50 protein-coding genes and 1 pseudogene (2 of these 51 only partly in view) are annotated in these 57,671 nt (G+C 72.6%); 28 read left to right on the top strand and 23 right to left on the bottom strand.

The window, feature by feature from the left end:
- Positions 1-69 carry the end of a hypothetical protein gene (locus O7597_RS09160; RefSeq protein WP_281582453.1) on the top strand. 1,059 nt of this gene lie to the left of the window's left edge, so the window shows 69 of its 1,128 coding nt (coding positions 1,060-1,128); the start codon falls outside the window, past its left edge; the stop codon is at positions 67-69.
- A gap of 40 nt (positions 70-109) precedes the next feature.
- Here O7597_RS09160 and O7597_RS09155 read toward each other — a convergent pair whose 3' ends face one another.
- From O7597_RS09155 to O7597_RS09120, 8 genes are all read right to left on the bottom strand, one after another.
- A complete protein-coding gene (locus O7597_RS09155; protein ID WP_281582452.1) occupies positions 110-1,273 on the bottom strand; it encodes an acyl-CoA dehydrogenase in 1,164 nt (387 codons plus the stop codon).
- Positions 1,270-3,291 (bottom strand): biotin carboxylase N-terminal domain-containing protein, encoded by a 2,022-nt coding sequence (locus O7597_RS09150; RefSeq protein ID WP_281582451.1) that lies wholly within the window; start codon positions 3,289-3,291, stop codon positions 1,270-1,272. The genes O7597_RS09155 and O7597_RS09150 overlap by 4 nt, the downstream gene beginning before the upstream one ends.
- Before the next feature lie 58 nt (positions 3,292-3,349).
- A complete protein-coding gene (locus tag O7597_RS09145) occupies positions 3,350-4,951 on the bottom strand; it encodes a carboxyl transferase domain-containing protein (protein ID WP_269738585.1) in 1,602 nt (533 codons plus the stop codon).
- Positions 4,948-6,159 (bottom strand): acyl-CoA dehydrogenase family protein, encoded by a 1,212-nt coding sequence (locus tag O7597_RS09140; protein WP_269738584.1) that lies wholly within the window; start codon positions 6,157-6,159, stop codon positions 4,948-4,950. The genes O7597_RS09145 and O7597_RS09140 overlap by 4 nt, the downstream gene beginning before the upstream one ends.
- Entirely contained in the window at positions 6,156-7,862 is a 1,707-nt protein-coding gene (locus O7597_RS09135) for an acyclic terpene utilization AtuA family protein (protein ID WP_269738583.1), read from the bottom strand. The genes O7597_RS09140 and O7597_RS09135 overlap by 4 nt, the downstream gene beginning before the upstream one ends.
- Positions 7,863-7,905: 43 nt before the next feature.
- Positions 7,906-8,706, bottom strand: a complete 801-nt coding sequence (locus tag O7597_RS09130) for a TIGR03084 family metal-binding protein (protein ID WP_269738582.1) — start codon at positions 8,704-8,706, stop codon at positions 7,906-7,908.
- A 25-nt stretch (positions 8,707-8,731) separates the two neighbouring features.
- Entirely contained in the window at positions 8,732-9,352 is a 621-nt protein-coding gene (locus O7597_RS09125; RefSeq protein WP_269738581.1) for a TetR/AcrR family transcriptional regulator, read from the bottom strand.
- Between the two features lie 119 nt (positions 9,353-9,471).
- Positions 9,472-10,149 carry a Crp/Fnr family transcriptional regulator gene (locus O7597_RS09120; RefSeq protein ID WP_013736306.1) on the bottom strand — a complete coding sequence of 226 codons (678 nt, stop codon included), beginning with the start codon at positions 10,147-10,149 and terminating at the stop codon, positions 9,472-9,474.
- 220 nt (positions 10,150-10,369) lie between these two features.
- Between O7597_RS09120 and O7597_RS09115 the strand changes: the two genes are divergently transcribed.
- From O7597_RS09115 to O7597_RS09090, 6 genes are all read left to right on the top strand, one after another.
- The gene (locus O7597_RS09115) at positions 10,370-11,032 is read left to right on the top strand and encodes an adenosylcobinamide amidohydrolase (RefSeq protein ID WP_269738580.1); all 663 of its coding nucleotides are present in this window, start codon (positions 10,370-10,372) and stop codon (positions 11,030-11,032) included.
- Positions 11,033-11,090: 58 nt separating this feature from the next.
- Positions 11,091-12,236 (top strand): CapA family protein, encoded by a 1,146-nt coding sequence (locus O7597_RS09110; RefSeq protein WP_269738579.1) that lies wholly within the window; start codon positions 11,091-11,093, stop codon positions 12,234-12,236.
- Between the two features lie 55 nt (positions 12,237-12,291).
- On the top strand, positions 12,292-13,071 hold the full coding sequence (gene nth / locus O7597_RS09105) for an endonuclease III (protein ID WP_281582450.1): 780 nt from the start codon (positions 12,292-12,294) through the stop codon (positions 13,069-13,071).
- A complete protein-coding gene (locus O7597_RS09100; RefSeq protein WP_269738577.1) occupies positions 13,068-13,676 on the top strand; it encodes a TlpA disulfide reductase family protein in 609 nt (202 codons plus the stop codon). Before nth ends, O7597_RS09100 begins: the two co-directional genes overlap by 4 nt.
- 5 nt (positions 13,677-13,681) lie before the next feature.
- Entirely contained in the window at positions 13,682-14,413 is a 732-nt protein-coding gene (locus O7597_RS09095) for a CoA pyrophosphatase (protein ID WP_269738759.1), read from the top strand.
- A 63-nt stretch (positions 14,414-14,476) separates the two neighbouring features.
- Positions 14,477-15,655 (top strand): MarP family serine protease, encoded by a 1,179-nt coding sequence (locus tag O7597_RS09090; protein WP_281582449.1) that lies wholly within the window; start codon positions 14,477-14,479, stop codon positions 15,653-15,655.
- Positions 15,656-15,662: 7 nt separating this feature from the next.
- Here O7597_RS09090 and O7597_RS09085 read toward each other — a convergent pair whose 3' ends face one another.
- The 3 genes from O7597_RS09085 to eccCa form a co-directional block, all read right to left on the bottom strand.
- Positions 15,663-16,277, bottom strand: coding sequence for a phosphatase PAP2 family protein (locus tag O7597_RS09085; protein ID WP_281583222.1), 615 nt, complete (start codon positions 16,275-16,277; stop codon positions 15,663-15,665).
- 184 nt (positions 16,278-16,461) lie between these two features.
- Positions 16,462-17,784, bottom strand: coding sequence for a type VII secretion-associated serine protease mycosin (mycP, locus tag O7597_RS09080; RefSeq protein ID WP_281582448.1), 1,323 nt, complete (start codon positions 17,782-17,784; stop codon positions 16,462-16,464).
- Between the two features lie 73 nt (positions 17,785-17,857).
- Positions 17,858-21,796 (bottom strand): type VII secretion protein EccCa, encoded by a 3,939-nt coding sequence (eccCa, locus tag O7597_RS09075; protein WP_281582447.1) that lies wholly within the window; start codon positions 21,794-21,796, stop codon positions 17,858-17,860.
- 100 nt (positions 21,797-21,896) lie between these two features.
- Here eccCa and eccD point away from each other — a divergent pair, with 100 nt between their 5' ends.
- Complete coding sequence (gene eccD / locus O7597_RS09070) at positions 21,897-23,297, top strand: type VII secretion integral membrane protein EccD (protein WP_281582446.1); 1,401 nt, start codon at positions 21,897-21,899, stop codon at positions 23,295-23,297.
- Positions 23,298-23,322: 25 nt separating this feature from the next.
- On the opposite strand, the gene O7597_RS09065 is transcribed toward eccD, so the two are convergent.
- Positions 23,323-23,829: an inorganic diphosphatase gene (locus O7597_RS09065; RefSeq protein ID WP_281582445.1), complete on the bottom strand. Its 507-nt coding sequence runs from the start codon at positions 23,827-23,829 to the stop codon at positions 23,323-23,325.
- Positions 23,830-24,450: 621 nt separating this feature from the next.
- Here O7597_RS09065 and dacB point away from each other — a divergent pair.
- The 4 genes and pseudogenes from dacB to O7597_RS09045 all read left to right on the top strand — a co-directional run bounded on the left by dacB (position 24,451) and on the right by O7597_RS09045 (position 29,847).
- Positions 24,451-25,920, top strand: coding sequence for a D-alanyl-D-alanine carboxypeptidase/D-alanyl-D-alanine-endopeptidase (gene dacB, locus O7597_RS09060; protein ID WP_281583221.1), 1,470 nt, complete (start codon positions 24,451-24,453; stop codon positions 25,918-25,920).
- A gap of 147 nt (positions 25,921-26,067) precedes the next feature.
- Positions 26,068-27,135: a zinc-dependent metalloprotease gene (locus O7597_RS09055; RefSeq protein ID WP_281582444.1), complete on the top strand. Its 1,068-nt coding sequence runs from the start codon at positions 26,068-26,070 to the stop codon at positions 27,133-27,135.
- 16 nt (positions 27,136-27,151) lie between these two features.
- A pseudogene (gene tilS / locus O7597_RS09050) lies at positions 27,152-28,129 on the top strand (tRNA lysidine(34) synthetase TilS); the annotation flags it as partial.
- 83 nt (positions 28,130-28,212) lie between these two features.
- Entirely contained in the window at positions 28,213-29,847 is a 1,635-nt protein-coding gene (locus O7597_RS09045) for a gamma-glutamyltransferase family protein (RefSeq protein WP_281582443.1), read from the top strand.
- A gap of 24 nt (positions 29,848-29,871) precedes the next feature.
- Here the strand turns inward: O7597_RS09045 and O7597_RS09040 are convergent, their stop codons facing one another.
- Positions 29,872-30,834: a helix-turn-helix domain-containing protein gene (locus O7597_RS09040; RefSeq protein WP_269738570.1), complete on the bottom strand. Its 963-nt coding sequence runs from the start codon at positions 30,832-30,834 to the stop codon at positions 29,872-29,874.
- 152 nt (positions 30,835-30,986) lie between these two features.
- On the opposite strand from O7597_RS09040, the gene O7597_RS09035 reads away from it, so the two are divergent.
- From O7597_RS09035 to folE, 4 genes are all read left to right on the top strand, one after another.
- Complete coding sequence (locus O7597_RS09035) at positions 30,987-31,124, top strand: hypothetical protein (RefSeq protein WP_269738569.1); 138 nt, start codon at positions 30,987-30,989, stop codon at positions 31,122-31,124.
- 100 nt (positions 31,125-31,224) lie between these two features.
- A complete protein-coding gene (gene hpt / locus O7597_RS09030; protein ID WP_164448636.1) occupies positions 31,225-31,800 on the top strand; it encodes a hypoxanthine phosphoribosyltransferase in 576 nt (191 codons plus the stop codon).
- 326 nt (positions 31,801-32,126) lie between these two features.
- On the top strand, positions 32,127-34,145 hold the full coding sequence (gene ftsH / locus O7597_RS09025; protein WP_269738568.1) for an ATP-dependent zinc metalloprotease FtsH: 2,019 nt from the start codon (positions 32,127-32,129) through the stop codon (positions 34,143-34,145).
- 38 nt (positions 34,146-34,183) lie between these two features.
- The gene (folE, locus tag O7597_RS09020) at positions 34,184-34,846 is read left to right on the top strand and encodes a GTP cyclohydrolase I FolE (protein WP_281583220.1); all 663 of its coding nucleotides are present in this window, start codon (positions 34,184-34,186) and stop codon (positions 34,844-34,846) included.
- An 11-nt stretch (positions 34,847-34,857) separates the two neighbouring features.
- On the opposite strand, the gene O7597_RS09015 is transcribed toward folE, so the two are convergent.
- Both O7597_RS09015 and O7597_RS09010 read right to left on the bottom strand, forming a co-directional pair.
- Entirely contained in the window at positions 34,858-35,568 is a 711-nt protein-coding gene (locus O7597_RS09015; RefSeq protein WP_269738567.1) for a hypothetical protein, read from the bottom strand.
- Positions 35,565-38,117: an FtsK/SpoIIIE domain-containing protein gene (locus tag O7597_RS09010; RefSeq protein ID WP_281582442.1), complete on the bottom strand. Its 2,553-nt coding sequence runs from the start codon at positions 38,115-38,117 to the stop codon at positions 35,565-35,567. The genes O7597_RS09015 and O7597_RS09010 overlap by 4 nt, the downstream gene beginning before the upstream one ends.
- A gap of 198 nt (positions 38,118-38,315) precedes the next feature.
- Between O7597_RS09010 and O7597_RS09005 the strand changes: the two genes are divergently transcribed.
- On the top strand, positions 38,316-38,870 hold the full coding sequence (locus O7597_RS09005) for a hypothetical protein (RefSeq protein WP_281583219.1): 555 nt from the start codon (positions 38,316-38,318) through the stop codon (positions 38,868-38,870).
- A gap of 2 nt (positions 38,871-38,872) precedes the next feature.
- Here the strand turns inward: O7597_RS09005 and O7597_RS09000 are convergent, their stop codons facing one another.
- From O7597_RS09000 to O7597_RS08970, 7 genes are read right to left on the bottom strand one after another with little or no spacing between them, the layout of a single operon-like run.
- Positions 38,873-39,466 (bottom strand): hypothetical protein, encoded by a 594-nt coding sequence (locus tag O7597_RS09000; RefSeq protein ID WP_281582441.1) that lies wholly within the window; start codon positions 39,464-39,466, stop codon positions 38,873-38,875.
- A 13-nt stretch (positions 39,467-39,479) separates the two neighbouring features.
- Positions 39,480-40,643, bottom strand: a complete 1,164-nt coding sequence (locus tag O7597_RS08995) for a M23 family metallopeptidase (RefSeq protein WP_281582440.1) — start codon at positions 40,641-40,643, stop codon at positions 39,480-39,482.
- Positions 40,640-41,197 (bottom strand): hypothetical protein, encoded by a 558-nt coding sequence (locus tag O7597_RS08990; protein WP_281582439.1) that lies wholly within the window; start codon positions 41,195-41,197, stop codon positions 40,640-40,642. Before O7597_RS08990 ends, O7597_RS08995 begins: the two co-directional genes overlap by 4 nt.
- Complete coding sequence (locus tag O7597_RS08985) at positions 41,194-43,131, bottom strand: MFS transporter (protein ID WP_281582438.1); 1,938 nt, start codon at positions 43,129-43,131, stop codon at positions 41,194-41,196. The genes O7597_RS08990 and O7597_RS08985 overlap by 4 nt, the downstream gene beginning before the upstream one ends.
- A 1-nt stretch (position 43,132) precedes the next feature.
- Positions 43,133-46,456, bottom strand: coding sequence for an ATP-binding protein (locus tag O7597_RS08980; RefSeq protein ID WP_281582437.1), 3,324 nt, complete (start codon positions 46,454-46,456; stop codon positions 43,133-43,135).
- Positions 46,457-46,505: 49 nt separating this feature from the next.
- The gene (locus O7597_RS08975; RefSeq protein WP_164448629.1) at positions 46,506-46,868 is read right to left on the bottom strand and encodes a hypothetical protein; all 363 of its coding nucleotides are present in this window, start codon (positions 46,866-46,868) and stop codon (positions 46,506-46,508) included.
- A 13-nt stretch (positions 46,869-46,881) separates the two neighbouring features.
- Positions 46,882-47,199: a hypothetical protein gene (locus tag O7597_RS08970; RefSeq protein WP_164448628.1), complete on the bottom strand. Its 318-nt coding sequence runs from the start codon at positions 47,197-47,199 to the stop codon at positions 46,882-46,884.
- Positions 47,200-47,543: 344 nt separating this feature from the next.
- Here O7597_RS08970 and folP point away from each other — a divergent pair, with 344 nt between their 5' ends.
- The 7 genes from folP to O7597_RS08935 all read left to right on the top strand — a co-directional run bounded on the left by folP (position 47,544) and on the right by O7597_RS08935 (position 52,309).
- Positions 47,544-48,485: a dihydropteroate synthase gene (gene folP / locus O7597_RS08965; protein ID WP_281582436.1), complete on the top strand. Its 942-nt coding sequence runs from the start codon at positions 47,544-47,546 to the stop codon at positions 48,483-48,485.
- Positions 48,482-48,847 carry a dihydroneopterin aldolase gene (folB, locus tag O7597_RS08960; RefSeq protein WP_281582435.1) on the top strand — a complete coding sequence of 122 codons (366 nt, stop codon included), beginning with the start codon at positions 48,482-48,484 and terminating at the stop codon, positions 48,845-48,847. Before folP ends, folB begins: the two co-directional genes overlap by 4 nt.
- Complete coding sequence (folK, locus tag O7597_RS08955) at positions 48,844-49,371, top strand: 2-amino-4-hydroxy-6-hydroxymethyldihydropteridine diphosphokinase (RefSeq protein ID WP_281582434.1); 528 nt, start codon at positions 48,844-48,846, stop codon at positions 49,369-49,371. Before folB ends, folK begins: the two co-directional genes overlap by 4 nt.
- Before the next feature lie 109 nt (positions 49,372-49,480).
- Positions 49,481-49,966 carry a DUF3180 domain-containing protein gene (locus tag O7597_RS08950; RefSeq protein WP_269738753.1) on the top strand — a complete coding sequence of 162 codons (486 nt, stop codon included), beginning with the start codon at positions 49,481-49,483 and terminating at the stop codon, positions 49,964-49,966.
- 206 nt (positions 49,967-50,172) lie between these two features.
- Positions 50,173-51,381 carry an ABC transporter permease gene (locus O7597_RS08945; RefSeq protein WP_281582433.1) on the top strand — a complete coding sequence of 403 codons (1,209 nt, stop codon included), beginning with the start codon at positions 50,173-50,175 and terminating at the stop codon, positions 51,379-51,381.
- A 55-nt stretch (positions 51,382-51,436) separates the two neighbouring features.
- Entirely contained in the window at positions 51,437-51,742 is a 306-nt protein-coding gene (locus O7597_RS08940; RefSeq protein ID WP_093409856.1) for a hypothetical protein, read from the top strand.
- A gap of 75 nt (positions 51,743-51,817) precedes the next feature.
- Positions 51,818-52,309, top strand: coding sequence for a hypothetical protein (locus tag O7597_RS08935; RefSeq protein ID WP_269738557.1), 492 nt, complete (start codon positions 51,818-51,820; stop codon positions 52,307-52,309).
- A gap of 106 nt (positions 52,310-52,415) precedes the next feature.
- Here O7597_RS08935 and O7597_RS08930 read toward each other — a convergent pair whose 3' ends face one another.
- Positions 52,416-53,411: an ABC transporter ATP-binding protein gene (locus O7597_RS08930; RefSeq protein WP_281582432.1), complete on the bottom strand. Its 996-nt coding sequence runs from the start codon at positions 53,409-53,411 to the stop codon at positions 52,416-52,418.
- A 2-nt stretch (positions 53,412-53,413) separates the two neighbouring features.
- Between O7597_RS08930 and O7597_RS08925 the strand changes: the two genes are divergently transcribed.
- From O7597_RS08925 to O7597_RS08910, 4 genes are all read left to right on the top strand, one after another.
- Positions 53,414-54,100, top strand: coding sequence for an ABC transporter permease (locus O7597_RS08925; protein ID WP_269738555.1), 687 nt, complete (start codon positions 53,414-53,416; stop codon positions 54,098-54,100).
- A complete protein-coding gene (locus O7597_RS08920; RefSeq protein ID WP_269738554.1) occupies positions 54,097-54,831 on the top strand; it encodes an ABC transporter permease in 735 nt (244 codons plus the stop codon). The genes O7597_RS08925 and O7597_RS08920 overlap by 4 nt, the downstream gene beginning before the upstream one ends.
- A gap of 245 nt (positions 54,832-55,076) precedes the next feature.
- Positions 55,077-56,078: a glycine betaine ABC transporter substrate-binding protein gene (locus tag O7597_RS08915; RefSeq protein ID WP_269738553.1), complete on the top strand. Its 1,002-nt coding sequence runs from the start codon at positions 55,077-55,079 to the stop codon at positions 56,076-56,078.
- Positions 56,079-56,231: 153 nt separating this feature from the next.
- Positions 56,232-57,671, top strand: partial view of a hypothetical protein gene (locus O7597_RS08910; protein WP_281582431.1) — the 5' portion only. 183 nt of this gene lie beyond the right edge of the window; only the first 1,440 of its 1,623 coding nucleotides appear in the window; it begins with the start codon at positions 56,232-56,234; the stop codon falls past the right edge of the window.

Genomic DNA, 57,671 nt, shown 5'->3' with positions numbered 1-57,671 from the left:
GACTCGCTGCTGGAGGGGCTGGGCCGGCGGGTACGCCCGGTCCACCGGGTGGACGCCGCCTGCCGCTGAGCCGGCGGCGGCAACGCGTCCGATCGGGTGAAGGGGCGAGTCAGTAGGACTTGTCCTGGCTCAGCACGTGTTGGGCGACGAAGTTGAGGATCATCTCCCGGCTGACCGGGGCGATCCGACCGGCCCGTACCGCACCGAGCAGGGTGGCCACGCCGTACTCGGTGGTCATGCCGGCGCCGCCGAGCGCCTGCACGGCCGTGTCGACGGCGAGCGCGGCGGCGTCACCGGCCGCGTACTTCGCCATGTTGGCGGAGACGGCGGCCTCCAGGTCGCGGCCGGCGTCGTAGAGTGCCGCCGCCTTCTGGATCATCAGCCGGGCCAGCTCCACCTGCACCGCCGCGTGCGCGAGTGGATGTGCCACTCCCTGGTGGGAGCCGATCGTCCGGCCGCCCCACACCTTCCGGGTCGCGGTGTACTCCGAGGCGCGTTCGATGGCGTACCGGCCGGTGCCGGCACCCATCGCGGCGACCGTGATCCGCTCCGGGTTGAGCCCGGCGAACAGCGCCGGCAGCCCGGCGTCGAGCGACCCGCCGACCAGCGCGTCGGCGGGCAGCCGCACCTCGTCCAGGTAGAGCAGGAACTGGTTCTCCGGGGAGACGATCTCCATGTCCAGCTTGGACCGGGTCAGCCCGGCCGCGTCGGTCGGCACGATGAACAGCGCCGGCTTCAACTTTCCTGTCGAGGAATCCTCGGTCCGGGCCACCACCAGGATGAACTGGGCCTCGTCGACGCCGGAGATGTAGCACTTGCGACCGGACAGCACCCAGTCGTCACCGTCGCGGCGGGCCACCGTGGCGAGGCGGTGGAAGTTCGAACCGGCCTCCGGCTCGGTGATCGCAAAGACGATCTTCTGGGAGCCGTCGGCCAGCCCGGGCAGGTGGCGTTTGCGCTGCTCCTCGGTGCCGTGTCGGTTGATGACGGTGGCCGCGATGGCGGGGGAGACCACGAGCAGCAGCAGCGGGCAACCGGCGGCGGCCAGCTCCTCGCAGACGATGGCCAGCTCGGTGATGCCGCCGCCCCCGCCGCCGTACTCGGTGGGGATGTTGACGCCGAGGTAGCCGAGTCGGCCGGCCTCGTGCCACAGCTCGGTGGTGTGCTCGCCGGCCTTCGCCTTGTCCACGAAGTACCGGTGGCCGTACCGCCGGCCCAACGCCCGCACGGCGTCGCGGAGTTGGTCCTGCTCGGAGGTGAGGTCGAAGTTCATGACGGCGACTCCTCATCGGGGGTGACCACGGCCAGCACGGCGGCCGTGTCGACCTGACCGCCGGCCGGCACCGGAAGCTCGGTGACCAGACCGTCGGTGGGGGCGAGCACGGGATGTTCCAGCTTCATCGCTTCCAGGGTCAGCAGCAGGTCACCGGCGGCCACCCGCTGACCGACCTGGACGTGCACCCGGGCCACCGTGCCGGGCAGCGGCGCGAGCAGCGACCCGGCGGCCAGCTCCGCGGTGGGCAGCGGGAGACGGGGCAGCTCCGTCAGGCTCGTCGCCCCGTCCGGACCGGCCACGAAGACCCGCGACCCCACCCGGTGTACGCGGTAGGCCCGCCGCACCCCGTCGACATCGAGCACGACCCGCTCCGGGCACGCCTCGACCAGCTCGACGGCCGGCGTCGCCGGCCCGGTGTCGGTCCCCGAGGCGGTGCCGGCGGAGGCGGCGGGAGAAACCGACCACTCGGCGAGGCTGCCCGAGCGGTCCAGCCGGTAGCAGGTCTCGATCTCGTCGCCGTCCGCGCCGGCGAACCGGACGACCTGCGGGAAGGCGGGCACATTGCGCCAGCCCGAGGGCAGGCCGGCCAGCACCGGGGCGGTAGCCCGGCGAGCGGCGGCCGACGCCAGCGCGGCGGCCAGGGCGACCAGGGGCACCTCGGCGGCGGGCAGGATCGGCTCGAAGACCGCAGGGTGCCGGTCCAGGAAACCGGTGTCGATGTCGACGGCGGCGAACTGCGGGCTGCGCAGGACGCGGACCAGCAGATCCCGGTTGGTGGCCACACCGTGCAGTTCGGCGCGGGCCAGCGCGCCGGACAGGGCCCGGGCCGCCTCCGCGCGGGTGGGTGCCCACGCGATCACCTTGGCGAGCATCGAGTCGTAGTGGATGCTCACCGCCGACCCGTCGACCACACCGGAGTCCAAGCGCAGACCCGGTGTGACCAGCGGCCCGAACTCGGCCGCCACGCCGGGTACGGCGAACCGGTGCAGGGTGCCGGTCGCCGGTCGGTACCCGTGCGCGGGGTCCTCGGCGCAGAGCCGTACCTCGATCGCGTGTCCGGTGGCCGGTGGCGTCGCGGCCAGCGGCAGCGGTGCGCCCTCGGCGACCAGCAGTTGCAGCCGCACCAGGTCCAACCCGGTGGTCAGCTCGGTGACCGGGTGCTCCACCTGGAGTCGGGTGTTCATCTCCAGGAAGTGGATCTCCCCGTCGGGCGCGAGCAGGAATTCGACCGTGCCGGCCCCGACATAGTCGACCACTCGTCCGGCGGCCACCGCCGCCGCGTGCAGCCGCTCCCGCACCTCGTCGGCCAGGACGCCGGGTGCCTCCTCGACGATCTTCTGGTGACGGCGCTGGATCGAGCAGTCCCGCGCGCCCAGCGCCACCACCGTCCCGAGGCTGTCGCCGAAGATCTGCACCTCGACGTGCCGGCCCCGTTCGACGTACCGCTCGATGAAGACCGTGTCGTCGCCGAACGCCGACGCCGCCTCGCGGCGCGCGCCGGCCACGGCCTCGGTGAGCCCGGCGGCGTCGCGGACCACCCGCATGCCGCGCCCGCCGCCCCCGGCGGACGCCTTCACCAGCACCGGGAAGTCCGTCACCTGCCCCGGGTCGGTCCAGGTGGGCAGCATCGGTACGCCGGCCTCGGCGAGCAGCGCCTTGGCGGCCAGCTTGTCCCCCATCGCGGCGATCGCCTTCGCGGGCGGGCCGACCCAGGTCAGGCCCGCGTCGGCGACCGCCGTGGCGAACTCGGCGTTCTCGGCGAGGAAGCCGTAGCCGGGATGGACGGCGTCCGCACCGCAACGGCGGGCCGCGTCCAGGATGAGATCGATGCGCAGGTACGTCTCGGCGGGCGCGTTACCGGGCAGCCGGACGGCCTGGTCGGCCTCGGCGACGAAGGGCGCGTCGGCGTCCGCGTCCGAGTGCACGGCGACCGTCCCGATCCCGAGCGCCCGGCAGGTGGCGAAGACCCGACGGGCGATCTCCCCCCGGTTTGCGACCAGCAGCTTCCGAATCACCTGCTGTATCTCCTCTCGTTCGCGACTGCGGGACTCCGCTTCGCTGCGTTCCTCGCGCTCACATCCGGAAGATGCCGAAGCCGTCGGCGCCCTGTACCGGTCCGCTGTGGACGGCCGAGAGACACAGGCCGAGCACGGTACGGGTGTCCCGCGGGTCGATCACCCCGTCGTCGTAGAGCCGACCGGAGAGGAACAGCGCGCCGGACTGGGACTCGATCTGCTGCTCGACCATCATCCGCATCGCCGCGTCGGAGTCCTCGTCGAACTCGTGGCCCCGCGCGGCGGCGGCCTGCCGGGCCACGATGGACAGCACCCCGGCCAACTGCGCCGGCCCCATCACCGCAGACCTGGCGTTGGGCCAGGTGAACAGGAACCTCGGCTCGTACGCCCGGCCGCACATGCCGTAGTTGCCCGCGCCGTACGAGGCGCCCAGGTTCACCGTCAGGTGCGGCACCGTCGAGTTCGACACCGCGTTGATCATCAGGGCGCCGTGCTTGATGATGCCGCGTTGTTCGTACTCGGTGCCGACCATGTAGCCGGTGGTGTTCTGCAGGAAGATCAGCGGGGTGTCGGCGGCGTTGGCGAGCTGGATGAACTGCGTCGCCTTCTGCGCCTCCTCGCTGAACAGCACACCCCGGGCGTTGGCCAGCACGCCGACCGGGTACCCGTGCAGTTCGCCCCAGCCGGTGACCAGCGCGGTGCCGTAGGCCGGCTTGAACTCGTCGAACTCGCTGCCGTCGAGCACCCGGGCGAGCACCTCGCGCGGATCGAAGGGCACCTTGAGGTCGGCGCTGGCGATGCCCAGCAGCTCCTCCGGGTCGTACTTCGGTGCTCGCGGCACCGGGTTGCGCGGCGCCGGACCCCGCTTGCGCCAGTTGAGTCGGCGTACGCACTGTCGGGCCAACCGGATGCCGTCGCGCTCGTCGACGGCGAGGAAGTCGGCCAGGCCGGACTTCGTCGCGTGCATGGCCGCGCCGCCCAACGACTCGTCGTCGGCATCCTCACCGGTGGCCATCTTGACCAGCGGCGGCCCGGCCAGGTAGACCTGCGAACGGTCCCGGATCATGATCGTGTAGTCGGACATCCCGGGCACGTACGCGCCACCGGCGGTGGCGTTGCCGAAGACCACGCTGACCGTGGGGATCTTCTCGGCCGAGAGCCGGGTCAGGTCGCGGAACACCCGGCCACCCGGAATGAAGATCTCCGCCTGGGTGGGCAGGTCCGCGCCGGCCGACTCGACCAGGTTCACCATCGGCAGCCGGTTGGCCAGGGCGATCTCGCCGGCCCGCCGGGTCTTCGCCAACGACCACGGGTTCACCGCGCCACCGCGTACCGTCGGATCGTTCGCGACGACCAGACACTCCACGCCCTCGACCACACCGATCCCGGTCACCACGCTGGCCCCGACCGGAAAGTCGGTGCCGTACGCGGCGACCGGCGACAGTTCGAGGAACGGGCTGTCCTGGTCCAGCAGCAGCTCGATGCGCTCGCGGGGGAGCAGCTTGCCGCGCCGGTGGTGCCGGGCCACGTACTTCTCGCCGCCGCCGGCCCGGGCGGTGTCGAGCGCGGCGTCCAGCTCGGCGAGGCTGTCCAGCAGCGCGTCCCGGTTCGCGCGGAACGTCGGCGAGGACGGGTCGATCGCGGTGTCGAGTGTGCTCAAAGGCCCATTCCCTTCGCGATGATCTCGTTCATGATCTCGGTGGTGCCGCCGCCGATGCCGAGGATCCGGGCGTCGCGGTAGTGCCGCTCCACCTCGGCGTCGCGCAGGTAGCCGAAGCCGCCGTGCAGTTGCAGGGCCTGGTCGACGACCCGGTCGGCGGCCGAGACCGCCACGTTCTTCGCCATCGCCACCTCGGTCACCACCGGCTCGCCCGCGGCCACCCGGGCGGCCACCTGGTGCACGTACGCCCGCGCCGCCTCGGCCCGGGTGTGCATCTCGGCCAGCCGGTGCCGGACCAGCTGCCGGCTCGCCAGCGGCCGGCCGAAGGTCGACCGGTCGCGACACCAGCTGACGGCCAGCTCGACGCAGCGCTGCGCGATGGCGTACGCCTGGGTGGCCAGGGAGAGACGTTCGGCCGCGAACTGCTGCATGATCGCGAGGAAACCGGTGTCCTCCTCGCCGATCCGGTTCGCCACCGGCACGCGAACGTCGACGAAGGAGAGCTCGGCCGTGTCCGAGCAGTGCCAACCGAGCTTGTCCAACCGTCGACCCACGGTGAAGCCGGGGGTGCCCTTGTCGATGACCAGCAGGCTCAGCTCCCCGCCGCCCGGCACGCCGGTACGGACCGCGGTGGTCACGAAGTCCGCCCGGACTCCGCTGGTGATGTAGGTCTTCGCGCCGTTGACCACGTAGTGGTCGCCGTCGAGGCGGGCGTGAGTGCGGATGCCCGCGACGTCCGAGCCGCCGTCGGGCTCGGTGATGGCCAGCGCGCCGATCATCGAACCGGCAAGGGTCGGCCGGACGTACCGGTCGATCAGGTCGTGCTCCCGGCCGGTCGGGTCGACGCTGCCGGGGGCGTCGCCGGATCGTCTGGGGAGTTTGCCGCCCGAGCCGGCCCCCGCCGCGGCGACCATGTGCGGCAGCGCGATGCCGTGCGTGAACAGGGCGGCGACCAGCCCCGACGAGCCACCCGAGCGGATGATCTCCTCGGTGACGATGATCGAGTCGAGCAGGTCACCGCCGCTGCCGCCGACCGCCTCGGGAAAGCCGATGCCGAGCAGGCCGGTCTTGGCGGCCGTCGCGTGCAACTGGCGGGGCACCTCGCCGGCCCGCTCCCAGTCGGCCAAATGCGGCAGCACCTCCCGGGTCACGAAGGCGCGGGTCAGCTCCCGCAGCTGCCGCCGCTCGGGAGTGTCCACGATCGTCACGACCGCACCTCCCGGCCGACCGGTGCGTCGCCGGCCGCCGGTTCGACCGGTAGGTCGACGATCCGCGAGCGGAGCAGCTCGCCGAGCGCCTTGGCCTGCGGGTCGAACCGGGTGGAGGCGGCCACCCCGGCGCCGAGCAGTCCCCGGATCACGAAGTTGACGGCGCGCAGGTTCGGCAGTTCGTACCGCTCAACGGTCAACGGAGCGGTCTCCGGCAGCAGCTCCGCCAGCCGCGCCACGGTGAGCCAGCCACGCAGCCAGGCCCAGGTCGAGTCGGTACGCGCCCAGACCCCCAGGTTCGCGTCGCCACCCTTGTCACCCGACCGCGCTCCGACCACCTCACCCAGCGGGCCCCGCCGGGTCGGACCGGTCGCCGCCGGCCCGGCCACCTCGGCCGCCGGCTCGCCGACGACCGTCCCGGTCACCGGCGGCGGATCGATCGGCATCCGGGTGCCGTCGGGAAGCACGGCGACGTGGTCGACCGCCGCCTGCGGCACGGCGTCGGCGGTGAAGACGCCGTACGGGGTGGCGTCGCCGGGCAGGGTGGTCAGGGTGCAGCCCGGGTAGGAGGCCAGGGCCAGCTCGACCGCCGCCGCGGAGAACGCCCGTCCGGCCCGCGTCCGGTCACCGTCGCGCAGGTGCACGTGCAGCAGCGCGCTGGCCGTCTCGGTGTCGGCGGCATCCGGGTGGTCGGTACGGGCCAGGGTGAACTCCAACCCGTCCGGGCCGACCGCCCCGGTCAACTGCTCCCGGACCAGCTCCGCCTTGGCCGGGATGTCCAGCCCGCAGAGCACGAACGTCATGGAATTGCGGAAACCACCGAGGTTGTTCACGCCCACCTTGAGCGTGTCCGGTGGCGGGGTGCCCCGGGTGCCGCTGACGAGCACCCGGTCCGGACCGTCCTGGCTCAGCCGGACCGAGTCGAGCCGGGTGACCACGTCCGGGCCCAGGTACGCCGGCCCGCCCACCTCGTACAACAACTGCGCGGTGACGGTCTCGACGGTGACCGCGCCGCCGGTGCCGGGATGCTTCGTGAGCACCGCCGAGCCGTCCGCGCGCAACTCGGCGACCGGAAATCCGGGTCGCCGCCCGCCGTCGGGCAACTCGGTGAAGAAGCTGAAGTTGCCGCCGGTGACCTGCGCCCCGCACTCGATCAGGTGCCCGGCGACGGTGGCGCCGGCCAGCGCGTCGAGGTCGCCGCGCCCCCAGCCGAACCGGTTGATGGCCGGGCCGACGACCAGCGAGGCGTCGGTGACCCGGCCGGTCACCACCACGTCCGCCCCGGCGTCGAGGCAGGCCGCGATGCCGAACGCACCGAGGTAGGCGTTCGCGGTCAGCGCGTCCGGCCGGGCCAGGGCGTCGCCCTCGACGTACCCGATCCGGACGGGCAGCCCGAGCCGGTCGGCAAGGGTGCGGATCGCGGCGGCCAACCCGGCCGGGTTGAGTCCACCGGCGTTCGTGACAAGCGTGACCCGCCGGTCGAGCGCGGTGCCGAGACAGCCCTCCAGTTGCCGGAGGAAGGTCTTCGCGTAGCCCAGATCGGGGTCCCGCATCCGGTCCCGGCCCAGGATGAGCATGGTCAACTCGGCCAGGTAGTCACCGGTCAACACGTCCAGCCCGCCGCCGTCGAGCATCTCCCGCCAGGCGGAGAACCGGTCACCGTAGAAACCGGAGGCGTTGCCGACCCGCAGCACGCCGCTCATCGGCGGCACCCCCGGGTCGCCGTCGCGTGGCCACGTCGCGCGTTCACGGCTGCGCTCCCGACGCTGTCGTGCGGGGAGCGCGGCCGGTGCCGGGCGGGCCGGCGAAGGCCTGGGCGACGTCCAGCCACCCGTCGGCGACCGGCCCGGTGGCGACCAGAGCGGTGTCGGCGCGGTGCCGGCGCCGGGTCACCAGCAGGCAGAAGTCGAGCGCCGGACCGGTCACCCGGTCGGTGGCGTCCGCCGGGCCGAAGGTCCAGTTCTCCCCGCCGGGTGCGGTCAGCTCCACCCGGACCGGCACCGTGGGCACCGCCCGGCCGTGGGCGGCGAAGCTGTGCCCGACGGTACGGAAGCCGAGGTAGGCGATGTGTCGCAGCCGGTCGGTGGTGGCCCGGGTGACGCCGAGCGCCTCGGCCACGTCCTCGCCGTGCGCCCAGGTCTCCATGATCCGGGCCGTCGCCATCGAGGCCGGTGACATCCGGGTTCCGTACCAGGGCAGCTTCTCTCCGGCGGGCGAGGCGGCCAGGGCTGTCGCGAGTGCCGACCGGCCCTCCCGCCAGCGGGTGAGCAGGACGGCGGGCGGGGCGAGGAAGGCCACCGCGCCGTCGTCGACCAGCCGGCCAGGGTCCGGTGCGGCGGTCACCGAGGCGTAGAAGGCGTCGGTGTCGGTCGCGGCGAGCCGGGCCACGTGATCCGTCCAGGCCAGGTGGGCGATCTGGTGGGCGATCGTCCAGCCGGCCGCCGGAGTTGGTCGCTGCCACTCCTGCGGCGGCAGCGGCGCGACAAGCGCGTCGAGCTGCTCGGACTCGGTGGCCAGATCCGTGAGCAGGGCGGTCAGGTCGACCATGGTGCCTCCGGGCGGGTGGGGCCGGTCAGGGAGCGGTGTCGGTGGCGGCGAGCAGCGCGGTCAACTGGGTCTTCCAGACATGCAGCAGCGCGGTGCGGCGGGTCGAGTCGTCGCTGAGCAGGTTGGCCACGCCGAGCCCGCGCAACAGGTCCAGGGTGGCCTGCACCGCCTCGCGTACGCCGGGGCGCCGCTCGTCCACCCCGAGCAGTTCGACGGTCAGCCGGTGCATCTCCCGACCGATCCGGGCTTCCAGCGGCAGCAGGGCGGTCCGCAGCTCGGCGTCGGTGCGTGCGGCCACCCAGAGTTCGAGGGCGGCGACGAAGAGCGGCCCGGTGAAGGCGGCGGCGAGCAGGTCCACCACCCGGTCCAGCCGGTGGGCGTCGGCCGGCAGGGCGTCGGCCTCGGCCCGCAACTCGGCCGCTCGCCGCTCGGTGAGGTGCCCGACGGCCGCGGTCACCAGGGCGGTCCGGGTCGGGTAGTGGTGCAGTTGGGCGCCCCGGGAGACGCCGGCCCGAGCGGCCACCACGGTGGTGGTGGTGCCGGACCAGCCGTGCTCGACCAGGCAGTCGACGGTCGCCTCCAGCAACCGGGCCCGAGTGGCGCGACTGCGTTCCTGCTGGGGCACGCGGGTCGATGCGGCGGGCATGCGGACAGCCTGCCGTCCACGAAACAAACAGTCAAGACTGACTTTTTAAAGAGCCACGAACGCCTGCGCGGTGCCGACGAAGGTCCGCCGGCACCGCGCAGGTGAGTTGTCGTCGAGGGTCAGACGCGCGCCCGGCGGGCCAGACGCTCCGGGTCGAGGATGATGATGCTCTTGCCGTCCAGGCGGAGCCAGCCGCGCGAGGCGAAATCGGCGAGAGCCTTGTTCACCGTCTCCCGGGAGGCGCCGACGAGCTGGGCGATCTCCTCCTGGGTCAGGTCGTGCGTCACCCGCAGCACGCCGCCGTCGCGGGTGCCGAAGCGCCCGGCCATCTGGAGCAGGTTCTTGGCCACCCGGCCGGGCACGTCGGTGAAGATCAGGTCCGCGAGGGCGTCGTTGGTCCGGCGTAGCCTGCGGGCCAGCACCCGCAGCAACTGCTCGGCGATCTCCGGGCGGTTGTTGAGCCACGGCCGCAGCGCCTGCTTGCGCAGCCGGGCCAGCCGACTGTCGGTGACCGCGGTCGCGGTCGCCGTACGCGGACCCGGGTCGAACAGCGACAGCTCGCCGACCATGTCCGACGGACCCATCACGGCGATCAGGTTCTGCCGTCCGTCCGCTGCCCGGCGGCCAACCTTGATCTTGCCGGACAGCAGGATGTAGAGACTGTCGCCGGGCTCGCCCTCGTTGAAGACGACCTCGCCCTTGCGGACCTCGATCGTCTCCATCTCCTTGGCGAGCGCCTCGGCCGCCTCCGGGTCGACACCCTGGAAGATCCCGCTGCGGGCCAGTACCTCGTCCATCGCGCACCTCCGGTTGCGCGTGCCGTCTGCTCGGCCTGGGTCCGCCGTCCGCTGATCCCTCGCGCGCCGACCAGTCTAGGCGCACGTGAGCAGGAATCAGAGGCGCACCCCTGGAATCTTGATCGTTGGGCGTAACGTGCCCGTCGTGATCACCATCTAGAATCCCGCGCCTGGTCAGGCCGGGAGCGGCGGGGCGAGGACCCGGACGTAGGGTCACCCCGTGCTGCCCGAGCCCCTGCTGACCACCCGGCGCGAGGACGAACGCGACATTCCGGTGCTTGTCTGGCGTGCCGGGCGACCGCTGCTGGCGGTCAGCTCCGCGCCGCTGGGCGGTGGCATCGGCGTACGCCGGTGGGTGCTGAACGCGACGGTGCCCATGTCGTACGACCGGAACGACCCCGCCGACCACCTGGCCGAGCTGGCCCGGGAGTTCGGCCTGGACGGGCCCGGGGTGGGCCTGCTGACCGGGGTCGACGTGGCCGAGGTGGCGCGGCGAACCGACACCGGCGTGCAGGTCTGGGCCACCGTCGGGCTCGGTACCCCGGTGCCGGCGGCGGCGCCGAGCGTGGCGGCACCGGCGCAGCCGGTCGGCACGGTGAACATCGTGGCGTACGTGCCGGCGCGCCTCGGCGACGCGGCGCTCGTCAACGTGGTCGCCACGGCCACCGAGGCCAAGGCGCAGGCGATCGCGGAGCTGGGGCTGCCCGGCACCGGTACGCCGACGGACGCGGTCGCCGTGCTCTGCCCACCGGACGGGCCGGTCAACGCCTACGGCGGACCGCGCTCCACCTGGGGAGCGCCGCTGGCCCGGGCGGTGCACGCCGCCGTGCTGGCGACGGGTCGCGAGACCGTCGTCCCATGGTCGGATCGGCTCCGGGGCTGAAACTACCCACCCGATCGGCGGTCGATTCCGCGATATCCGCCCGGTAGGGTCGCGCACGATGTACGCTGCCGCCCCCGCCACGCCCCGCCCCCGCCGCCACCCCCTCGCCGCGCTGGGGGTGCTGCTCGCCGCCCTGCTCCTCGCCGGCTGCGCCGGCACCGACGAGGGTCCGCTCTGGCAGCCCGGCACGGGCGGCGGCGAGGGGGCACCCGTCGAATCGGCCGCCCCCGAGGTCAAGAAGATCTCCCTCTCCGCCACCGGCGACATCGTGATGGCCATGGCGCCCGACCGGCTGCCCCCGAACAACGGCAAGGGCTTCTTCAACTCGGTGAAGAAGGCGCTCGCCGCCGACCTGGTGATGGGCAACCTGGAAGAGCCGTTGACGGTGGACACGGGCACCGGCAAGTGCGGTGCCAACTCCACCCGCTGCTTCCAGTTCCGGGCTCCGCCGGAGTACGCCGCCCATCTCGCCGACGCCGGTTTCGACCTGCTCAACCAGGCCAACAACCACGGGTACGACTTCGGGCCGAAGGGCTACGAGAACACCCAGAAGGCGCTGGAGGAGCACGGGCTGGAGCACACCGGCGCGCCCGACCAGATCACGGTCGTCGAGGTGAAGGGCGTCAAGGTCGCCGTCGCCGGTTTCTCGTCGTACCAGTGGTCGAACAGTCTCACCGACATCCCGGCCGCGAAGAAGGTGATCAAGAAAGCCGCCGACCAGGCCGACATCGTCGTGGTGCAGGTGCACATGGGGGCCGAGGGATCGGAGATGACGCGGGTGCGGCCCGGCACCGAGATGTTCCTCGGCGAGAACCGGGGCGACCCGATCAAGTTCTCCCGGGCCATGATCGACGCCGGGGCCGACCTGATCGTCGGGCACGGACCGCACGTACTGCGCGGCATGGAGTTCTACAAGGGCAGGCTGATCGCCTACAGCCTGGGCAACTTCGCCGGCGGCGGCAACTCGCTGAGCAACAACGGCCGACTCGGTTGGGGCGGCGTGCTCAAGGTGTCCCTCGAAGCGGACGGCACCTGGGCCGGCGGGTCCTTCACCTCCACGTACATGGACGGGGCCCGCAAGCCCACCATCGACCCCGACGACCGTGGTCTGGGGCTGCTCCGGGACCTCACCGAGCTGGACTTCGCGAAGACCGGCGCCCGGTTCACCGACTCCGGAAAGATCAGCCCGCCCGACGCGGACTGATCTCCGGCGGCACAGGCTTCCGAGCCGGTCGGACCGGCGACGTAGGCTGGCCGTCGTGACCAGAAGCGCTACCGAGACCGACCTGGGACGCACCCGTCGCGCGCGGCGGATCGGCCGTGTGCTGACCGAGACACACCCCGACGCGCACTGCGAACTCGACCACGGCAGCCCACTGGAACTGGCCGTCGCGACCATCCTGTCGGCCCAGTGCACGGACAAGAAGGTCAACGAGGTCACTCCGAAACTCTTCGCCCGCTATCCGACCGCCGCCGACTACGCCGGGGCGGATCGCGGCGAGGTCGAGGAGACGATCAAGCCGACCGGCTTCTACCGCAACAAGACCACCTCGTTGATCCAGTTGGGCCAGGCCCTGGTCGAGCGCTACGACGGCCGGGTACCCAACCGGTTGGCGGACCTGGTCACCCTGCCCGGCATCGGCCGCAAGACCGCGAACGTCATCCTCGGCAACGCCTTCGACGTGCCCGGCATCACCGTCGACACGCACTTCCAGCGGCTGGTGCGGCGCTGGGAGCTGACCACCGAGACCGACCCGGTCAAGATCGAGCACGAGATCGGCGCGATGTTCCCGAAGCGCGACTGGACCATGCTGTCGCACCGGATCATCTTCCACGGCCGCCGGGTCTGTCACGCCCGCAAGCCCGCCTGCGGCGCCTGCACCCTGGCGAAGCTCTGCCCCTCGTACGGCACCGGACCGACCGAACCCGCCGCTGCCGCGAAGCTGCTCAAGGGCCCCCGCGCCCGTGACCTCGCGACCGCCGCGGGAGTCGACCCCGAGCTGGTCCCGGCGCAGGCGGTGCGGGCGGAGGCACCGTGAACCGCCGGCTCGCGCTGCTGACCCTGCCGCTGCTGCTGGTGCTCGCCACCGCCTGCACCGCCGACCGCGAGGCCCCCCGGCCGGCCGGGCAGGGCACGGTGGCCGCCCGTCCCTCCCCGTTCGAGGGCTGCGCCGACCTCACCGAAGGCCCGGCCGGTCCCGGCGACGACGAGGCGACGGGTGACCCGCTGCCCGAGTTGACCCTCACCTGCTTCACCGGTGACACGCCGGTCGCCCTGCGGGACATCCGGGGACCGGCCGTGGTCAACATCTGGGCCTCCTGGTGCCCGCCCTGCCGCAAGGAACTCCCCGCCTTCCAGCGGCTGCACGAACGCGCCGACGGGCAGTTGCGGGTCATCGGGGTGAACACCCAGGACAGCCGCAGCGCCGCGCAGTCGATCGGCGAGGACTTCGGCGTACGGTTCCCGATGCTGTTCGACCAGGGCAAGGCGTTCCAGCGGGCCCTGGAACGCAGCGCGTTCCCGATGACGGTGTTCGTGGGTGCCGACGGCGGCGTCCGGTACATCGACACGTCGGGTGCCCTCGACGACGCCCAACTCGCCGAACTCGTCAAGCAGCACCTCGGCATCGCGGTACCGGCGTGAGCGAGGTGCCAGCCGGCGTGAGCCCGGGCCGGGAGGCGGCCGGCGCGTCACGGCCGGTGCCTGACTGGCTGGACCCGCTGCTCGGTCGGCTCGGCACCGCGCGCACCGAGGACTTCACCCAACTGCGTACGCCGGACCAGGGCGGCCGGGAGAGCGCCGTGCTGGTGCTGCTCGGCGAGGACGCCGCCACCGGCCCGGACGTGCTGGTGCTGCAACGGGCCGCGACCCTGCGCAACCACGCCGGTCAACCGGCCTTTCCCGGCGGCGCGGCCGACCCGGAGGACGCCGACGCCGCAGCCACCGCGCTGCGCGAGGCGAACGAGGAGGTCGGGCTCGACCCGACCAGCGTCACCGTGCTGGCCCAACTGCCGAGGCTGTGGATACCGGTGAGCGACTTCGTGGTGACCCCGGTGCTCGCCTGGTGGCACGCACCGCACCCGGTGGACTCCCGGGAGCCGGCCGAGGTGGCGCACGTCGCCCGGCTGCCGATCGCCGAGCTGGTCGACCCGGACAACCGGGTCCGGGTACGCCACTCGAGCGGCTGGGTCGGTCCGGCCTTCTCCGTACGCGGGATGCTGGTCTGGGGGTTCACGGCCGGGGTGCTGGCCGCGCTGTTGGAGATGGGCGGCTGGAGCCGTCCGTGGCCGCGCGGGCGAGTGATCGATCTTCCCCCGGTCGGCGCCGCACCCGCCCCGTCGGCCGGCACCGACGAGGCCGACGAGAGCGCCCTGCGCTGATCTGACCGTCACCTTCCGCAAGCGATCGTCTTCGCGTGAGCCCCCGCCCCGTACGCTTGAGCCGTGTCGGCCGTGGATCTCGTCCTGCTGTTGCTCATGCTCGTGTTCGCGATCAGCGGATACCGACAGGGGTTCGTCATCGGGGTGCTCTCGTTCTCCGGGTTCTTCCTGGGCGCCCTGATCGGCCTGCAGCTCGGCCCGATGTTCGCCCAGCAGTTCGTGGACAGCGGCACCCGGGTGCTGGTCTCACTCGTCGCCATCTTCGGCCTCGCCGTGGTGGGCCAGGCGCTGGCCGGCTGGCTCGGCTCGCACCTGCGCCGCACCATCGCCAGCGACGTGGGACGGCGCGCCGACGACATCGGTGGCGCGTTCGTCTCGCTCTTCGCGGTGCTGCTGGTGGCCTGGCTGGTCGCCGTGCCGCTCGGCTCCTCCTCGCTGCCCTGGCTCGCCGCCTCCGTGCGGAGCAGCGCGCTGCTCAACGTGGTGGACCGGGTGCTGCCCGACCAGGCTCAGCAGCTCTCCACCGCGCTGCGCGACACCGTCGACACCAACGGCTTCCCGGACGTCTTCGACGGGTTGCGGCGTACCCAGGCCCGGCAGGTCGAGCCACCCGACCCGGCACTGGCCGGTTCCGAGGTGGTGAGCAGTGGCCAGCGCTCGGTGGTGAAGGTGCTCGGGTCGGCACCGAGCTGCTCGCGCCGGATCGAGGGGTCCGGCTTCGTGTACGCCGACGACCGGGTGATGACCAACGCTCACGTGGTCGCCGGCACCCGCTCGGTCGCGGTGGAACTGGGCGGCGACCGGTACGAGGGCGAGGTGGTCGTCTACGACCCCGACCGGGACCTGGCCGTGCTCTACGTACCCGGACTGCCCGGCCCGTCGATGCGGTTCGCCGCCGGGAACGCCTCCACCGGGGCGGACGCGATCGTCCTCGGTTTCCCGCTGGACGGGCCGTACAACGCCCAGTCGGCGCGGATCCGCGACGTCGACCGGATCACCGGGCCGGACATCTACTCGTCGGGGAACGTGAACCGGGAGATCTACACGATCCGGGCCCTGGTCCGCAGCGGCAACTCGGGCGGTCCACTGGTCTCCTCGAACGGCCTGGTGCTTGGGGTGATCTTCGCGGCGGCGGCCGACGACCCGAACACCGGGTTCGCGGTCACCGCCGCCGAGGCCCGCCCGGTGGCGCTGGCCGGTGCCGAACGCACCCGGGGCACCGACACCGGCGACTGCACCTGACGAGAGGTCAGCCCGACCGACGCCGGGACCAGACGGTGAACCCGGTCGCGGTGGCGACGACCACCGCCGCGCCGAGCAGCCATCCGGCCAGCACGTCGCTGCTCCAGTGGACGCCGAGCGCGACCCGGCTGAACCCGGTCACCAGGGCGATCGTCAGCGCACCGAGCCAGACCGCCGTGCGGGTCGCGGAACGGGGCCGGGTCCGGGGCAGGAACACCACGAGCAGGATCCCGGCGGCGAGCATCGCGTTCAGCGCGTGACCCGACGGGAACGCCAGCCCGGGTGCCTGCGCCACCGGGTCGGGCAGATCCGGTCGCCGTCGGCCGACGAGCAGTTTCAGCAGGGGGCCGAGCAGACCACCGAACACCATTGTGGTGGTGGCCCAGACCGCGAGCCGCCGGGCACCGTCGCGGGCCAGCCAGACCACCAGGACCAACGCGGCGGCCCGCAGGGGCATCGGTGCGAAGAGGTCGGTCCAGAGGCTCATCGCCCGGACCCAGACCGGGTGATCCAGAGCGTATCCGTGCAGCTGAGTCGTGATCGCCAGGTCGAGTCGGCGCAGCGGCGGCCAGTCACTCAGCACCAGCGTCGCGAGCAGGGCGAACGGCGCGACCAGCAACACGCCGGAGACGGCGTGTGCCGACCGTGCGGCCGGCCGGTCGTCCGGCCGTCCGGCATCGTCGGGGTCGGCGGGAGCCGTCGGACCGACTCGCTCGAAGGTGCCCACGGCGATCGTTGTACCCCGCTGGCCGGGCCCATCCCGGTAGATGCGCGAAAAATGCCGCGCTGACGTCAGCGACGGTCGGTCAGCGGTACGACCGCCGGAACCGACGCAGCATCAACACCGCACCGGTGAGCAGCGCGACGAGGATGGCCGAGCCGATCCAGAGCCGCTCCGAGCCGGCGTCGTCCGGCGAACCGGCGGCCCGGGCCCGCCACCGGGTCTCCTGCCCGGAGCCGGTCAGACCGAGTTGTTCGGCGTCGGGATCGCCCGTCGTCGCGGAGCCCGGCGCGGGACCGAAGCCGGTCACTCCGGGCGGGTCGTTGTCGTCCAGCGGGTTCTCGTACGACGACGGCACCTCGGCGGTCAACGCCGCGACCGGGTCCACCAGGCCGAACCCGAACCGCTCGTCCCGACCGGTGGGCCCGATGTCCCTGGCGGTCACCAACAGCCGGTTGACCACGTCACCGGCGGACAGCTGCGGATAGCGGGATCGCACCAGGGCGGCGGTCGCGGCGACCAGCGGCGCCGCGAAGCTGGTGCCCTGCACCCGCCAGTAGCCGCCCGGGGGACGAGCCCCCACCAGCCCGCTGGCGGGGGCGGTGAGGACCGTGGCCCGACCGGTGATCGCGCCGCTCCACAGGTTGTCGCTGTTGCGCTCCAGGCCGGAGACCGCGATGACACCGGGCTCGCGGGCCGGGTACCACACCTTCGCCTCGGGCGAGGTGGCGAGATTCCCGGTGCAGGCGACCACCACGACGTCCCGGGCGAAGGCGTAGTCGATCGCCGCGGCCAGCGCCGCGCTGTCACCGCTGCCGCCGAGCGACAGATTGATCACCTTCGCGCCGTTGTCGACCGCCCAGCGCACACCCTTGGCGACGATCAGCGCGTCGTCGTAGCGGTTCTCCGCGTCCAGCACCCGCACGGGCAGGATGCGGGCGTCCGGCGCGAGCCCCACCACGCCGCGGCGGTCGTCGTTGCGCCCCGCGATCAGGCCGGCCACCGTCGTACCGTGCCCGACCGGATCCGCCTCGGCCGCCCCGCTCGGCGCGACCAGGTCGATCCCGGGTAGCACCTGGCCGGTCAGGTCCGGGTGGGAACCGTCCACCCCGGAATCGATCACGGCCACGATCACACCGCGCCCGGTCGAGGTGCGCCAAGCGGTCCGCGCGCCCAGCTTGTCGAGCTGCCACTGCTCGTCGCGGACCTGGTCGGCGCGGCGCGCCGAGTCGGGGTTGTGCGCCACCGGCGTGCCGACCGGAGACACCTGGACCGGTACGGCGGACGCGGGCACGACCGCGATGGCGGCCGACAGCGCGGCGGCGGCCGTCGCGAGCAGCGCGCGGTGGGCGAACCGCCCGGCCCTCGCCGGGCCACGGTGCCGCAGCCTGGTCACATCCTCAGCCATTCGTCGCAGGACACATGACGTTCGGAGATTACCGGTTTCGACCCGCCTACAGGGACGTTCCGTGGAGTCGGCGTCACTGTGGCGGCAGGTGAGCCAGTTGGACCAGGCGTACGCCCTCGCGTCGGGTGAACAGCCGACCGCGCCCGGGCGGCAGCGGACCGGGACGGACCGGACCGACGAGCGCACCCTCCTCCGGGCTGCCCGACAGCACCAGGCCCGAGGTGGACAGCTCCCGTAACCGCTGCACCAGCGGCTCGTACTGGGCGCGGGCGGCACCGCCGGTGCGGCGCGCCAGCACCAGGTGCAGCCCGACGTCGCGGGCGTGCGGCAGGTGTTCCTCCAGCGCCCGCAGCGGGTTCGCCGGCCCACTCGCCACCAGGTCGTAGTCGTCGACCAAGACGAACAGTTCCGGGCCGGACCACCACGATCGCTCCCGCAACTGCGTCGGGCTGACCTGCGGGCCCGGTGCGCGGTCCGCCAGGTAACCGGCGGCCGACTCGACCAGGTCGGCGCTGTGCGCCGCGGCGGTGCCGTAGCCGATCAGGTGTTCGGTGGAGATGACGCCGAGCAGGCTGCGTCGGTAGTCCACCAGGATCACCCGCGCCTGTTCCGGCGTGAACCGGGCGACGATCGAGGTGGCCAGGGCGCGCAGGAACGACGACTTGCCGCTCTCGGCGTCGCCGTAGACCACGAGGTGTGGCTCGGTGGCGAAGTCGAGCACCACCGGCCGTAGGTCCGCCTCGGCGACACCGACCGGAATCCGCAACCCTGTCGTGGCGTCGAGGTCCAGGTCGGCGTAGGGCAGCACGGCCGGAAGCAGCCTGACCGGCGGCGCGACCGGACCGGTCCACGCGGCACCGACCTGCTTCACCAGTTCAGCGGTGTCCGTGCCGGTCGTCCGTGGCAGCGCGGTGAGGAAGTGCAGGCCCGCCGAGGTGATGCCCCGCCCCGGGGTCCGCTCCGGCACGTGCGCCGCCGCCCGCCGGGCCACCACCGAGTCGGACGGATCACCGAGGCGCAGCTCCAGCCGGGAGCCGAAGAGATCCCGGATGGCCGGTCGGAAGTCCAGCCAACGCACCGCGGTGGCCACCACGTGCACGCCGTAGGAGAGCCCCCGGGTCGCCAGGTCGGTGATCAGCGGCTCCAGGTCCTCGTACTCGCCGCGCAGGGTCGTCCACCCGTCGACGACGAGGAACACGTCGCCGAACGCAGCGGTACCGCCCGCGTCGGTGCCGCTGTCGCGTCGCTGTCGCCAGGCGGCCATCGACTCCACGCCCAGCTCGGCGAAGCGGCGCTCCCGGTCGGCGAGCAGGGTGGACATCTCGCCGACGGTACGGCGCACGCCGGTGGGGTCGGCCCGACCGGCGACCCCACCGACGTGCGGCAGACCACGCACCGAGGCGAGCCCGCCACCACCGAAGTCGAGACAGTAGACCTGCACCTCGGTCGGGGTGTGCGTAAGGGCCAGCGCGCAGACCAGCGTACGCAGCGCGGTGGACTTGCCGCTCTGCGTACCGCCGACCACCGCGACGTGGCCGGCGGCGCCGTCCAGCGCCAACCACAGCACGTCGCGGCGCTGCTCGAAGGGCCGGTCGATGACAGCCACCGGCACCTGGCGGGCACCGTGCAGCTCGGGATTGCCGACGGTCAGCCCCCGGACCGGGTCGACCGTGAGCGGACCGACCAGCTCGTCCAGGGCCGGGGCGGCGTCCAGCGGCGGCAGCCACACCTGGTGCGCCGGCGCGCCCTGCCCGGCCAGCCGGTCGACAAGCAGACGCAGCAGCGTCCGCGGGTCGTCCGTCTCGTCCTCGACAGCCGGCGGGGCCGGTGGCTGCGGCACCGGTGTGACGTGGGTGGAGAAGACGAGCAGCCGGGGACGTTCGGTACCGGCCGCGTCGGCCGCCAGTGCCCGCCGCCGCACCGGGCCGGAGACGTACGCGGTCTTGAACCGGCGCAGCGGCTCGGTGCCGAAGCGCAGGAAGCCGTGCCCCGGCGTCGGGGGCAGTTCGTGCGCGTCGGGCACCCCGAGCACCGTTCGAGACTCCAGCGAGGAGAAGGTCCGCAAACCGATCCGGTAGGACAGGTGAGTGTCCAGCCCGCGCAGTCGTCCCTCCTCCAGCCGCTGACTCGCCAGCAGCAGATGCACCCCGAGCGACCGGCCCAGCCGGCCGATCTGGAGGAACAGGTCGATGAAGTCGGGCTTGGCCGACAACAGCTCGGAGAACTCGTCGCAGATCAGCAGCAGCGACGGCAGCGGGGGCAGCGGGTTGCCGGTCGCCCGGGCCCGCTCGTAGTCGCGCAGGCTGGCGAAGTTGCCGGCGCGGCGCAGCAGCTCCTGCCGGCGGACCAGCTCGCCGTTGATCGCGTCGACCATCCGGTCGACGAGCGGCAACGCGTCGGCCAGATTGGTGATCACGGCGGCGGTGTGCGGCAGGCGGTCGAAGGGCGCGAAGGTGGCCCCACCCTTGAAGTCGACGAGGACGACGTTGAGCTGCTCGGCGGAGTGGGTGGCGGCCAGCCCGAGCACCAGCGTACGAAGCAGCTCGGACTTGCCGGAGCCGGTGGCGCCGATCAGCAACCCGTGCGGGCCCATGCCGCCCTGCGCCGACTCCTTCAGGTCCAACTCGACCGCGCCACCGTCCGGGCCGACGCCGATCGGTACCCGCAGCCGGTCCCGCGGCGATCTCGACACCCACCCCTGTTCGGCGGTGAAGTCCTCCGGCTCACCGATGCCGAGCAGCTCCGGCAGACCCGGCTCGACACCGGGCGCGGCGTCGGCGCCGTTGGTGGCGGCCAGCCGCAGTGGGGCCAGCCGGCGGGCCACCGCCTCGGCCTCGGCGATCTCTAGCGTGTCGGCCGCGCCCACCTGGGCCGACCCGTCGCGGGAGTGGGAGTGCAGTCGACCGTTCCGCAGCTCCAGCAGCAGTGAGAACCGGTCGAGCAGACGCGGCGGTGGGGTGTCCAGGTCGATCAGGGTCACCGCGTCGATGCCGCCGTCCCCGACCAGTTCGCTGGCACCGGTGACGTCGCCGCCGTCGAACACGACCACCAGATGGGGCCCGTCCGTGGCCGGCCCGACCGGGCTGAATCTCGACCGGCTGGCCAGCACCTGGTCGAGCAGCCGTTCCAGCTCCGCCACGGAACTGGCCACCAGCCGCACCGGACCCAGGGCGTCCGCGCGGGTGGGGTGCTGGGCGTGGGGCAACCACTTGACCCACTCCCAGCGGCCGCGTCGTTCCGGCCCGGCACAGACGGCGACCAGCAACTCGTCCGGGGCGTGGAAGACCGCGAGCTGGGTGAGCACGGCCCGGGCCAGCGCCTGCGCGGCCGGCGAGCCGGTGGGGCCGACCGGCGTGGCCCGGACGAAGACCCGGGCGAAGCTGCGCAGCGAGAGGGCCACCGGCAGCTCCGGCACCACCGAGTACGCGTCCAGGAAGCGGCGCAGCGCGCCCGCCGTCATCGGCTCCAGTTCCTCCGGTGGGCGGGTGACCGGCGGCACCAGGGGCGTGGCCAGGGTCTGCGGCCCGACGGCGACCCGGACCACCGCGAAGTCCGGATCCGCCGGCCGCCGCTCCCAGAGCCGGTGGCTGTGCACCGTCGACCAGAGCCGTGACGGATCGGGGTGCCGGTAGCAGAGGCCGGCTCGCTGCCGCTCCACGGTCTGCCGAACCTGCCGACGCAGGGCGGCCAGTTGCCGCAGGTACTCCCGGCGGGCCGTCATCATCTCGGACTTCGTCGGGCTGCCGGAGGAACTGCCCCAGGAGGTCGCCAGCATCGCCAGGGAGGAGAGGCCGAACATGCCGCCGACCACGTACGCGTACGTCCCGCCGCCGCGGCCGAACATCATCGCCATCGCGACCGTGCCGCCGAGCATCGGCAGCACCATCAGCAACTGGTGCCAGCGGGTGCCGGTGCCGGGCGGAAGCTCCGGGGGCGCCGGCAGCGGCAGGTCACCCACGGGTATGTCGGGCGCCGGGCGTCGTGCCGGCCGCCGGATGACGACAGTGGACACTCGACCTCCCGACTGCGCACGGTGACCCGAGCCTGGCTCATGGTAGGTAAAGTCCTGTCGTCCGCGCAGCAGCAGACCCGCTCGGGATGGAGATGAGTCGATGGCAGTCGGGCTCGCCCGGGTCACCGTCAGCACGCCCCGGCGGCGGGTCGACGTGGCGCTACCGGAGCAGATGCCGCTCGCCGAGCTGCTGCCCGAGGTGCTGCGCCACGCCGGTGAGGGGCTCGCCGACGACGGAGAACAGCACGGCGGCTGGATGCTCCGGCGAGCCGACGGCACCGTGCTGGTTGGCGGGCAGGCGCTGGCCGCTCAGGGGGTCCGCGACGGTGAGGTGCTGCACCTGGTGCCGGCGCGCACCGAGTGGCCGGAGTTCGAGTACGACGACGTGGTCGAGGCCCTCGCCGACGCCGCCCGCCAGCGGGGCGGGGGCTGGTCATCCGGTGCCACCCGGACGGTGGCCCTCGCCGGTGCCGGTGTCCCGCTCGCCGTCGGCCTGCTCGCCCTGGCTGCTGCCGGGCCCGGCGACCCCGCCGGTTGGCCGGCCGCGACGGTGGTGGCGAGCCTGCTGTTGCTGGCCGGCACCGTGCTGTCCCGCGCACAGGGCGACGGGCCGGCCGGCGCCACCGTCGGCGGTCACGCGCTGCCCTACGCGGCGCTCGCCGGTGCCCTCGCGGTCAGCTCGGGCGATCCGGTCGGGCCGGTCGGCGCGCTGCGCTGGGTGGGCGCACCGGAGCTGCTCGCCGGGTCGATGGGGCTGCTGCTCGTCTCGGTGCTGGGGCTGTTCGGGGTGGCCACCCGACTGCGGGTCTTCGTGGCCGGCGCGGTGGTGGGCGCGGGGGCCGGAGCGGCCGCCCTCGGTGGCCTGTTGCTCGAGCCGGCCGGCGCGGCCGCTGTCCTGCTGTGCGCGTTGACCTTCGCCGTCGGGGCCGCGCCGCTGCTGGCCATCCGGCTGGGCAAGGTGCCGTTGCCGCCGATCACCCTGCCCACCGACTCGCCGGACGACTCGGACCGGGCCCGTGAGCTGCCGGATCGCGGTCGGGTGCGGGCGGCGGTGGCCCGCACCGAGGAGATGCTCGTCGGCATGTTGATCGGTCAGGCCGTGCTGACCGTCGGCGCGGTCGTGATCCTCGTCAGCACCAGTGGCGTCGCCGGTTGGCTGCTGGTCGGGGTGACCTCGACGGTGCTGCTGCTACGTGCCCGGCTCTTCACGACGGTCCAGCACCGGATCGCGCCGGTGCTCGCCGGCCTGGCCGGGTACGCGGTCCTCGGCGCGGTACTGGCCGGAACGGCCGACGCGGCGGTCCGGCTGATCCTGGTCGCCGGCGGGCTGCTGGTCGCGCTACTGGTGGTGGCGGTCGGCACGACGTACGCCCGCCGGCCGGTCTCCCCGTACGTCGGACGGGTCACCGACCTGGCCGACACCCTGCTGGTGGTCTCGGTGGTGCCGGTCGCCTGCGCGGTGCTCGGCCTCTACGGACGGGCCCGGGGGCTGCTCGGCTGAGCGTCCCCGGGCCTGCTCGGAGACGTCAGTGGGTGGACTCGCCGCGTGCCTCGGCCTCCCTGGCGCGCCGGTACGAAGCCTGAATCTCCGCCTCGGCCTCGGTCCGACCCACCCAGGTGGCGCCCTCCACGGACTTGCCCGGCTCAAGATCCTTGTACACCTCGAAGAAGTGCTGGATCTCCAGCCGATCGAACTCGCCGAGGTGGTGGATGTCGCGCAGGTGCTCCTGCCGCGGATCCTCGTAGGGAACGCAGAGGACCTTGTCGTCGCCGCCCTTCTCGTCCGTCATCCGGAACATGCCGATCGTGCGGCACCGGATCAGGCAGCCTGGGAAGGTCGGCTCGGGCACCAGCACCAGGGCGTCGAGCGGGTCGCCGTCCTCACCCAGGGTGCCCTCGATGAAGCCGTAGTCGGCCGGGTACTGCGTGGAGGTGAAGAGGGTGCGGTCCAGCCGGATCCGCCCGGTCACGTGGTCCACCTCGTACTTGTTGCGGTGACCCTTGGGGATCTCAACCGTCACGTCGAAATCCATCTGCACGCTCCCTCGTTGGCCCACGCTGGCTTGACGGAACCGGCGGCAGAGCAGGGAGGTGATTGCCAACCCACCGACTCCGGCCGCCGCATAGTCTTCGGACCGAAGTAGTGTCACCCAGGCCGGTTCCCGGTGGGGGAGGAGGGGGTCGTGGGGAGGGAAGATTCACACTACCGTCCCGGCGGTGCCGCCGAGGGCGGTGCGAAACGACCGCCGGCCAAGCCGGTCGCCGGGCGGGTTCCGGTGCCGGACGCGCAGATCCTCCGACCACAACCCCCGACGCCACCCGTCACACCGACACCCGTGAACCGGTCCGAGGCGAACCCGCCCCTGGACACCACGTCGCCGACGACACCGCCTCGGGGTGCCGCCTCCGGACGGGCCGCCGCACCCGGCGCGGTCACCCCGACGAGCCCGGCTGCGCCCGGCGAGGTCACCCCGACAAGTCCGGCTGCGCCCGGTGGTGCCGCCCCGACGAGCCCGGCCGCCGGTCCGGTCGCCGCCGTCCCCACGAGTCCGGCCGGACCATCGACCGGATCGGCATCCGTGCCGGTGAGCCCAGCGCCGGTTGGGCCGGGTGTGGGCCCTACCGGTGAACCACCGGCCGGCGTCGCACCACCACTGGCCGGCGTCGCACCAGCACCGGTCGGCTCGGCAGCGCGCCGACGGCTGCCGCTGGTCCTCGCCGCCGTGCTGGTGCTCGTGCTGGTCGCCGTGGGCCTGGTCGTGGTCCGACCCGGGCCGGTGGGGAGCTGGTTGGGCGACTCGCCCGCGACACCGGCGGCCACCGGTGCGGTGGAGCCCGCGCCGGTCCCGGTGCTGGCCGCCGCCGACATCGGCGCGCCGCCGCCCAGCACGGACGGGCTCCGGACCACCCTCGAACCGCTGATCGACGACGCCGCGCTGGGTGGCCGGGTGAACGTGGCGGTGGCCGACGCCCTCACCGGGGAGATGCTCTTCGACCGCGGTGGCCGGGCGGGGACCGTGCCGGCCTCGGTGACCAAGCTGTTGACCGCCGTGACGGTGTTGACCGCCCGGGGTCCCGGCCATCGGATCCCGACCCGGGCGGTGGCGGGCGCACAACCCGGTGAGGTGGTTCTGGTCGGTGGCGGGGACCCGACGTTGGCCGCCGACACGAAGGGCTTCTACCCGGGCGCGGCCAACCTCACCGACCTCGCCGACCAGGTCCGGAAGGCGCTGGGCGGGGTCGCACCCAGCAGAGTCGTCGTCGACTCCTCGCGCTACTCCGGCCCGGTCCACGAACCCGGCTGGGACGACGACATTCCCACCGGCGGGTACGGCGGGGCGATCACCGCGTTGATGCTGGACGGCGCGCGCGAGAATCCGAAGGCCGGCCCCGGCTGGGCCGAACGCGTTGCCGAACCGGACCTGGTCGCCGGCCGTGCCTTCGCCAAACTGCTCGGGGTGCCGGTCGACACCGTACGCAAGGGCACCGCCCCGCCGACGCCGACCGGGACGACCGCGACGGAACCGGTCGGCGGCGGCGGGCCCGGTGCCGAACTCGGCGTGGTGCACTCGCCGCCGCTGATCCGGCTGGTCGACATCATGATCAGCGATAGCGACAACATCGTCGCCGAGGCGCTGGCCCGCCAGGTCGCCCTGGCCCGCGATCGGCCGGCCTCCTTCGACGGTGCGGCGACGGCGATGACCGAGGTGGTGTCGGAGCTGGGGCTGCCGGCCGGCGGACTCGACCTGGCGGACGGCAGCGGACTGTCCCGGAAGAACCTGATCAGCCCGGTCCTGCTGACCGAGCTGTTGGCGCTGGCGGCGAGCCCGGACCGGCCCGAGCTCGCCGGCATCTTCGGGGGGCTGCCGGTCGCGGGCTGGTCCGGCACCCTGCGTGGCCGGTACGGTGCGGCACCCGGCACGGCCGCCGGTGCCGGTGTGGTCCGCGCCAAGACCGGCACGTTGACCCGGGTGCACGCGATCGCGGGAGTGGTGACCACCACCGAAGGCCGCCTGCTCACCTTCGCGGTGCTCACCGACGACGTGCCGCCGGACGGGATGGAGCCGGCCCGGGCCGCGCTGGACCGGATCGCCGCCGCGCTGGCCGGCTGCGGCTGCCGCTGAGCGGCCCGACGGCCACCGGTCCGGCGTTGCGCAATGGCGGAGCGGCGTGCGGCCCGGCCCCGCGACCGGCCGCCGTCACCCGACCGGCGGACCGGCACCGGGTCGGCCGGCCGGGTGGAGTGTCGCGGCGCGGGTACGGTGGGTCGCATGGCGCAGTTCGTGGACTGGGATCTGGCTACCGCGACGGCGGGGGCTCTGGGCAAGTCGGGCCCCCGGGTGACGTACGCCGAAGCCACCGAGGTGGTTTCCGAGCTGCGCCGGCTGACCGACGAGGCGGCCGGGCACGTCGCCGACTACACCGGGCTGACCTCGCAGGTCGCCCACCCGCCGGTACGGGTGGTCGATCGGCGGGACTGGGCGGCGACGAACATCGCCGGCCTCCGTGAGGTGATCACCCCGCTGGTCGGTCGGCTCACCGAGGACAAACAACCCGGTGTGCTCACCGAGGCGATCGGTTCCCGGGTGACCGGGGTGCAGGCCGGCACCGTGCTGGCCTACCTCTCCGGCCGGGTCCTCGGGCAGTACGAGGTCTTCTCCGCCGACCCCGGACAGCTGCTGCTGGTCGCGCCGAACATCGTCGAGGTGGAGCGCAAGCTCGGCGCGGATCCACGCGACTTCCGGCTCTGGGTCTGCCTGCACGAGGTGACCCACCGGACGCAGTTCACCGCCGTGCCCTGGATGCGGGCCTACTTCCTCGGTGAGGTGCAGGCGTTCGTCGACGCTGCCCAGGGCGGCGAGCACCTGCTGGAGCGGCTGCGTCGGGGGGTGAGCACCCTCGCCGACGCGGTCCGCGACCCGCAGAGCCGGTCCAGCGTGCTGGACATCGTGCAGACGCCGGGGCAGCGTGCCGTGCTGGACCGGCTGACCGCCCTGATGACGCTGCTCGAGGGGCACGCCGAGTTCGTGATGGACGGCGTCGGACCACAGGTGATCCCGAGTGTGGAGCGGATCCGGGCCGGCTTCAACCGGCGGCGCGAGGCCGGTAACCCGGTCGAGAAGGCGATCCGGCGGCTGATCGGCATCGACGTCAAGATGCGGCAGTACGCCGAGGGCCGCAAGTTCGTGCACGCCGTGGTGGACCGGGTCGGCATGGCCGGCTTCAACCGGGTCTTCGAGTCGCCGCTGACCCTGCCCCGGCTGTCCGAGCTGAGCGAACCGGATGCCTGGGTGGCGCGGGTGCACGGGCCGGTCGGCCCGGTGCCGACGGCCGGCTGAGCGCGTCGCCGCGCCGATGGCTCCGCTCGCCCCGCCGGTGGCCGCGATCCGGATCGCGGTCCGGCGTGCGTTGGCCGACCTGCCGACGGACGGCCCGGTGCTGGTCGCCTGCTCGGGTGGGGCCGACTCGCTGGCCCTGGCCGCGGCCACCGCGTTCGTGGCACCCCGGGCCGGCCGTACCGCCGGGCTGGTCACCGTCGACCACGGCTTGCAGGTCGGGTCGCGGGGGCGGGCCGAGGCGGTGGGGCGCTGGGCGGAGGCGGCCGGTCTGTCGCCGGTGGAGGTGGTCCGCGTCGAGGTCGCCGGTCGGCCCGGTGGCCCCGAGGCGGCCGCCCGCGACGCCCGCTATCAGGCGCTGGCGGAGATCGCCAAGGCACACGGCGCCTCGGCCCTGCTGACCGGTCACACCCGGGACGACCAGGCGGAGACGGTACTGCTCGCGTTGGCCCGGGGCGCCGGCCCGCGCGGACTCGCCGGCATGCCGGCCCGCCGGGATCTCGCCGGCATTCCCCTCGTACGGCCGCTGTTGGAGATCGGGCGGGCGGAGACCCGGGCGGCCTGCGCGGCCCTCGGGCTGGTGCCCTGGGACGACCCGCACAACAGCGACCCGGCGTACGCCCGTTCCCGGGTCCGGTCCGACGTGTTGCCCGTGCTGGTCCGGGCGCTCGGCCCGGGTGTGCTGGACAACCTCGCCCGTACCGCCGCGCTGGTGGCGGCGGACAACGCGGTGCTGGACGAACTCGCCGCCGCGGCGCTTGGTCAGGCCCGGCACCCCGACGGCGGCCTGGCCACCTGGAACCTGGCGGCCCTGGCGCCCGCGGTGCGCGCTCGGGTGCTGCGGGCCTGGGCGCACGAGTTGGGCGCGCCGCCGGCCGCACTGTCGCACCGCCACGTCGCCGCACTCGACGCCCTGGTCACGGCGTGGCGGGGCCAGCGAGCCAGCTACCTGCCGGGTGGGTTGCGGGTGCTCCGCCGCGGCGATCGGCTGCTGTCGGCGTCATCCCCGGCTTCGACGGCCGGCCGAACGTCGGCGCCTCCGGTGGCGGGGACAGCGACCGGCGAGGCGGTCGTCGAAGCATGATCCATCCCCGGCAACCGCTCTACGCGCCGCGCGGCGCCGTGGCCACCAGCCAGCCGCTGGCCGTGGCCGCCGGGCTGGCCGTGCTGCGCCGCGGTGGCAACGCCGTGGACGCGGCGCTGGCCACCGCCAGCACGCTCACCGTGGTGCAACCACCCTCCAACGACATCGGTGGTGACCTCTTCGCCATCGTCTGGGACGGCGAGCGGCTGCACGGCCTGAACGCCTCCGGCCGCTCACCCGCCGGGCTGACCCGGGACCTGGTCCTCGCGGCGACCGGCGGTCGAGGCACCGAGCCTCCCGACGCGTTGGGTGGGGCACAGGCGGTCGGCCCGGCGATGCCGGCCCGGGGCTGGTTGCCGGTGACCGTACCGGGCGTGCCGGCGGGCTGGCGCGACCTGCACGAGCGATTCGGTTCGCTGCCGTTCGCGGAGCTGTTCGCCGACGCCATCGGCTACGCGGAGCGGGGGCACCCCGTGTCCACCGCGACGGCGGCGGCCTGGTCCCGTGCGGTCGCCGGGCACGCCGGGCTGTCCGGTCCCGAGTACGCGGAGTTCGGGCGGGTCTTCGCACCGCAGGGGCGGGCTCCCCGCGCGGGGGAGCGGTGGCGCAACCCGGACGCGGCACTGACGCTGCGACTGATCGCCGACAGCCGGGCGGAGGAGTTCTACCGGGGACGGATCGCGGCGGCCCTGGCCGATCACGCCGCCCGTACCGGCGGGCTGCTCACGGCGACGGACCTGGCACAGCACGCCAGCGTCTGGGTCGACCCGGTGTCGGTGCGTTACCGGGGCCACGAGGTCTGGGAACTGCCGCCGAACGGGCAGGGACTGGCCGCCCTGCTCGCCCTGGGCATCCTGGACGGATCGGACCCGGCGGACGGGTCGCGGTGGCTGCACCGGCAGATCGAGGCGGTCAAGGTGGGCTTCGCCGACGCGCACGCCCACGTGGCCGATCCCGATCTTGCCCCGGTCCCGCCCGGGCTGCTCAGCCCGGAGCATCTGGCCCGGCGCCGTGCGGCGATCACCGAGGCGGCGGCCGAGACGGTGACCGGCGCACCGGAGCGCGGTGGGACGGTCTACCTCTGTACCGCCGACGAGAGCGGGATGATGGTCAGCCTGATCCAGTCCACCTACCTTGCCTTCGGCTCCCACGTGGTGCTGCCCGGATACGGCTTCGCGCTGCAGAATCGGGGTCTCGGCTTCCGGCTCGACGTGGGGCATCCCAACGTGGTCGGCCCGGCGAAGCGGCCGTATCACACGATCATTCCGGGTTTCCTGACCCGGCAGGGCGTGCCGGTGGGGCCGTTCGGGGTGATGGGTGGGCACATGCAGCCCCAGGGCCACGTCCAACTGGTCTCGGCGACCGTGGACGCGGGCCTCGACCCGCAGGCGGCGCTGGACGCCCCACGCTGGTACTGGCACGCGGGCCGCTCGCTGCTGGTCGAGGAACAACTGGTGGCCGGGCCCGGTGGCGCCGCACTCCTGGCCGACCTGCGGGAGCGGGGCCACCAGGTGACCGTCGCGTCCGATCCCACCGTCTTCGGCTACGGGCAGGCGATCTGGCGACGCGCCGACGGCGGGTTCGTGGTCGGCTCCGAGTCCCGGGTGGACGGCGCGGCCGCCGGATTCTGACCGGCACGATCCTCAGGCGGCGGGTCAACCGGTAGCAGCACGGTCCCGGAACGTGCCGCGGTACGCCTGCGGCGTGGCACCGACCCGGCGGGTGAAGTGGTGCCTAAGGACGGCGGCGTCGCCGAACCCGGCCCGTTCGGCGACCCCCTCGACCGTGAGCGCGGTGTCCTCCAACAGCCGGCGGGCCAGCAGGACGCGTTGGTTGGTCAGCCAGTCGTGCGGGGTGGTGCCGGTCTCCGCGCGGAAGCGGCGGGCGAACGTCCGAGGGGCCATCCCGGCCCGTGCGGCCAACTCGTCGACCGTGGTCTGCCGGTCCAGATGGCCCATCAACCATTCCAGCACCGGTTCCAGGGTGGGCGCCTCCGGCGCCTTCGGAATCGGTGCCTCGATGTACTGGGCCTGCCCGCCGTCGCGGTGCGGAGGCACCACCATCCGGCGGGCGAGTCGGGTGGCGGTGGCCGAGCCGTGCGCCTGGCGTACCAGGTGCAGGCAGGCGTCGATGCCGGCGGCGGTGCCCGCGCTGGTGAGCAGCCGGCCGTCCTGTACGTAGAGCGAGTTGCAGCGCACCCGGGCGCTCGGGTGGCGGCGCTGCAACTCGTCGACGTGTCGCCAGTGGGTGGTGCACTCCCGCCCGTCGAGCAGTCCCGCCTCGCCCAGCAGGTACGCGCCGGCGCACACGCTGAACAGGTACGCGCCCCGATCGGCGGCTCGACGCAGCGCCTCGTGGACCTCGACCGGCGCGGTGGTGGTCGGATCGTGCGCGGGAACGGCCACCAGGTCCGCCTGCTCCAGCGGAGCCAGATCGGCGTTCGGCACCAGATGGAAACCGGCGGAGGTGCGTACCGGGGCCTGCCGGGGACCACACACGTCGAAGCGGTAACCCGGTAGCCCGTCGGCGGTGCGGTCGGTACCGAACACCTCGGCGAGCACGCCGAGTTCGAACGGCGCGACGCCGTCCAGGACGAGTACGGCCACCGAACGCAGCATGTGACGAGGGTAACCGCACGGGTGGCAGAAAATCGAGCAGGAGTGGCATTCCTGCCACTGTCGGCGAGGGGACGGGATGCCCAGACTGGCAGTTGTCCGGTGCGCACCGGCGGCGACACGACAACCGCAGACGTCAGAAAGCGAGCGCCGCCATGGGTTTCCTGCTTTTCCTGCTGTTCTTTCTCTCCCTCGCCCTGCTGTCCGCCCTCGGGCTGGCCGCCGACAGTCGTGACTCGGCGGACTGGAAGCCCTCCGAGGGGGGCCACAGGTGGCGGTCACGCCACTGCTGAACCGGAATGTTCCTCTTGTCCGGTAAATCTCTAGGCGGGGTTGCCCTGAAACGGGCGGCCCCGCCGACGGCGAACCCGGGGCGTACGGCAGGCTATGGTCATGGCTGACGGCTCCTGGTACGACGCCGACATCGACCACGTGATCATCTCCGAGGCGCAGATCCGCGAGAAGACCGCTGAGCTGGCCAAACAGGTCTCCGCGGACTACGCGCACGTCTCCGACGGGCTGCTGCTCGTCTGCGTACTCAAGGGCGCGGTCATGTTCATGGCCGACTTCGCCCGGGCGTTGGGCCGGCACGGCCCCCCGGCCGAGCTGGACTTCATGGCCATCTCCTCGTACGGGCAGGGCACCACCTCCTCGGGAGTGGTCCGGATCCTCAAGGACCTCGACCGGGACATCGCCGGTCGGCATGTCGTCGTCGTGGAGGACATCGTCGACTCCGGGCTGACCCTGTCCTGGTTGCTGCGTTACCTGGAATCGCGGTCGGCCGCGAGCGTCGAGGTGGTCGCGCTGTTCCGTAAGCCGGACGCGGTGAAGGTGACGGTGCCGGTCAGGTACGTCGGCTTCGACATCCCGACCGAGTTCGTCGTCGGGTACGGCCTCGACTTCGGTGAGCGCTACCGGGAGCTGCCGTACGTGGGGGTACTCAAGCCGGAGGTCTACGCCCGCTCCTGACCGGCCGGACACCCGGCACGTCGGCACCTCCCGCCCGGCGTACAGCCGCCTTTCAGCTGATCGGACTACCGTTGACGACGGTGACCCGGAGATCCGACTCCGGGCCACGCCGGCTGACATCCGGTTCGCCGTACGCGTAAGTGCTGGGCTCGCCAGCTCATATCGGTCTCGCACGGTGTACCGTCGAATGACCGTGGCGCGGCAATCGCGCCCCGGGGTCGAGGCCGGCCCGCACGGCGGCTCCGGCAGCCGCCCAGGCGGCGACACCCACAGTCGGTCAGGACGTCGATCAGGAGGATGCGGGCGTCTCGGCGCTCGACAACAGCATGGAACGTACGCGTTTCTTCCGCCGACCGGTGTTCTGGGTCATCCTGGTCATCCTCGGCGCCGTCGTGCTCAGTCAGTTGTTCACCGGTGGACCCAGTTACCACCGGGTGGACACGTCCGTCGCGCTCGACCAGCTCAACAAGGGTGGCATCGAGAAGGTCGTCTTCCAGGACAAGGAACAGACGATCCAGCTCGAGCTGGCCGAGGAGACCGAGTTCGGCGACACCACCACGAAGCTGATCGAGGCTCAGTTCCCTTACGAGGTCGGCGACGAGGTCTGGAACCAGGTCCTCGACGCCAAGGCCAACAACCGGGTCACCGGGCCGGCCGACACCGAGGTGTCGTCCGACAGCATCTGGGTCAGCCTGCTGGTCAACCTGCTTCCCATCGTGCTGCTCGTGCTGCTGCTGCTGTTCTTCATGTCGCAGATGCAGGGCGGCGGCTCCCGGGTGCTCAACTTCGGCAAGTCCAAGGCGAAGATGATCACCAAGGACACGCCGAAGACGACGTTCGCCGACGTGGCGGGCTCCGAGGAGGCTGTCGAGGAGCTGCACGAGATCAAGGACTTCCTGCAGAACCCGGCGAAGTACCAGGCACTCGGTGCGAAGATCCCGAAGGGCGTGCTGCTCTTCGGCCCGCCCGGCACCGGTAAGACGCTGCTCGCCCGAGCGGTGGCCGGCGAGGCCGGGGTGCCGTTCTACTCGATCTCCGGCTCGGACTTCGTGGAGATGTTCGTCGGTGTCGGCGCCAGCCGGGTCCGTGACCTGTTCGAGCAGGCCAAGGCGAACGCGCCCGCGATCGTCTTCGTCGACGAGATCGACGCGGTCGGCCGGCACCGTGGCGCCGGCATGGGCGGTGGCCACGACGAGCGCGAGCAGACGCTGAACCAGCTCCTGGTCGAGATGGACGGCTTCGACGTCAAGGGTGGCGTGATCCTGATCGCCGCCACCAACCGGCCGGACATCCTCGACCCGGCGCTGCTGCGACCGGGCCGGTTCGACCGGCAGATCCCGGTCGACGCCCCCGACATGGAGGGCCGCAAGGCCATCCTGCGGGTACACGCCAAGGGCAAGCCGTTCACGCCCGACGTCGACCTCGACTCGGTGGCCAAGCGGACGCCGGGCTTCAGCGGTGCCGACCTCGCCAACGTGATCAACGAGGCGGCCCTGCTGACCGCCCGCAAGGACCAGCGGGCCATCTCCAACGACTCGCTCGAGGAGTCGATCGACCGCGTGATCGCCGGTCCGCAGCGGCGTACCCGGGTGATGAGCGACCAGGAGAAGAAGATCACCGCGTACCACGAGGGTGGGCACGCACTTGTCGCCTGGGCACTGCCGCACGCCGCACCGGTGCACAAGGTGACCATCCTGTCCCGGGGTCGCTCCCTGGGCCACACCCTGGTGCTGCCCACGGAGGACAAGTACACCCAGACCCGCGCCGAAATGGTCGACACCCTGGCGTACGCGCTGGGCGGGCGGGCCGCCGAGGAACTCGTCTTCCACGAGCCCACCACCGGTGCCGGCAACGACATCGAGAAGGCCACCGCACTGGCCCGCGCGATGATCACCCAGTACGGCATGAGCTCCAAGCTCGGTGCGATCAAGTACGGCACCAGCGGCGACGAGCCGTTCCTCGGCCGCAACATGGGCCACGAGCGGGACTACTCCGACGCCGTCGCCGCCGAGATCGACGGCGAGATGCGGGCCCTGATCGAGCTGGCCCACGACGAGGCCTGGGAGATCCTGGTCGAGTACCGGGACGTCCTGGACAACATCGTGCTCGAGCTGATGGAGAAGGAGACCCTCTCCACCGCCGACATGGCCCGGATCTGCGCCCGGGTGGTCAAGCGCCCGCCGATGGCACCGTACAACGGCTTCGGCAAGCGCCAGCCCTCCACCGAGCCGCCCGTGCTCACCCCGGCCGAGAAGGACGCGCTCAAGGTGCAGGCCGAGGCCGACGGCGCGGAGGCGACGGTGGGTGGCGTCAGCTCGAACAACTCCTCGGACGGTTCGCACTGAGTACCGACGACCCGGCGGCCAGTTCCCCACAGCGGGGACTGGCCGCCTCCGCCACCGAACCCGACAGCGACGGCCTCGACTACATCGCCGCCCGGTTGATCAACGGTCGCCTGACCGGTCGTCCGGTCGAGGACACCATGGACCTCGGCCGGATCGAGAAGGCGGTCCGCGAGATCCTCATCGCCGTCGGGGAGGATCCGGACCGCGACGGCCTCCAGCAGACCCCGGCCCGGGTCGCCCGGGCGTACGCGGAACTCTTCGCCGGCCTGCGCGTCGACCCGGCCACGGTGCTCACCACCACCTTCGAGGCCAACCACGAGGAACTGGTGCTGGTCCGGGACATCGACGTGATGAGCCTCTGCGAGCATCATCTGCTGCCGTTCCGGGGCAGTGCCCACATCGGCTACATCCCCGGTCCCGACGGCCGGATCACCGGGCTGTCCAAGCTGGCCCGGCTGGTCGAGGTCTTCGCCCGGCGGCCCCAGGTGCAGGAGCGACTCACCTCGCAGATCGCGGACCTGCTGATGACGCGGCTGGAGCCGCGCGGCGTGATCGTCGTGCTCGAGTGCGAACACATGTGCATGGCGATGCGGGGCATCCAGAAGTCCGGTGCCAAGACGATCACGTCCGCGGCGCGTGGCACCCTGCAACACGACGCCAAGTCCCGGGCCGAGGCGATGGCTCTGATCATCCCTCGCTGACCGCCCGGCGGTCAGGACGACAGCATCCCCAGCACGATCCCCGCGTTGACCACCACGGCCGGGACCAGGCAGGCCAGCGCGCCGAACCGTGGCGTGCGGTCCACCCGCTCTCCCGGACCGGGCGGAAAGCAGCGGCCCACCGCGAGCCAGCCCAGGCCGAACGCGACCGCCGGTGCCGGCAGCGCCACCAGCACCGCCAACGCGGTCACCGCGCCGGTACCGGCCAGCAGGTACACCACCACCAGCAACACCGGAACGAACAGCCCCAGCGGCCCGTACACCAGCAGATTGCGCGCGCGGGCCGGCCAGTGCGCCACCCGGGACAGGCCACGGGCGGTGAGCGTGTCGTCCGCGCCGACAGCCCACCGGCGGGCGTCCCGCAGGGCGGTCAACACGGCCGCCGGACCACCGCTCATCGACCGGCTCGCCTCGACCAGTTCCGGCGGGGTCGGCGCCAGCGAGATCGGCGGCACCTCCAGCTCACGCAGCCGACTCTCCTGCGACGCCAGCCGGGTGCGTACCCCGGACAGCTCCTCCCGGGCGGCCTGGACCGCGCGGGCCTGCTCACCCGCGGCGGTCGCCGCGCCCCGACGTACCCCGTCGAGCTGCCGGGCCGCGGCCAGGTAGTCGGCCCACGCGGCCCGCACCGGATCCCCCGGCGCGCCGGCAGCCCGCTGTCGAACCGGCCCGGCGGCAGTGGTCGGCGAGTGATCGAGAGTCATCCGGGTTCCCCCTGCACGCTGCCGGGCGCCTCGTACGGAACCAGCACCACACCGCGCTCCGTCGGCCCGTCCCAGAGCACCACCCGGTCGGGCCGGGGTCGCCACTCCACCGGACGACCGAAGACCGGAGTGAGCTGCGCCCCCGGCACACCCGCCACCGCCACAGCGGTCAGCTTGTCCACCGTCTCGTCCGGCTCGACAAGCGTCGCGAACGACGGCACCGTACGCCACCAGCCGAGCAGGTGCTGCCCGGCCGGTGGTCCGTCACGCAGCAGAGCCCGCAGTCGAGCCGGCGGCAGCTGCTCGGCCGGTGCCACGTCCAGCCCGAAGACGACCAGGTACGCCGGCTCGCCAGCGTCCGCCACGGCGACCAGCCCGGCGAGGTCCACCCGGTCGACCTGGTGGCGCTCGGCCAACTCCGTGACCAGAGTGTCCGCCAGCTGTGCCGCCTCGGCGTCCGCCACGGCGACCACGAACCGCGCCGTACCGGCCGGATGATGGGCCGCGGTGGTGTGGGCGGCCGTCGCCAGCAGGCGACACGCGGCAGGTCGTGGACCGAGAACCGCGAGGTTGCGCCCCGCCGCCGGTCCGAACGACACCGTTGCGGTGCTACGCGCGACATCCACCACCCGCCCGAGCAACGCGGCCGGCGCCGTCGACTGCCCCGCGACGGCCGCCCGATAGCGGGGATCGTTGGTCAGCAGCGGACGCGCGTACCCGGCGAAGACGACGGGCGGCGTCGCGTTCGGCGGGCGGGCCGACCAGAGGCGGTGGCGCAGCCCGGTGACCGCCTCCGGCTCGTCTGCCGGGTCGGGGAACCGGACCATCCGCTCATGACCTCGGATCGCTCCCCGTGGGCCGCCGAGCCCGCCCGCGGTGTTGACCACCGCGCTGCCCACCGGCAGACCGGCCGCGGCGTCGTTCGTGGGTGCCAGCACCGCCCCGCCGCCGGGCAGCGCCACCCGCACCGGGAACTGGCCCGGTAGGGAGTCCCGCTGCCCGCCGTCGGAACGGGTGCCCAGGCCCAGGTCACCCTCGCCGGCCAGCACCAGATGAACACCGTACGCCCGCCCGGTCCTCGCCAGTGCGTCCAGCCGGGCGGCCACCTCGGCGGAGAGCCGGTCCCGTTCGGTGAGAAGCACCTGCAGGTTCTCCAGCACACAGACGACCCGGGGAAGCGGGCGATGTTTCCGCAACTCGGCGAAGCGCTGCCCACCCGCGCGGGTGGACGCCTCGGCGCGCCGCTGCACCTCCGCAGTCAACTGGTCCAACAGATCCAGCACGTACTCCCGGTCGGCGGCCATCGCGGCCGCCCGGACCTGCGGGATCCAGGACCTGTCCCGCTCGGTCTGCAGGAACTCCGCAAAGGACTCACCGGCACCGAGGTCCACCAGGTACAGCGACAGCTCCCCCGGGCCGTACCGCGCGACGAGTCCGAGCAGCGCCGTGGTCAGGAAGGTGGACCGGCAGCTCCGCGACCGGCCGCTCACCAACCAGTGCGGGGTCAGTTCGGTGAAGCCGAGCGAGACCGGTCGCCCACCCGCGTCGCCGACGGTTGTGGTCAGCCCGTCCGTTCCGGCCGCCTGCCCCAGCTCGTCCGTCGGTGGCAGCAGGTGCGACAGGGCGAGCCGGCTGCCGGCCTCGACCTGGGCGGCGATCCGCCGGCACACGGTGTCGACCAACCCGGTCGGCGGATCCGGGTCGACGAAGACCGGTGAGTTCAGACCTCCGTCGGTGCCGGCGAACGCCGCACCCGGCGGATTACCGAGCAGCGCGTAGGCCGTCCGCATCGCCAGCGGCGTAGCCCTCGGCAGCGCGGGTCGGCCGGCCGCTGGCCACCCCGCCACCACCAGGTGCAATCCGGCTGCCGGTCCCTGCTCGGCGAGTGCCTCGATCCGCGCCAGGTCACCCGGCAGGTGCGCTTCGGGCAGCGCGGCCAGCACCAGCAGCAAGGAACGGTCGTGCCGGCGAGGACCGGAGGCGTCCGGCGCCACCCACCGCTCCGCCTCCGCCAGCACGGCCCGCAGCCCGTCGACGTCGGTGGCCGGCGGGGCCAGCACCCCGGCGTCGCCGAGCGCCGCGAACGGTGCCAGCGCGACACCCGTCGCGTCCACCGCGCGTACCAGCAGTGCCCCCGCCGGTGTCGCCGCCAGCAGGCGCAGCAGTACGGCCCGCAGCAGCCCGGCGACCCGTGGGTCGTGCGCGTCGGTGTCCGTCGCGAGGTGTCCGCTGCCGAACATCGGCACCAGCGCCGGGAAACGTGCGTCGTCCAGCGGCGCGGCGGTGCCCACCCGGACGAACGGTGGGGGCCCCTCCCCGGCGGGGTGGCCTGGAGCGACCGCGTCCAACGCGGCCCCGGCCCAACCCGGGGCGAGGATGCTGGCCGCGTCACGCAGCCGCTCGGCCAACGCGTACTGACGGCGCTGGTCAGCCGGCACGGGACGGGTCTCGTCGAGGATCGTCGTCGCCGCCGCGACCGTCGCAGCGGCCCGGCGGTGCAGCGCGGCGGCGCGGAGCGTCCGTGTCTTCGGACCGCCCACCGTGTCCACCCCCTCCGCCCGAGGTCGGCACCCACTCGCCGGGCAGAAGTGACGGTATCCCAGCCAGGGCCTCACCTCCGGGATGCGGGGCGGTGCTGCGCCGTTGTTGTCATGAATCTCACCCATCGGCAGTGTTCGGTCACGATCTGCCAAATCTTGGGCATTGGGTCCTGGGCCGCCAGCGGATAGCCTCAGAGGGTGGAATCAGTGCCGCCCTCCGCCGGTTCCCAGGTCTCCCGCGTACCGGCGCAGAGGACCCCGCCGGAGGAGCTGGCACCGCCTGCGGTCGCGCCGGCGCCGCGCCAGCCCCGGCGCCGCCTGCGTACGGTGCTGACCGTGGTTGCGGGGGTGGTCGGGGCGCTCTGCCTGACCGGCGGGGTGGTCGGCTACTTCGTCTACGACCGAGCCACCACTCCCGACCGCAGCGCCCCGACAATCGTCGTGGACAGCTACCTGCGGGCTTTCCTCGTTGACCGGAACGATGTAAGAGCAGACCTTTTCACGTGCGAAGGCGGCAGCCACCTAGAGCAACTTGAAGCGCTCAGGACCGATCTTGCTGCCCGCGAGGAGCAGTTCGGAACAACCATGTCGATCAGCTGGGGAAACGTTCTGGCGGAGCAACACGGTAATGAGGCCGAGGTGAGAGTCGAACTTCTGCTGTCAGCTCGGATCGATGGGATTCGACAGTATGACCGGCAGGCATGGACGTTCACCACGCGTTTGAACGAGGACTGGCGGGTCTGCTCAGCGACGGCCAGCTGACCTCACTCCACCCACAGCATGTGGACCGGTACCTCCAGGGTGGTCGGTGACTGGCCGCGCCAGGCCCAGCGGTACCACTCCATCTCGGGAGTCACCCGCACACAGATGTCACCCTCGGCACCCGAGTAGGTCTCGGTGACGGCGCGTAGATCGCGGTGCTCGACGGCGCCGACCACGTGCACGACCCGTCGCCCGGTGACCGAGTCCGCCTCGAAGACCGGCGTCGGTGCTGGGTGGGCCGGTGCGTCCAACGAGACGAGCCGCAGGCCGCCATCCGTCGTCGGCGTGCTCGCCGGGCCGACCGTCTCGACCCAGACCCGTTCGACGGGCACCAGCGGGGCGAAGACCTCGACCTGGTCGGACTCGGCGCGGTACCACTCGTGTTCCGGGATGACCGGGACGTAGGTGCGGCTGTTCTGCACGACCCGTTCGTCGGCCCGCAGGTCGGCCCGCCAGCCCACACCGGGCAGTCCGACGAGCACGCGCCGTCCGCGTAGTTCGACGCTTCCCGCAGCGGGGAGGATCTCGATCGGACGGGGCGGCTGGGGAGCCCAGTCGGGCTGGTCGGCGAACGGGTCCGGAAGCGGTTCGGTCATGGCGGCCCCTGGTTCACCCGGCGCCTTTCAACGGCGCGCCCTTGGACCGCATGAACGGGACCGGGTCGATGGCGCCCCGGCTGCTGCGATCGCCGTCGACGTGCACCTCGAAGTGCAGGTGCGGCCCGGAGGAGTTGCCGCTGCTGCCGACATCGCCGATCACGTCACCGGCCTGCACCGTGTCGCCCACGGCGACCAGGGGACGATCCACCAGATGACAGTAGCGGGTGATGATTCCCTGGGCGTGCAGCACGTCGACGAACCAACCGCAGCCACCCTTGCCGGGCCAGCCGTCCTCGTCGCAGCTGAGCCGTCCTCTCCGGTCGGGGTCGCAGCGGGAGACCAACACTCGGCCGGTCGCCGCGACCCTGATATCGGTGCCCTTCGGTGCGGCGATGTCCACACCGTTGTGTCCGGGCCGACTGGCGGTCCGGAATCCGGAGCCGACTCCCCCCGGAATCGGTGCGGTCCAGCCGGAGGCGGCGATCTCACCGCCTGCCGCGGCGTCACACACCTCCTGCCCGGCGATCAGCGCGGTTCGTGCCGCGCCACCGGCCAGCGCGTCCACGATCCGGGCGGCCAGTTCCTCGTGTTTGGCGTACGCGTCCGGGAAGGCGCTGATCTGGACCCGCTGGGCGGCCACGGTAAGTGAGAGTTTCTCCCAGTCGGGTAGGTCGAGCAGTTTCTCGTAGAATTTGCGGGACGCGTATTCGGGATCCATCCGCTGGGCGACCGTGCCCCACGAGGCCCGTTGCTGGAAGAGACCGAGGGAGTCGTGGTCGGCCCCGATCCCCTCGTTCGGAATGTCCCGCGACTCGCCGACCGTGCTGTTGGCCAGGTTCAGCAGCCGCGACTCCTGCATGGCGGTCGCCACGGCGATCACCCAGCCCCGCGGTGGCACCCGCATCTCCTGGCCGACCTTGATGATCACTGCCGCGTTCCGCAGCTGGCGTTCCCCGTACTCGGCGAAGCGCGGCATCTTGCCGGTGACGTCCACCTCGAAGTCGCCGGTGCACTCCATGCTGGCCGGGCTGAGCTGCTCGGCGGCGTCGCCACCCAGCTCGGTGAGGAAGAAGGCACCGGCGCCTCCGGTGCAGCAGAGCAGCACCAGCGCCGCGGTGAGCGCGGCGGCCAGGGCACCGGTCCGGACCGGTCGGCGAGGACCGTGCTCACTCATTCCCGGCTCCAGTCCACCGCGTCCACCAACCATCGTCCGTCGGGGGCCAGCAGTTCGAGCCGGAGTTGCCCCTCGTCAAGCGGGATCGTCGCCTCCACGAAGGTCTCGCCGCGTGGGCGCAGGGTGACCTCACCCGTGACCGCTTCGGCGGGCACGCTGGCCGGGTCGGCCCCGACGAGCTGGTCGGTCAGACCGGCGGTCGAGAGTGGACGCAGCGCGTCGTGCCAATCCTCGGCGGTCTGGCCCGGGCGGCCGAGCCAGGCGGCGGCGAAGCGGGCGGCCACCACATCCGGGGCCGGCTGACCGGGCCGGGTGACCGGGGACGGCGTCGTGGTCGTGGAGATCGCACCGTCGTCCCCGGTGGTCGGGTGCACGGTGGTGATCGGGTCGGCCGGGCGATTGCTCAGCCCGGCGGCCGGATCGGTCGGGCCGGCCACCAACCGGGCCGCCCCGACCACCCCGAGCACCAGTACGGCGATGCCGAGTGCGACACCCAGCCGGGACCGCAGCAGCCGCAGGAACAGGAACTCGAGCGCCCGACGCACGATGGTCACCGGGCCTCGGAGCGGACCCGTGGCGTCGGCTTCTCGGGCATCCGTTCGGCCGAACCGGGACGGTAGATGACGTAGGAGGGGTTCTCGTCCGGAACGTCCGGCTCGGTCCAGGAGGCCGGCTGTCGGCGACGGGGCTTGGGCGCGGCTGCTCTCTTGGAGGGTTGCTCCCGGGTCTTGTCGTCGCCGCCTCCGGCCTCGCGGTTGTCCGTCCGCTTCGCTGCGGCGGGTGCGCCGCTGGGGACGGGGTCCGGACGAGCCTCCGGCCGTACCTTCGGCTGCTCCGGTGCGATCGCCCGGCGCCGCCCAACGCTTGGCTCGGCGGTGCCTCCTGGCTCGGCGACGTCGAGCCGGGCCGCGGTACGCATGTCCCGGAAGAACCGGCGGTGCCAGGAGCCCGCCGAGCTGACCGCCTCACTGTTGTCCTTCCCGCCGAGCTGGGTGATCCGGCGGTAGGGGCGCAGCAGCAGCCAGCCGACCACCCCGCAGAGCCAGACCAGCACCACCTGGAGCCAGCCGGGGAGGGTGGCCGTGCTCATGATGAGGTCGACCGCGAAGAGGTAGATGGCGGCACCGGTGCCGAAGATCGCGATGTTGAACAGCGCCGCCACCACCGCGTTGCCCAGCCGTCGCAGACCGGCGCTGGCCGGTCGGAGCAGACCGATGGTGCCGAGGATCGGCGCCGCGATCACCGCCCACCGGAAGATCAGAAAGCCGAGCAGCACCAGCAGTGACGCGGTCAGGTCGAACATCGCGAAGAGCAGGGCGGCGAGCACCGCGATGAACCCGGCGCCCACCCGGTCCATGTCCCGGACGCCCTGCAGATACTCGTAGGCCTCCGGATCCTCCCGCTCGATCTGCGCGGCGACCGTCATCCACTGCTGCTTCTTGGCGCTGATGGTGGCCTCGCGAAGCTCGGGGCTGGTCCGAATCTTCTCGGCCTCGTCCCAGGACAGCGCCTTGGCGTCGTAGAGCGCTTCGCCGTACTTCCTGGCGGTCTCGCTGTCGGCCGAGCCGAGCGCCCCGCGCAGCCAGTTCCGGTAGAGCATCGCCTCGGCGGCCGTGTCGCTGGCCCGGACCGCCGGTGGCCGCTTGTCCGTGCAGGCGTCCGGGTTGGGCATCGCACATCGGTCCGGCGGCACGTCCTTGGCGGCCGGGCCCACCGCGTCGTGCACGACGCCGAGCGTGGAGACGAGGGCGCCGTCGGCGAGGTTCGCCGACTTGACCGGCCAGGCGGCCAGCGCGGTGACCGCCACCATCACCACCAACGCCCAGCCCGCCGTGGTCATCGCGCTGCTCATGTCGGACTGGCGCGAGCGCCAGAGCAGGTAGAGCCCGACCACGCAGAGCGTGACGATGCCGAAGACGCTGAACACCTTCTGGTAGATGGCCTTGGTGGCCTGGTCCACCAGGGGATCCGCCCAGCCCCACATGGTGCCCGGATCCCAGGCCCGTTCGCGCAGTGCGTTCGAGGCGCCGATGATCGCCGTCGCCATCATGAACTCGCCGTTGGCGATGGTGTTGGTGAACTTGTAGTCCGGATGCAGCAACGTAGTCGCGCAACCAGATTCGATTTTGTAAGTGCTGTAGCTGTAACCGGCATAGCCGTAGTTCGTGTAATAGCCCTTTGGACCTCTCAGTTTCGAGGCCTCGGGGCGGGAGGCGAACCAGCCGGCGATGCCGGAGTCGGGGGCGGTTGGCGTCGGAGGGTTGAGGCAGGTCGCCTCCGACTCCGCCACCTGCTGCAGTTTGGTGACGCAGGCGCGGAAGTCGACCTGCCACTCCTCGGTCGTGCAGAGTTCGGCCGCCGCGGCCTGGTACCCGGCCGGAGCCGCGTACGCCGGTGTGGCCGTGAGCCCGGGCCAACTGATCGTGGCTGCGGCGAGAACGCCGAGTGCCAGGAGGAGCGCCGTGATCCGTGCCCGGGCCCTCGCCATGTCACGCCTCCAAGTCGGGCAGCACGGTCGGCAGCACCCCTGCGGCGGCGGCGATGGCGGCGGGGGTGGTGTCGAGGTGGTCCAGCAGTCCGTCCACGTAGGAGACGTCGACCCGGACCTTCTGGACCCGGCCGTCGACGTCGCGCATCACGAACTCCCGGAAGCCGAGCCGGTTGGCCGAGGTCGCGTCGGCGGTGGAGAGCGAGGCGAGGGTGGCCTCGTAGCCGTCGTCCACCGGTACGCGTAGCAGTCGCAGCGCCTCGGAGGCGATCTCGGCGTCCTCGGCGATCCGGCCGACGAACACGGTGGAGACGAGGTTCTGTACGTCGAGACCGAGGATGTCCCGGGGGTTCTGCGAGGCGACGAGCGCGGCAAGGTTCCATTTGCGAGAGTCACGGGCGAGTCGGACGAGGAAGGATCGGCCGGAGCGCCACCCCTCCATGAAGTGCGCCTCGTCCAGGCCGACCAACTTCCGGGAGGCCATCGAGCCGCCGTAGCAGCGGCGGACCGCCAGCCGGTGCGCGGTGTGCAGCATCGGCAGGGCGAGTGCCTCCTCGGCCGACCAGTACTCGCGTTCGATCTTGAGGTCGGGCAGCCGCAGGCCGGCCATGGTGATCACGGTGAGTGCGGCGTCCGGGCCGAGCAGGCCCTCCGGCGGGCGACCGAAGAAGAGCATCGCCAGTGGCATCTCGGCGGTGTCCAGTAGCAGGTTGGCCAGTTCCCGGCCGGCGTCGTCGTCGAGCTGGCCGAGGCAGGTGACCACGTCGTCCAGAGTGGAGGTCTCCTCGGCGGGCACCTGGCGCACGGCGTGCCGGAACAGCGTGGCGGTGGAGGCCTCCCGGGCCACCTGCGGTGGCACCAGCATCATGCAGATGTCCTGTACCAGCATCCGCCGCTCGGCCCGCGCGTTGGAGACGGCGATCTCGAACTCCCGGTCGCCGGCGGCTCCGGCGGCGAACTCGCTGCGCAGCGGGGTCGGGATCAGTGAGTACGGTGCCAGCGTGCCGTGCTCGGAGCCGGTCAGGTTCAGCACCCGCGAGTAGGGACGAAGCTCCGGCATCGCGCAGAGCCGGGCCAGCGGGCCGGACGGGTCGAGCAGGGTCACCTGTACGCCACGGCGGGCGGCCAGGTAGCCCAACGCGCCGAGCAGCGTGGACTTGCCGCCGCCCGGTTCGGCCACGAAGACCGCCAGGCCGGAGCGCTCCCGCACCTCCATGGGGAAGTGCAGGTCGAGGAAGACCGGGCGACGGCAGGTGCCGGCGGTACGGCCGATCAGGTCGCCACGTCGGTCACCCACCGTGGAGGCGGCCTGCGGCAACGCCGCCGCGAGCAGGTTGACGGGCATCCTGCGCACGTAACCGGTGTTGGCGATCGGCTCACCCGGGATGAACTCGCGGGCCAGCCAGTCCTGGTTCTTCGGGTGCTGCAGGGAGATGCGCAGCTCGCGCGAGTAGAGCTGGATGAGCCGGCGGGCCCGTTCCAGGCACTCCTCCCGGGTCCGACCGCCGACCGCGATGCGGTGCCAGCCATGGGCGCGGGCTGAGTCGACCGGCAGCCCCGTGGTCATCTCGTCGCCGATGACCAGCGCGCGCTTGGCGAGTCGCTCCAGTTCGGGCGGCGCGTCGATGCCGTGTTCGGCGTAGTCCAACTGCTGTGACCGGATCATCCGGAGTCGGTGTTCGAGGTTGCGGAAGGAGTCGCCGGAGCCGAGGATGTCGACCCGGGTGGAAAGTTCCATCGGCCAGGGCAGTCGCTCGTGGAAGTGCAACCAGGGTTCGTGCCGCTCGGGGATCTCCAGCGGCTCCATCCGACCGACGGCGAGCACCGCCACGTGTCGTTCCTCGCCGGTCATCCGGTGGACCAGCTTGACAGTGGAGCCGTACGGCGTGCGGTAGCGCTCGACCTGTTCGGTGAGGGCGAGCAGGTCGCCGCGTTCCCAACGACCGTCGGTGATGGGTGAGAGCGTGCCCGGGGGTGCCATGCAGAGCGCCACCGACCGGTAGAGCAGCCATTCCAGCTCGTGCGCGGTGACCCGCCGCCCCCGCATGCCGAAGGCGCCGAGCACCTCGTCGAACTGCTCGACGGTGCGGCCGAGCTTGCGCCGCTCGCCCTCGGCGACACCGCGACCGAAGGTGCGCAGCAGCCGTTCGGTGAGCGAGTCACCGAGGGAACGGCGGGCGAAGGTGACGCCGAGGTAGGTCTGGCCCTCGGCGTGATTCACCGACAGCAGGTGGCGTTGCGCGGCGACCAGGTGCTCGGCCCAGCCGGCGGTGCCGGGGACGTCGGGCAGCGGCGCGGCGGTGTTGGCGTCGATGGTGCGGGCCCATTCGTCGGCCGGGAAGGGCCGGGTGGTGCGGCGCAGGTGCAGTCGGAAGCCGGCCAGGCCGGCGTACTGCTCGGAGATCGCCGAGAGCAGCGCCTCGCGTTCCGCGTCCGGCCGGAAGGCCCAGCGCACCTCGGGCAGCCAGTACCAGGCGGTGACCGTGTTGGGGGTGAAGGTCAGGTGCCCGGCGATCTCGGTGATGGCCAACTCGACGGCCGGATCACGATCGCCGAACTTGATCCTCGGTGGTCGGACACGGAGCGGCTTGACCGGCCGGTCGCGGTGGTCGACGGACCGTTGCCGGGGAGCCGGACGGTTGGCCGGCGGCGCTGACCGACGTGGCGTCTTCCCGGACTCGTCGGTCGGTGCCGGGTCGTTGTCGCGGGCGCGGCGGTCCTCTCGGAGCGGGCGGTCGTCCCCGGTGGGCCGATCGTCGGCGGGCGGCCGGGCGGTCGGCAACCGGTCCGCCGGGGAGGGCGCCACCCGGGACGAAGCCGGCGGCGGGTTCGTGGCCGGCACCGGGCCCTCGACCAGGCGGCCGGGCGGCGTGGCCGGCGGCGTGACCGGCGTCAGGTCGGGCGGTCGCGGTGGCGCCGGCGGCGCCGGTGGCGGAGCCGCCCGACGGGCTGCCGGTGCGGGCCCGACGGCGGGCGGCGGTGCGGGATGCGGCTGCTGCGGCAGGGCTCGTGCGGGGTGCCCGTTGCCTCGCTGGGCGGGACCGGGCCGGGGGTACGCGCCACCGAAGAGGTCGAGGAACGGCGAGTCGATGTCCGCACCGTCCCGGCTGGCCGGGGTCGAGTCGGCCGGAGCCGCTCGACGCTGCGGCGGGCGGGGTGCCTGGAACACCCCGACGCTGCCGTGCGCCGGGGTGGTGGCGAGTGCCGGATCCACCGTGGTCTCGTCCAGCCCGTCGGCTTCCGGGTAGTCGAACGATCGCGCACGGTTACCGTGTGGTGCGGCCGGACGTCCGGCCGGGGATCCCGGCGTGGCGGAGCGGCTCATGCGATCGCCCTGCCCGTGTCCTCGTTCGGCCCGTACGGCGTGCAGCCGGTCATGCCAGTTCCTCCCGGATCCTGATCCTGCTGCCGACCAGGCGCGGATCGCGCTGCTCGGCGGCCGGCTCCCGGGTCCGTCGCCAGTCGGTCAGCGCGGTACGGATCACCATGCGCGCCGGACGGTCCGGGTCGACGTACCGGAAGACGAACGAGGTGGTCACGATCGCGAGGGCGATCTCCCAGGCGGGGAAGAGTTCGACCCGCAGCGTGAACAGCCAGTGGATGAACATGTAGAGGGGGACGAGCAGCATGAACAGCCCGTACTGGGCGTACGGCAGGTGGACCGGAAGGGTGTAGCCGGGCGGCCCGAGATAGACCAGGCGAGCCCGGTAGATGTCGTCGTCGGTGCGCAGCCGCATCTCGTGCCCGCGTCTATTCGAAGATCAGGTTGATCAGGAAGTCGCCGATGAAGAAGAGGGTGGCGGCTCCGGCGATGAAGGCCAACCCGACGATCGCGATGGCCGAGCTGGTCAACACCTTCGAGATCTCGCCTCGGCTGGCGCGGCCGATGAAGATGACGCCCAGCACGGCGAGCAGGATCGGCGCGATCTTGCTGGCGAAGAAGGTGACGACGCCCTCGGTGTCGATCCCCTTCGGTTCCTCCGCGGCGAGCGGAATCGACGACACCAGGGTGGAGAGCAGGTGGAGGGCGCTTGTGGACGCCGTTTCCATCAGCTCGATGGCGATCACTGAAACCTCCCCAAGTCGCGGCCGGCGGCGCCGCGGTGGTGCAGTAGGCAAGCCTTGCGGGATCGGTGCTCACTGTGCGCAGTGCTCGGGACTCTGCGTACGACAACCGCCACGAAGGGTGGCGATTTTTGGGTGGGTTGTCCCGCTTCGGCCCTCCCTCCAACCGTCGCCATCTCGATGCTGGACAATTCCACAGCGTACGGGCCGCCCCTCTTTGCGACAAGCCGCGAAGATGCTGCCCGAACCGACCTGGACGACCGATCGTACACCTGTTCCAATTGCCATGTCAGGATGCTCGAACGGGGCCGTCCGTGAGGGGCGGCCGGGCCGGTACCGTCCTACTCGTGACCGATCTGGTACGGGCTCCGGCCCCGGTGGTGATGGGCGTCCTGAACGTCACGCCCGACTCGTTCTCCGACGGCGGACGCTACGCCGACGTCGACGCCGCCGTCGCACACGGCGTCCGGCTCCGTGCCGACGGCGCGGAGTTGGTGGATGTCGGTGGAGAGTCGACCCGGCCGGGTGCCGACCGGGTGGACGCGGAGACCGAGGCCGCCCGGGTGGTGCCGGTCATCCGCGAACTGGCCTCGGCGGGCGTCCCGGTCAGCATCGACACCACCCGGGCCCGGGTCGCCGCCGCGGCGCTGCAGGCCGGCGCGGCCGTGGTCAACGACGTCTCGGGAGGGCTCGCGGATCCCGACATGGCCCGGGTGGTCCGGGACGCCGGCTGTCCCTGGGTGCTGATGCACTGGCGCGGCCACTCCCGCCGGATGAGCGAGCTGGCCAACTACGGTGACGTGGTCGCCGACGTCCGTGCCGAACTCGGCCAGCGCGTGGACGCGGCCCTCGCCGCCGGGATCGAACCGAATCAGATCATCATCGATCCGGGCCTCGGCTTCGCCAAGAACGCCGCCCACAACTGGCAGCTCAGCGCCCGGCTGCCCGAACTGATCGCCCTCGGCTACCCGGTGCTGTTCGGCGCGAGCCGCAAGTCGTACCTGGGTCAACTGCTGGCCGGCCCCGACGGCGTGCCTCGGACGACCGACGGCCGGACGGCCGCCACCGTCGCCACCAGCCTGCTCGCGGTGGCCGCCGGCGCCTGGGGGGTACGCGTGCACGACGTGCGGGCCACCGTCGACGCGCTCGCCGTCTGGCGGGCCACCGGCCGTCCCCGGTTGGCCGCTCCGTCGGCGGCCGAGGCCCCGCCCGCCGGGTCGACGGCCGGTCAGGTCGTGCCGTCGGACGCCGCCGAGTGGTCCGCGGTCGACGGGCGGGGTCGGCGATGACCGACCGGATCGAGCTGACCGGCCTGCGGGCACGCGGCCGGCACGGGGTGTACGACTTCGAACGCGCGAACGGTCAGGAGTTCGTGGTGGACGCGGTGCTCGAACTCGATCTGGGACCGGCCGCCCGGTCCGACGACGTGCGGGACACGGTGCACTACGGCGAGTTGGCCGAGCGGCTGGTCGAAGTGGTCACCGGCGAGCCGGTCAACCTGATCGAGACCCTCGCCGATCGGCTGATCGAGGTCTGCCTGACGGATCCGCGGGTGTCCGGCGTGACGGTCACGGTGCACAAGCCCGAAGCCCCGGTGCCACACGCCTTCGCCGACGTGGCCGTGACGATGCGCCGGACGCGTACCCGATGACCCGCGCCGTGCTCTCCCTGGGCAGCAACCTCGGTGACCGACTCGCCCACCTGCGCACCGCCCTGACCGTCCTCGGTGACAGCGTCCTGCTGGTCTCCGGGGTCTACGAGACCCCGCCGTGGGGCGACACCGAGCAGCCGACGTACCTGAATGCCGTGCTGCTGGCCGCGGACCCGAACGCCGATCCCTACGACTGGTTGGCGCGGGCCCGGGCGGCGGAGGAGGCCGCCGGTCGGGTCCGGGACCCGGAACGGCGCTTCGGTCCCCGCACGCTCGACGTCGACGTCGTCGCGGTGTGGACCGACGACGACCGCCCGGTGGTCAGCGCCGATCCCGAGTTGACCCTGCCGCATCCCCGGGCACATCTGCGCGCCTTCGTGCTGCGGCCGTGGATCGACATCCAGCCCTACGGCCAACTGCCCGGGCACGGCTGGCTCACCGACCTGCTCACCACCGGGCCGGTCGCCGTCGAGGTGCCGGAAGTGAGCCCCCGGCCCGATCTGACGTTAGAGTCGACGGCATGAGCGAGCGCAGTGAGCGGACCATCAGGCTCAGCGCGACCGGGTCTCATGGCGGGGCGGCGTGCGGCGGGGTACCGGCATGAGCGTGTCCCCGCCACCCGACGGGTCGCGGATGGGTCCCACCCGCATCTCGACCCTGGTGGTGACCGCCCTCGCCGCCGCCGCGGTGGCCTGGCTGTTGATCAGCGGCATCTACTACGAGCGGCTGCCGCCGCTGCCCTGGTTGCCGGTGGTGACACTGGCCGGACTGGCCGTGCTGGAGGCGTACGCCGCGATCAACACCCGGGGTCGGATCGACCGCCGACCGGGGCGGGACCCGGTCAATCCGTTGATGGTGGCTCGGTTCGTCGTGCTGGCCAAGGCATCCGCACTGGTCGGTGCCATCTTCACCGGCGGGTACGCGGGGCTGACCGGTTGGTTGTTCGTGCAGCCGACGCGGGCCGCCGCCGATGACCGCCCGGCGGCCATCGCCGGCCTGCTGGCCTCGGCCGCCCTGGTGGCCGCCGCACTCTGGTTGGAGCGGGCGTGCCGGGTCCCGGAGCGGCCCGACGACGAGCATGAGCCGGACGACTGGGAGAGCCACCCGGGTCGTCGCTAGTGCGACCGCCCGAGGCCTGCCCGGGTGAGCCTTCACCCGGCCGGGCACCTCGGGGGCGGACACGACCCGCGCCGCCGGCCCCGCCCAGCAGGGGGTTCCGCCCGGCTCGGACGCGCGGGTACGGTGCCTCCGACCGAAAGGCAAGGCCCGCCGCCGGTCCGCCCGTGCGTCGGTGGAGTCCGGGCGGCCGCTGGAAGGCAGGAATCATGGGGTACGACGAACCGGGCCGTGACGGACCGCCGGAGCCCGCCTCGGCCGGTCCCGCGACCGGGGCGGGGGCCGTCCTCGACGATCCCGACGCCGAGCCGGCTCGGGACCGTTTCGGCGTCTACATCGTCTGGGAGACGTTCCTGCTGCTCGGCTTCGGCGCTCTTGTCTACCTGGTGTGGCGTGAGGATTCCGCGGTGCTGCGCGGCAGCGGGTTGCGGGATCTGATCGTCGACGTGATCGGTCTGGGTCTGCTGGCCCTGGCCGTCGGGCTGACCCTGCGTACCGCCGCGGTCAACCTCGCTGTCGGACCGGTGGCGGTCGCGGCCGGGCTGCACTTCGCCGAACAGAGTGACCGCGGGGTGCTTGGCGCCGTCGGCACGGCCACCGCGGCGGCGGCGATCGGTGGGCTGCTGCTCGGCCTGGTGGTCGTGCTGCTGCACGTGCCCGGTTGGGCGGCGAGCCTCGGTGGTGCCGCCGGCGTCATCGTCTACATCGAGCAGCGCTCCGCGCCGGTGCTGGTGCAGGGCGATTACGACCCGCGGGGCACCGCCGGACAACTCTTCGTCGGCTTCGCCGCGATCGCGGTGTTCGGTGGGCTCCTCGGAGCGGTGAGCCCGATCCGCCGGCTGGTCGGTCGGTTCCGTCCGATCGTCGACCCGGCCCGTCGGCGGGGTACGGCTGCCGCTGTGGTGGCCACCACCGGGTACGTCTGCTCCACCGTGCTCGCGACGCTCGCCGGAGTACTGATCGCCTCGATGGAGGGGGCGGTGACGCCGGCGGCGGGACTGGACTGGACGGTGCTGGCGGTGGGCGCGACGCTGCTCGCCGGCACCAGCGCGTTCGGGCTGCGTGGCGGGGTCTTCGGCACGCTGGTGACGGCCGGTGCGATCGGGCTGTTCCTGGCGTACGCGCAGGCCCTTGGCTGGACGGTCAGCCGGTGGACGGTCGGCGGCGTGGCGCTGGCCGGCGGGCTCGTCGTCACCCGCCTGGTGGAGACGTACGGACGTCCGGCGCCGGTGCTCGGGGCACTGCCCCCGCCGCCGCCGGAGCCGGCCGCCGAGGGCGGGTGGAGTGTGACGCAGCCGCAGCCGGTCGGTGACTGGCCGCCGGTGCTGCCGGCCCAACCTCCCGTCGGCAGCACCGACCCGTGGGGAGCCCGGCGCTGGGAGACCGGTTCGCGTACCTGGGAGGCCGACGATCGGTGACCGGTCGGCAGCTTGTCGGCGCGCCGAGAGTGATCTCGACGGTTAGGCTCGGCACATGACCGACACATCATCGATCTCCGGCGGCCGGTCGTTCGAGGAGTTGGACGTCCTCTCCACCGAGGAACTGCGTGAACGGGCGTTCACCCTCGCCCGGGAGCGCCGGGACGTACGGTTCTTCTGGTCGGTGCTGCGGCACCTGCCGAACGCGGACGAGGCGGCCGCGCTGGACGGTGCGCCGAACTCGGTGGGGCCGACGGTCGACGAGGCGGTGGCCCTCTGGCGCGAGATGACCGGGCACGGCTACGAGGAGTCCGCGCCGCTGCTGCGCGCCGCGTTCATCGACTACCTGATGAAGCACTAGCGGGCCAAACGCGCGTACCACCATAAATGACGCCTCGCGTTTGCCTGCGTCGATCCGCTGGGAAATAGCGGGGCCATGGCTCTCACCAATCGATACAAGTCCGCACCGGGCGCTGGCACGCTCGCCGCGCTCATTCTGGTCCTCGTCTTCGGTAGCCCCTGGTACGTCGACTGGGCCAGGGACAACACCGATGCCGACAGTGCCGGCGGGTGGTTTTTGAGACTGCTCGCCTGGCCGGCCTGGCGATTCGACTCCGACGACTCGATCCAGGAGATCTTCGCCGATGACCTGCGGGCGATCCTCGTGGTCGTCCTCACCTTCCTGTTCCTCTACCTGCTGCCGGGCTCCCAGCTGGCCCGGGCCCGCGGCACCATCAGTCAGTTCTTCGCCGGCTGGGCGGCGTTCGTCTTCGCCGGGGCCTTCGCGGCCCTGCTCACCACCCTGATCCGGACCAACCCGTCGCTGCTGGGCGCCTTCCAGGCGGCGGGGGACGGCGCGGAGTACGGCCTCTTCGTCGGCTGGATCATCGGCATCGCCACCCTCGGCGGCTACCGGGGCCGGCGCTGACCGGTCGGCCGGGTCCGCCGCGCGCGACGGACCCGGCCGACCACTCGGGCCGGAGTCACCTGCGGCGCTCCACCCGCCGGTTCGACCGGCGACACCGTTGCGACAGTCAGTTGACCGACTCAGTGATCGTCAGGAGGCGTTCCCGGCTGAGCGTCCCGACCGGCCGGCCGTCCTCGGTGACCACGGCCCGGCCACCGGCCGAGGTGAGCAGCACGGCCAGCGCGTCGTACGCCGACCCGCCCAGCGGTACCGACGGCAGGTCCTTGCCGCCGTCGACCGGCAGCGGATCGATCACCTCCCGGGTCACCGGGGTGACGGCCAGCCGGCGGATGCCCCGATCGGCTCCGACGAACTCGCGGACGAACCCGGTGGCGGGCGCGCCGAGCAGTGTCGCCGGGGTGTCGTACTGCTCCAACCGGCCGCCCTCGGAGAGCACCGCGATCCGGTCACCGAGCCGGACGGCCTCGTCCAGGTCGTGGGTGACCAGGACGATGGTCTTGCGTACCTCCGCCTGCAACCGCAGGAACTCCTCCTGCAGCCGGGTACGCACGATCGGGTCGACGGCGGAGAAGGGCTCGTCCATCAGCAGCACCACCGGGTCGGCGGCGAGCGCCCTGGCCACCCCGACCCGCTGCCGCTGGCCGCCGGAGAGTTCGTGCGGGTACCGCCGGCCGAACTGTGCCGGGTCCAGACCGACAAGCTCCAGCAGTTCCTCGACCCGACGCTTGACCGGACCGGTGGCCCAGCCGAGCAGCCGGGGCACGGTGGCGACGTTGGCGGCCACCGTCTGATGCGGGAAGAGTCCGACGTTCTGGATGACGTAGCCGATCTGGCGGCGCAGTTTGACCGGGTCGACCCGGGTGACGTCGGAGTCGTTGAGCAGGATCCGGCCGGCGGTCGGTTCGATCAGCCGGTTGATCATCCGCAGTACGGTCGACTTGCCGCAGCCGGACGGGCCGATGAGCACGACCAGTTCACCCTCGTCGACGTGCAGGCTGAGCTCGCGGACCGCCTCGGTGCCGTCCGGGTAGCGCTTGCCGATGCCGTCGAGCGTGATCGACGCCGCGCGTCGATCGTCGCCGGCCCCCGGGGTAACGTCCACGTATGTCCTTCCGCCTGAGCTACCGGGCTGATCCGGGTAACCCGTGGTTCTCCTGGCAGTACGTGCGGGACAACTCTGACACGGTGCTCGACGCCCTGCGTGAGCACACCACGCTGACCCTCCGGGCGGTGCTCATCGCCGCGCTGATCGCCGTCCCGCTGGCCGTGCTGGCGTACTGGTTCCGGCCACTCACCGGGCCGATTCTCGCACTGACCGGAGTGCTCTACACGGTCCCCTCCCTGGCCCTGTTCGCATTCGTGGCGCCCTATCTGGGCATCGGCGTCGCGACCGTGCTGAGCGTGGTGGTGCTGTACGCGCTGCTGGTGATCGTCCGTAACACCGTCGCCGGGCTCAACCAGGTGCCGGCGGAGGTCCGGGAGGCCGCCGAGGGCATGGGCTACGGCCGCTGGGGGCGACTGCTGCGGATCGAGTTGCCGCTGGCCCTGCCCGGCATCCTGACCGGCCTGCGGTTGGCCACCGTCTCCACGGTCGCCCTGGTCACCGTCGGTGTGGTGATCGGACGGGGCGGGCTCGGGCAGATCATCTTCGCCGGCTTCCAGAACAACCTCTACAAGGCTCAGATCATGACCGGGACGTTGCTCTGTGTCCTGCTGGCGCTGGTGCTCGACCTGCTGCTGGTGGGCGCCGGTCGGCTGCTCACCCCGTGGCTGCGCGGGAGGACCGGATGAGCGCCGCGACGAATCCGGTGTCCCAGGCGGTGGTCTGGCTCAACGATCCGCTGAACTGGACGAACCCGGGCGGCATCCTGGACCGGCTCGGCGAGCACGTCAGCATGTCGGCCGCCGCGGTGCTGCTGGGCTGCCTGGTGGCCTGGCCACTGGGTCTCTGGCTGGGCCACACCGGCCGCGGCGGCGGGCTGGTGGTGCTGGTCTCGAACCTCACCCTGGCGGTGCCCACGCTCGCCCTGCTGACCATCCTTCCGTTGACCTTCCTCGGTTTCGGTCGGCCGGCGGTGGTGCTCGCGCTCGCGGTCTTCGCCGTGCCGCCGCTGCTGGCCAACGCGTACACCGGGGTGCGGCAGGTCGATCCGCAGACCCGGGAGGCGGCCCGTGGCATGGGCATGACCGGGGTGCAGGTGCTGCGCCGGGTGGAACTGCCGCTCGCGGTGCCCTATCTCGCGGCCGGTTTCCGGACCGCCGCCGTCCAGGTGGTCGCCACGGCGGCGCTGGCGACGTTCGTCAACGGTGGTGGCCTGGGGGAGATCATCCGGTTCGGGTTCGGCCTGAGCATCGCGGTCGGTGGTGGCCAGATCCTGGCCGGTGGGCTGCTGGTGGCCGGGCTTGCGGTAGGCGTCGAACTGCTCTTCGCGCTCGTCGAGCGGCTGGTCACCCCGCGCCCGCTGCGCCGCGCCCGGCGCGGTGCCGGGCGCCGCGCGGCGGATGCCGTGGCCGGCTCCTGACCAGGGGACGACTCAGGACATCGAGCAACCCGGCGCGGGGGGCTGGTCGTGCGATCCGCCTCACCGGTACGGCGTCCGTCGGGCGCGACGACCCCGATGGGTGACGTTCCGGTGACGAATGCCTCGTCGGCTTGTCGGTGGGGCACGGCAGGATGTTGGGTGGACATCGCGGGCGGCAGGCGAGATCGCCCGTCGGACACGCGGCCGGCCCATCCGGGCCGCGCCGGGACACGGAAGGCGGGCTCATGCGCGCAGGTAGAAGACTGTCCATCGCGGTCGCGGGGGCTGTCGCGGCGGCGACGGTCCTGGCTGGGTGCGGCGACGCCGGCTCCTCCGGCACCGAGGCACCCCAGCAGGGTGCCTCGGGCGAGGGTTGCGCGCCGGTGGCCGGTGAGCAGTTGATCGCACTCGAGGACGACAAGTCGCTGCAGAACGCCGACAACATCATCCCGGCGGTCAACAGCGAGGTGGCGAACCCCCAACTGATCGCCGCGCTCGACAAGGTCTCCGCGGTGCTCGACACGCCGAAACTGGTGCAGCTCAACAAGGCGGTCGACGTGGACCGCAAGAGCGCCCAGGCAGCGGCGCAGGAGTTCGCCGACGCCAACTCGCTGACCGACGGGGTGCAGCGGGGACCGGGCGGACGGATCACGGTGGGGGCGGGCAACTTCACCGAGAGTGAGATCATCGCCGAGCTCTACAAGATCCAGCTGACCGCCGCCGGCTACCAGGTCTCCGTGCAGCAGATCGGCAACCGGGAGTTGTACGAGCCGGCGTTGGAGAAGGGCGAGATCCAGGTCGTCCCGGAGTACGCAGCCACCCTCGCCGAGTTCCTCAACGGCAAGGTGAACAGCGGCGGCCAGCCGGTCTCCTCGCCGGACGTCGACAAGACCGTCACCGCGCTGCGTGGCCTGGGTGAGCAGGTGGGTCTGACCTTCGGCGCGCCGGCGGCCGCGCAGACCCAGAACGCCTTCGCCGTGACGGAGGAGTTCGCCGACAAGTACGGCGTGCGGACCCTCTCCGAACTCGCCGAGAAGTGCTCGGGTACGGCGACGGTGCTGGGTGGTCCGCCGGAGTGCCAGGAGCGCCCGTTCTGCAAGCCCGGTCTGGAGCAGACCTACGGGCTGTCGGTCGGCTCGTTCTCCTCGCTCGACGGCGGTGGGCCGTTGACCAAGACCGCGTTGCGCAACGGCACGATCAGCGTCGGCCTGGTCTTCTCGACCGACGCGGCGTACGCGCAGAACTGAGTTCGAGCGCGATGGCGCCCCGGCCGACTCGGCCGGGGCGCCATCGCGTTGCCAGTCGCGAAAGCGCCGCCGCGGATCCCCTCCGATACTCGCCTCGGACACCTGCCGTCGAGCCGTTCCCAGGTGACGCAACTCTCGGTAGGCTGCGGACCCATGCCCGCCCCGGTGCCCGCCGATCCGCGCAAGCTGCTCACCGTGCTCTTCTGGGGCGGTGTGGCCCTCGCTCCGGTCGCGGCGCTGATACTCCTGGTCGCTGACGGCAACGGGCCGCTGCGGTTCGCCGCGGTGCTGGCGATTCTGGCCGTGGTGCTGATCGGACTGTCCATCGCACTGCGTACCGACGGCGGTGGGTCGCACGCCGAGGAACTCCGCGAGGAGGTCGACGAGCTGCGGCGGGAGCTGCGGGGTGAGATCGTGGCTGCCGCCCAGCGTGGTAACCAGGCGCTCGACGAGATCCAACGGGTCCAGCAGGCGCTGGCCGGACTGCGTCAACGGGTCGACTCGGGTGGCGTCACCGCGGTCGCGGACGACGAACCGCCCGGCCCGGGCCGGGCCCGGGTGCCGGCACCGGAGGCACCGTCGCGGCAGACCGGACGGCCCGTCACACCGGCCGCGGTCTACGGCACGGCCCAGCCCGCCCCCGGCCGGACCGGCGGGTACGGCGCAGCGCGTTCCGGGCCCGGCAACGATCGTCCGGCCAGCGGCTCAGCCGGTGTCTACGGGTCGCCGGTCCGCCCCGAGCAGGACGATCGCCCGGGTGAGTCGGGAGGGCGGCCACTGGGGGTGGTCCGGCACACCGAGACGGTGCATGTGACCACCCGGCACACGATCGTCGGTGAGTCCGGTGGCCGGTACGGCGGTTACCCGGCGGCGTGGTCGGAGTCGCCCGGAGAGCGCGGGCGAGGGCACGGCATCGACGAGGACGACCACTCGTGGTCCGACGGTGATGATCGCTCCCGCCGGGACGACAGTCGTCGCTGGTCCGGTACGGAGCGCTCCGACGAACGTTCCTGGTCCGGGTCGGCCCAGGAGGAGGCGCGCGGGTGGTCCGGCCGTGACGGGGAACGTTCCTGGTCGGGGCGTTCCCGCGAGGAGGACCGCCCGTGGTCGCCAGCGCCGGCGGAGAATCGCTGGTCGACCGGGGAGGACGACTGGTCCGCCGCCCGCGATGGCGGCTCGGGTCATCCGGACGGGCCCGCCGACGGTCGCGACTGGGGCTCACGGGATGACCGGGGCTGGGACGCGGGTGGCCAGCAGTGGGAGGCTCCCGCGGACCCGGCACCGGCGGCTCGGGGACATCGGGCGGACGACACCGGGGCGTACTGGGCGCAGCTGCGGGCCGGAGACCGGTGGGCGGCGGTGCGTGACGACGATCGGGGCCGTGAGGTGCGCGTCGGCGAACGCCGGGCCGAACTGCACGCCGACCCGGTCGGCACCGAGTACCGGGTGGCGGACCGCTGGGCGAGCGTACGCCGCGACGAGCCACGCCGTGCCGCGGGCGACGACGCGTGGCGCGACAGTTGGGGCGAGCCGGAGAGCCGTCCGGCGCTACCCCCCGGTGGGGTGCCGGTGCCGCCCGAGTGGCGCCCGTCC

It is taken from the genome of Verrucosispora sp. WMMC514 (genome assembly GCF_027497295.1).
GTDB classification, from domain to species: domain Bacteria; phylum Actinomycetota; class Actinomycetes; order Mycobacteriales; family Micromonosporaceae; genus Micromonospora; species Micromonospora palythoicola.
Note: the sequence above shows the minus strand (reverse complement) of the source record. Positions and strands in the feature narration are given on the sequence as shown.

Bases quoted from the DNA above. Each gene is read 5' to 3' on its own strand.
- O7597_RS09135 (WP_269738583.1), bottom strand. From the start codon at position 7,862: ATGAGCGGCGTGCTGCGGGTCGGCAACGCCTCCGGTTTCTACGGTGAC.
- O7597_RS08915 (WP_269738553.1), top strand. From the start codon at position 55,077: ATGCGCGCAGGTAGAAGACTGTCCATCGCGGTCGCGGGGGCTGTCGCG.
- O7597_RS08940 (WP_093409856.1), top strand. From the start codon at position 51,437: ATGACCGACACATCATCGATCTCCGGCGGCCGGTCGTTCGAGGAGTTG.
- O7597_RS08920 (WP_269738554.1), top strand. From the start codon at position 54,097: ATGAGCGCCGCGACGAATCCGGTGTCCCAGGCGGTGGTCTGGCTCAAC.
- O7597_RS09120 (WP_013736306.1), bottom strand. From the start codon at position 10,149: ATGGACGAGGTACTGGCCCGCAGCGGGATCTTCCAGGGTGTCGACCCG.
- mycP (WP_281582448.1), bottom strand. From the start codon at position 17,784: ATGGCTGAGGATGTGACCAGGCTGCGGCACCGTGGCCCGGCGAGGGCC.
- O7597_RS08975 (WP_164448629.1), bottom strand. From the start codon at position 46,868: ATGCGGCTGCGCACCGACGACGACATCTACCGGGCTCGCCTGGTCTAT.
- folK (WP_281582434.1), top strand. From the start codon at position 48,844: ATGACCCGCGCCGTGCTCTCCCTGGGCAGCAACCTCGGTGACCGACTC.
- O7597_RS09130 (WP_269738582.1), bottom strand. From the start codon at position 8,706: ATGGTCGACCTGACCGCCCTGCTCACGGATCTGGCCACCGAGTCCGAG.
- O7597_RS08995 (WP_281582440.1), bottom strand. From the start codon at position 40,643: ATGAGTGAGCACGGTCCTCGCCGACCGGTCCGGACCGGTGCCCTGGCC.
- folB (WP_281582435.1), top strand. From the start codon at position 48,482: ATGACCGACCGGATCGAGCTGACCGGCCTGCGGGCACGCGGCCGGCAC.
- O7597_RS09155 (WP_281582452.1), bottom strand. From the start codon at position 1,273: ATGAACTTCGACCTCACCTCCGAGCAGGACCAACTCCGCGACGCCGTG.
- O7597_RS09055 (WP_281582444.1), top strand. From the start codon at position 26,068: ATGGCGCAGTTCGTGGACTGGGATCTGGCTACCGCGACGGCGGGGGCT.
- O7597_RS09110 (WP_269738579.1), top strand. From the start codon at position 11,091: ATGTACGCTGCCGCCCCCGCCACGCCCCGCCCCCGCCGCCACCCCCTC.
- O7597_RS09015 (WP_269738567.1), bottom strand. From the start codon at position 35,568: ATGACTCTCGATCACTCGCCGACCACTGCCGCCGGGCCGGTTCGACAG.
- hpt (WP_164448636.1), top strand. From the start codon at position 31,225: ATGGCTGACGGCTCCTGGTACGACGCCGACATCGACCACGTGATCATC.
- O7597_RS09000 (WP_281582441.1), bottom strand. From the start codon at position 39,466: ATGACCGAACCGCTTCCGGACCCGTTCGCCGACCAGCCCGACTGGGCT.
- O7597_RS08935 (WP_269738557.1), top strand. From the start codon at position 51,818: ATGGCTCTCACCAATCGATACAAGTCCGCACCGGGCGCTGGCACGCTC.
- ftsH (WP_269738568.1), top strand. From the start codon at position 32,127: ATGGAACGTACGCGTTTCTTCCGCCGACCGGTGTTCTGGGTCATCCTG.
- O7597_RS08945 (WP_281582433.1), top strand. From the start codon at position 50,173: ATGGGGTACGACGAACCGGGCCGTGACGGACCGCCGGAGCCCGCCTCG.
- O7597_RS09045 (WP_281582443.1), top strand. From the start codon at position 28,213: ATGATCCATCCCCGGCAACCGCTCTACGCGCCGCGCGGCGCCGTGGCC.
- O7597_RS09125 (WP_269738581.1), bottom strand. From the start codon at position 9,352: ATGCCCGCCGCATCGACCCGCGTGCCCCAGCAGGAACGCAGTCGCGCC.
- O7597_RS09065 (WP_281582445.1), bottom strand. From the start codon at position 23,829: ATGGATTTCGACGTGACGGTTGAGATCCCCAAGGGTCACCGCAACAAG.
- O7597_RS08925 (WP_269738555.1), top strand. From the start codon at position 53,414: ATGTCCTTCCGCCTGAGCTACCGGGCTGATCCGGGTAACCCGTGGTTC.
- O7597_RS08985 (WP_281582438.1), bottom strand. From the start codon at position 43,131: ATGGCGAGGGCCCGGGCACGGATCACGGCGCTCCTCCTGGCACTCGGC.
- O7597_RS09035 (WP_269738569.1), top strand. From the start codon at position 30,987: ATGGGTTTCCTGCTTTTCCTGCTGTTCTTTCTCTCCCTCGCCCTGCTG.
- O7597_RS08980 (WP_281582437.1), bottom strand. From the start codon at position 46,456: ATGAGCCGCTCCGCCACGCCGGGATCCCCGGCCGGACGTCCGGCCGCA.
- eccD (WP_281582446.1), top strand. From the start codon at position 21,897: ATGGCAGTCGGGCTCGCCCGGGTCACCGTCAGCACGCCCCGGCGGCGG.
- O7597_RS08950 (WP_269738753.1), top strand. From the start codon at position 49,481: ATGGGTCCCACCCGCATCTCGACCCTGGTGGTGACCGCCCTCGCCGCC.
- O7597_RS09040 (WP_269738570.1), bottom strand. From the start codon at position 30,834: ATGCTGCGTTCGGTGGCCGTACTCGTCCTGGACGGCGTCGCGCCGTTC.